At 64.8% G+C, this 56,796-nt stretch carries 49 protein-coding genes and 2 pseudogenes (1 of these 51 only partly in view); 22 read left to right on the top strand and 29 right to left on the bottom strand.

The annotated features are described in order from the left end of the window. Positions 1–1,230: the 3' portion of a wax ester/triacylglycerol synthase family O-acyltransferase gene (locus AAG813_RS11325; RefSeq protein WP_341914956.1), read on the top strand. 303 nt of this gene lie to the left of the window's left edge; the window shows 1,230 of its 1,533 coding nt (coding positions 304–1,533); the start codon falls outside the window, past its left edge; the stop codon is at positions 1,228–1,230. A 77-nt stretch (positions 1,231–1,307) separates the two neighbouring features. On the opposite strand, the gene AAG813_RS11320 is transcribed toward AAG813_RS11325, so the two are convergent. From AAG813_RS11320 to AAG813_RS11290, 7 genes are all read right to left on the bottom strand, one after another. After that, a complete protein-coding gene (locus AAG813_RS11320; RefSeq protein ID WP_341914954.1) occupies positions 1,308–2,081 on the bottom strand; it encodes a type III pantothenate kinase in 774 nt (257 codons plus the stop codon). Between the two features lie 65 nt (positions 2,082–2,146). Beyond that, positions 2,147–3,592, bottom strand: a complete 1,446-nt coding sequence (locus tag AAG813_RS11315; protein ID WP_341914952.1) for an amidase — start codon at positions 3,590–3,592, stop codon at positions 2,147–2,149. Between the two features lie 41 nt (positions 3,593–3,633). Continuing rightward, positions 3,634–5,133, bottom strand: coding sequence for a M81 family metallopeptidase (locus tag AAG813_RS11310; protein ID WP_341915082.1), 1,500 nt, complete (start codon positions 5,131–5,133; stop codon positions 3,634–3,636). A 5-nt stretch (positions 5,134–5,138) separates the two neighbouring features. Beyond that, a complete protein-coding gene (locus AAG813_RS11305; RefSeq protein WP_341914949.1) occupies positions 5,139–6,785 on the bottom strand; it encodes an ABC transporter ATP-binding protein in 1,647 nt (548 codons plus the stop codon). Continuing rightward, positions 6,782–7,669: an ABC transporter permease gene (locus AAG813_RS11300; protein WP_341914947.1), complete on the bottom strand. Its 888-nt coding sequence runs from the start codon at positions 7,667–7,669 to the stop codon at positions 6,782–6,784. Before AAG813_RS11300 ends, AAG813_RS11305 begins: the two co-directional genes overlap by 4 nt. Next, the gene (locus tag AAG813_RS11295; protein ID WP_341914945.1) at positions 7,669–8,622 is read right to left on the bottom strand and encodes an ABC transporter permease; all 954 of its coding nucleotides are present in this window, start codon (positions 8,620–8,622) and stop codon (positions 7,669–7,671) included. Before AAG813_RS11295 ends, AAG813_RS11300 begins: the two co-directional genes overlap by 1 nt. Before the next feature lie 118 nt (positions 8,623–8,740). Then, entirely contained in the window at positions 8,741–10,324 is a 1,584-nt protein-coding gene (locus AAG813_RS11290; RefSeq protein WP_341914943.1) for an ABC transporter substrate-binding protein, read from the bottom strand. Between the two features lie 99 nt (positions 10,325–10,423). Between AAG813_RS11290 and AAG813_RS11285 the strand changes: the two genes are divergently transcribed. Continuing rightward, positions 10,424–10,735 carry an amidase family protein gene (locus tag AAG813_RS11285; RefSeq protein WP_341914941.1) on the top strand — a complete coding sequence of 104 codons (312 nt, stop codon included), beginning with the start codon at positions 10,424–10,426 and terminating at the stop codon, positions 10,733–10,735. On the opposite strand, the gene AAG813_RS11280 is transcribed toward AAG813_RS11285, so the two are convergent. Further along, positions 10,705–11,379: a helix-turn-helix transcriptional regulator gene (locus AAG813_RS11280; protein ID WP_341914939.1), complete on the bottom strand. Its 675-nt coding sequence runs from the start codon at positions 11,377–11,379 to the stop codon at positions 10,705–10,707. The genes AAG813_RS11285 and AAG813_RS11280 overlap by 31 nt on opposite strands. A 51-nt stretch (positions 11,380–11,430) precedes the next feature. Between AAG813_RS11280 and AAG813_RS11275 the strand changes: the two genes are divergently transcribed. Then, positions 11,431–12,768, top strand: a complete 1,338-nt coding sequence (locus tag AAG813_RS11275) for a HAMP domain-containing sensor histidine kinase (RefSeq protein WP_341914937.1) — start codon at positions 11,431–11,433, stop codon at positions 12,766–12,768. 20 nt (positions 12,769–12,788) lie between these two features. Next, positions 12,789–13,766, top strand: coding sequence for a response regulator (locus AAG813_RS11270; RefSeq protein WP_341914934.1), 978 nt, complete (start codon positions 12,789–12,791; stop codon positions 13,764–13,766). A 33-nt stretch (positions 13,767–13,799) separates the two neighbouring features. On the opposite strand, the gene cqsA is transcribed toward AAG813_RS11270, so the two are convergent. From cqsA to AAG813_RS11250, 4 genes and pseudogenes are all read right to left on the bottom strand, one after another. Beyond that, complete coding sequence (gene cqsA, locus AAG813_RS11265; RefSeq protein WP_341914932.1) at positions 13,800–15,059, bottom strand: alpha-hydroxyketone-type quorum-sensing autoinducer synthase; 1,260 nt, start codon at positions 15,057–15,059, stop codon at positions 13,800–13,802. A gap of 141 nt (positions 15,060–15,200) precedes the next feature. Next, positions 15,201–16,517, bottom strand: a complete 1,317-nt coding sequence (locus AAG813_RS11260) for an acetylornithine deacetylase/succinyl-diaminopimelate desuccinylase family protein (protein WP_341914930.1) — start codon at positions 16,515–16,517, stop codon at positions 15,201–15,203. Between the two features lie 165 nt (positions 16,518–16,682). Beyond that, the gene (locus AAG813_RS11255; RefSeq protein ID WP_341915081.1) at positions 16,683–17,129 is read right to left on the bottom strand and encodes a rhodanese-like domain-containing protein; all 447 of its coding nucleotides are present in this window, start codon (positions 17,127–17,129) and stop codon (positions 16,683–16,685) included. Positions 17,130–17,303: 174 nt separating this feature from the next. Further along, positions 17,304–17,804 (bottom strand): annotated as a pseudogene (locus AAG813_RS11250) (MBL fold metallo-hydrolase); the annotation flags it as partial. A gap of 376 nt (positions 17,805–18,180) precedes the next feature. On the opposite strand from AAG813_RS11250, the gene AAG813_RS11245 reads away from it, so the two are divergent. The 5 genes from AAG813_RS11245 to icmF all read left to right on the top strand — a co-directional run bounded on the left by AAG813_RS11245 (position 18,181) and on the right by icmF (position 26,290). After that, positions 18,181–19,302: a TRAP transporter substrate-binding protein gene (locus AAG813_RS11245; protein ID WP_341914928.1), complete on the top strand. Its 1,122-nt coding sequence runs from the start codon at positions 18,181–18,183 to the stop codon at positions 19,300–19,302. An 82-nt stretch (positions 19,303–19,384) separates the two neighbouring features. Beyond that, positions 19,385–20,005, top strand: coding sequence for a TRAP transporter small permease subunit (locus AAG813_RS11240; protein WP_341914926.1), 621 nt, complete (start codon positions 19,385–19,387; stop codon positions 20,003–20,005). Next, complete coding sequence (locus AAG813_RS11235; RefSeq protein ID WP_341914924.1) at positions 20,002–21,975, top strand: TRAP transporter large permease subunit; 1,974 nt, start codon at positions 20,002–20,004, stop codon at positions 21,973–21,975. The genes AAG813_RS11240 and AAG813_RS11235 overlap by 4 nt, the downstream gene beginning before the upstream one ends. A gap of 128 nt (positions 21,976–22,103) precedes the next feature. Further along, complete coding sequence (locus AAG813_RS11230) at positions 22,104–22,949, top strand: PPK2 family polyphosphate kinase (protein WP_341914922.1); 846 nt, start codon at positions 22,104–22,106, stop codon at positions 22,947–22,949. A 47-nt stretch (positions 22,950–22,996) separates the two neighbouring features. Beyond that, on the top strand, positions 22,997–26,290 hold the full coding sequence (icmF, locus tag AAG813_RS11225) for a fused isobutyryl-CoA mutase/GTPase IcmF (protein WP_341914920.1): 3,294 nt from the start codon (positions 22,997–22,999) through the stop codon (positions 26,288–26,290). A gap of 266 nt (positions 26,291–26,556) precedes the next feature. On the opposite strand, the gene AAG813_RS11220 is transcribed toward icmF, so the two are convergent. Together AAG813_RS11220 and AAG813_RS11215 are read right to left on the bottom strand one after the other, a co-directional pair. Continuing rightward, positions 26,557–26,721 (bottom strand): hypothetical protein, encoded by a 165-nt coding sequence (locus AAG813_RS11220; RefSeq protein ID WP_170954860.1) that lies wholly within the window; start codon positions 26,719–26,721, stop codon positions 26,557–26,559. 97 nt (positions 26,722–26,818) lie between these two features. Continuing rightward, entirely contained in the window at positions 26,819–27,880 is a 1,062-nt protein-coding gene (locus AAG813_RS11215; protein WP_341914916.1) for a DUF6352 family protein, read from the bottom strand. Positions 27,881–28,132: 252 nt separating this feature from the next. Here AAG813_RS11215 and AAG813_RS11210 point away from each other — a divergent pair, with 252 nt between their 5' ends. Next, complete coding sequence (locus AAG813_RS11210) at positions 28,133–28,645, top strand: hypothetical protein (RefSeq protein ID WP_341914914.1); 513 nt, start codon at positions 28,133–28,135, stop codon at positions 28,643–28,645. Here the strand turns inward: AAG813_RS11210 and AAG813_RS11205 are convergent. Further along, positions 28,642–29,559 (bottom strand): LysR substrate-binding domain-containing protein, encoded by a 918-nt coding sequence (locus tag AAG813_RS11205; protein WP_341914913.1) that lies wholly within the window; start codon positions 29,557–29,559, stop codon positions 28,642–28,644. The genes AAG813_RS11210 and AAG813_RS11205 overlap by 4 nt on opposite strands. Positions 29,560–29,739: 180 nt before the next feature. Between AAG813_RS11205 and AAG813_RS11200 the strand changes: the two genes are divergently transcribed. Together AAG813_RS11200 and AAG813_RS11195 are read left to right on the top strand one after the other, a co-directional pair. After that, a complete protein-coding gene (locus AAG813_RS11200; RefSeq protein WP_341914911.1) occupies positions 29,740–30,930 on the top strand; it encodes an acyl-CoA dehydrogenase in 1,191 nt (396 codons plus the stop codon). 4 nt (positions 30,931–30,934) lie between these two features. Continuing rightward, positions 30,935–32,146 (top strand): CaiB/BaiF CoA-transferase family protein, encoded by a 1,212-nt coding sequence (locus AAG813_RS11195; protein WP_341914909.1) that lies wholly within the window; start codon positions 30,935–30,937, stop codon positions 32,144–32,146. 71 nt (positions 32,147–32,217) lie between these two features. On the opposite strand, the gene AAG813_RS11190 is transcribed toward AAG813_RS11195, so the two are convergent. The 11 genes from AAG813_RS11190 to AAG813_RS11140 all read right to left on the bottom strand — a co-directional run bounded on the left by AAG813_RS11190 (position 32,218) and on the right by AAG813_RS11140 (position 45,851). Further along, positions 32,218–35,898, bottom strand: a complete 3,681-nt coding sequence (locus AAG813_RS11190) for a molybdopterin cofactor-binding domain-containing protein (RefSeq protein WP_341914906.1) — start codon at positions 35,896–35,898, stop codon at positions 32,218–32,220. Then, positions 35,895–36,392: a (2Fe-2S)-binding protein gene (locus AAG813_RS11185; protein ID WP_341914904.1), complete on the bottom strand. Its 498-nt coding sequence runs from the start codon at positions 36,390–36,392 to the stop codon at positions 35,895–35,897. The genes AAG813_RS11190 and AAG813_RS11185 overlap by 4 nt, the downstream gene beginning before the upstream one ends. A 22-nt stretch (positions 36,393–36,414) precedes the next feature. After that, the gene (gene pncA / locus AAG813_RS11180; RefSeq protein ID WP_341914902.1) at positions 36,415–37,140 is read right to left on the bottom strand and encodes a bifunctional nicotinamidase/pyrazinamidase; all 726 of its coding nucleotides are present in this window, start codon (positions 37,138–37,140) and stop codon (positions 36,415–36,417) included. A 40-nt stretch (positions 37,141–37,180) separates the two neighbouring features. Further along, a complete protein-coding gene (locus AAG813_RS11175) occupies positions 37,181–37,918 on the bottom strand; it encodes an ABC transporter ATP-binding protein (RefSeq protein WP_304836120.1) in 738 nt (245 codons plus the stop codon). After that, positions 37,915–38,697, bottom strand: coding sequence for an ABC transporter ATP-binding protein (locus AAG813_RS11170; RefSeq protein ID WP_341914899.1), 783 nt, complete (start codon positions 38,695–38,697; stop codon positions 37,915–37,917). Before AAG813_RS11170 ends, AAG813_RS11175 begins: the two co-directional genes overlap by 4 nt. Then, entirely contained in the window at positions 38,694–40,592 is a 1,899-nt protein-coding gene (locus AAG813_RS11165) for an ABC transporter permease (protein ID WP_341914898.1), read from the bottom strand. Before AAG813_RS11165 ends, AAG813_RS11170 begins: the two co-directional genes overlap by 4 nt. A gap of 150 nt (positions 40,593–40,742) precedes the next feature. After that, positions 40,743–41,918 carry an ABC transporter substrate-binding protein gene (locus AAG813_RS11160; protein WP_341915079.1) on the bottom strand — a complete coding sequence of 392 codons (1,176 nt, stop codon included), beginning with the start codon at positions 41,916–41,918 and terminating at the stop codon, positions 40,743–40,745. A 79-nt stretch (positions 41,919–41,997) separates the two neighbouring features. Continuing rightward, positions 41,998–42,582: an amino acid synthesis family protein gene (locus AAG813_RS11155; RefSeq protein ID WP_305356570.1), complete on the bottom strand. Its 585-nt coding sequence runs from the start codon at positions 42,580–42,582 to the stop codon at positions 41,998–42,000. Positions 42,583–42,622: 40 nt separating this feature from the next. Further along, positions 42,623–43,264, bottom strand: a complete 642-nt coding sequence (locus AAG813_RS11150; RefSeq protein WP_305356571.1) for an amino acid synthesis family protein — start codon at positions 43,262–43,264, stop codon at positions 42,623–42,625. 22 nt (positions 43,265–43,286) lie between these two features. After that, positions 43,287–44,204 (bottom strand): UPF0280 family protein, encoded by a 918-nt coding sequence (locus AAG813_RS11145; protein ID WP_341914892.1) that lies wholly within the window; start codon positions 44,202–44,204, stop codon positions 43,287–43,289. Between the two features lie 12 nt (positions 44,205–44,216). Beyond that, positions 44,217–45,851 carry a 6-hydroxynicotinate reductase gene (locus AAG813_RS11140; RefSeq protein WP_341914889.1) on the bottom strand — a complete coding sequence of 545 codons (1,635 nt, stop codon included), beginning with the start codon at positions 45,849–45,851 and terminating at the stop codon, positions 44,217–44,219. Between the two features lie 261 nt (positions 45,852–46,112). Here AAG813_RS11140 and AAG813_RS11135 point away from each other — a divergent pair. From AAG813_RS11135 to AAG813_RS11115, 5 genes and pseudogenes are all read left to right on the top strand, one after another. Further along, positions 46,113–46,196 (top strand): annotated as a pseudogene (locus tag AAG813_RS11135) (ferredoxin); the annotation flags it as partial. A gap of 88 nt (positions 46,197–46,284) precedes the next feature. Then, a complete protein-coding gene (locus AAG813_RS11130) occupies positions 46,285–47,058 on the top strand; it encodes a ferredoxin--NADP reductase (RefSeq protein WP_341914887.1) in 774 nt (257 codons plus the stop codon). Positions 47,059–47,131: 73 nt separating this feature from the next. After that, a complete protein-coding gene (locus AAG813_RS11125) occupies positions 47,132–47,830 on the top strand; it encodes a TetR/AcrR family transcriptional regulator (protein WP_341914885.1) in 699 nt (232 codons plus the stop codon). 56 nt (positions 47,831–47,886) lie between these two features. Continuing rightward, the gene (locus AAG813_RS11120; protein WP_341914883.1) at positions 47,887–49,083 is read left to right on the top strand and encodes an amidohydrolase family protein; all 1,197 of its coding nucleotides are present in this window, start codon (positions 47,887–47,889) and stop codon (positions 49,081–49,083) included. A 20-nt stretch (positions 49,084–49,103) separates the two neighbouring features. Then, entirely contained in the window at positions 49,104–49,712 is a 609-nt protein-coding gene (locus AAG813_RS11115; RefSeq protein WP_341914881.1) for a 3'-5' exonuclease, read from the top strand. Positions 49,713–49,992: 280 nt separating this feature from the next. On the opposite strand, the gene AAG813_RS11110 is transcribed toward AAG813_RS11115, so the two are convergent. Further along, a complete protein-coding gene (locus tag AAG813_RS11110) occupies positions 49,993–50,517 on the bottom strand; it encodes a DUF1236 domain-containing protein (RefSeq protein WP_341914879.1) in 525 nt (174 codons plus the stop codon). Positions 50,518–50,684: 167 nt separating this feature from the next. Further along, the gene (locus AAG813_RS11105) at positions 50,685–51,032 is read right to left on the bottom strand and encodes a DUF6172 family protein (protein WP_341914877.1); all 348 of its coding nucleotides are present in this window, start codon (positions 51,030–51,032) and stop codon (positions 50,685–50,687) included. A 186-nt stretch (positions 51,033–51,218) separates the two neighbouring features. Between AAG813_RS11105 and AAG813_RS11100 the strand changes: the two genes are divergently transcribed. Next, positions 51,219–52,472 carry a DEAD/DEAH box helicase gene (locus AAG813_RS11100; protein WP_341914875.1) on the top strand — a complete coding sequence of 418 codons (1,254 nt, stop codon included), beginning with the start codon at positions 51,219–51,221 and terminating at the stop codon, positions 52,470–52,472. 6 nt (positions 52,473–52,478) lie between these two features. Here AAG813_RS11100 and AAG813_RS11095 read toward each other — a convergent pair whose 3' ends face one another. Next, entirely contained in the window at positions 52,479–52,715 is a 237-nt protein-coding gene (locus AAG813_RS11095; RefSeq protein ID WP_341914874.1) for a DUF6139 family protein, read from the bottom strand. Between the two features lie 326 nt (positions 52,716–53,041). On the opposite strand from AAG813_RS11095, the gene AAG813_RS11090 reads away from it, so the two are divergent. From AAG813_RS11090 to AAG813_RS11075, 4 genes are all read left to right on the top strand, one after another. Further along, positions 53,042–53,806 carry an SDR family oxidoreductase gene (locus AAG813_RS11090; RefSeq protein WP_341914873.1) on the top strand — a complete coding sequence of 255 codons (765 nt, stop codon included), beginning with the start codon at positions 53,042–53,044 and terminating at the stop codon, positions 53,804–53,806. A gap of 227 nt (positions 53,807–54,033) precedes the next feature. After that, the gene (locus AAG813_RS11085) at positions 54,034–54,807 is read left to right on the top strand and encodes an ABC transporter ATP-binding protein (RefSeq protein ID WP_341914871.1); all 774 of its coding nucleotides are present in this window, start codon (positions 54,034–54,036) and stop codon (positions 54,805–54,807) included. Further along, a complete protein-coding gene (locus tag AAG813_RS11080) occupies positions 54,807–55,511 on the top strand; it encodes an ABC transporter ATP-binding protein (protein WP_341914869.1) in 705 nt (234 codons plus the stop codon). Before AAG813_RS11085 ends, AAG813_RS11080 begins: the two co-directional genes overlap by 1 nt. 70 nt (positions 55,512–55,581) lie before the next feature. Next, positions 55,582–56,775, top strand: a complete 1,194-nt coding sequence (locus tag AAG813_RS11075) for an ABC transporter substrate-binding protein (RefSeq protein ID WP_341914867.1) — start codon at positions 55,582–55,584, stop codon at positions 56,773–56,775. Positions 56,776–56,796: the final 21 nt, after the last annotated feature.

The following is a 56,796-nucleotide window of genomic DNA, read 5'->3' as shown; positions in this document are numbered from 1 at the left end:
CGCTACTTCGACCTGCAGAACCACGTGGTGGCCGACAGGCTGCCCCCATCCGCCAAAGGCCGTGAGCAGGAGGCGCTGCAGGACCGCGTGGCCGAACTCGCCATGCAGCCGCTGGACCGCAAGCGCCCGCTCTGGCAGATCCACCTGATCGAGGACTACACCGGCCCTGACGGTGTCAAGGGCAGCGCCATGATTGTGCGCATCCACCACTGCATTGCCGACGGCATTGCGCTGATTTCGGTGACCATGTCGCTGGTGGACGGCGGCGCGGCACCGCCCGAGCGGCACAAAAAGGAAAGCAGCGGCGGCGCCGAGGACTGGATCGCCGAGACCCTGCTCAAACCCTTCACCGACCTCACGGTCAAGGCGCTGGGCGTGGCCGGTGAAGGCGCGGCCCGGTCGCTGCACCTGCTGAGCGACCCGCAAAAAAGCATGGCCGGCTCGCTCGACATGGCCAAGGTCATGCTGCAGGTACTCAAGGACAGCGCCGCCCTCGCGTTGATGCCCGACGACTCGAAAACCCGGCTCAAGGGCAAGCCGGGCACCACCAAAAAAGTCGCCTGGTGCCAGCCGATACCACTCGATGAAGTCAAGGCCGTCGGCAAGGCGCTGAACTGCTCGATCAACGACGTGTTGCTCAGTTGCGTGGCCGGGGCGATTGGCGAATACCTCAAGTCGCACGGCGACGATGTCAAAGGCCAGGAAATACGCGCCATGGTGCCGGTGAACCTGCGGCCCATCGAGCAGGCCTACAAGCTCGGCAACCGCTTCGGCCTGGTGCCGCTGGTGCTGCCCATCGGCGTGGACAACCCGGTCGAACGTGTGTACGAGGTGCGGCGGCGTATGGCCGCGCTCAAGGGCAGCTACCAGCCGCTGCTGGCCTTCAGCCTGTTGGCGATTGCCGGGCTGCTGATCAAGCCGGCGCAGGACGCGATGCTCAACCTGTTCTCGAAAAAGACCACGGCGGTGATGACCAACGTGCCGGGCCCGCGCGAAAAACTCACGTTCTGCGGCGCCACGCTGGAGCAAAGCATGTTCTGGGTGCCGCAGTCGGGGGATGTCGGACTGGGCGTGTCCATCCTCAGTTACGGCGGCGGCGTGCAGTTCGGCGTGATCACCGACAGCACCTTGTGCCCGGAGCCGCAGCGCATCATCGACGAGTTTCTGCCGGAGTTCGCCAAGCTGTCCATCGTGACCCTGATGCTGCCCTGGGGCGACGACGCCTCGTGATCTTCAGTGTTTCAGGGCTTCAGCCCTTGCGGGACAAGCGACGTCAGCTATTTAATTGATAGCAACCGGCATCACGATCAGGCGGAGACGGCAAAACGCTGCGCGGCGATTTCGAGCAGGCCGTCGAAAATCAGGCTTTCGACCAGCTCCACCTTGACCGACATGCTGGGCGCCATCTTCCAGCCCGCGCCGCCGGTCATGATGCATTCGGGCGCCTCGCCGCAATGCCGGGTGGTGTTTTCCACCATGCGCTGCACGGCGCCGGCAATCGCAAAGGTGCCGCCGCTGGTGAGCGCATCGCTGGTGTTGGTGGGGAAGTCTTTCACCTCGCCCGTGGGCACATGCAGACCGGCCGTGCCGGACTCGAGCGCCCGCAGCATGATGCCGTGGCCCGGCAGGATGATGCCGCCGAGGAATTTGCCGGCAGCGTCGATCGCCTCGACCGTGACCGCCGTGCCCACCATCACCACCACGCAGGGCTTGCGGATGCCGCGGCCCAGAAGCCGGTGCCGCGCGCCTATCATCGCGACCCAGCGGTCGGCGCCCAGACGCGTCGGGTGGTCGTAGCCGTTGGTCACACCGGCCTCCTGGGCGCTGGAAACGACCCAGCGCGGCAGGACATCCCAGTGCTCCATCTGCTCCTCGACGCGGCGCTTGACTGCGTCGCCAGCCACGACGCAGCCCAGGATGTGCGACGGTGTGGACAGCCCGAGCCACTCTTCGTCCGCCAGCTTGTCGATGTTTTCCAGAAACACCGCGCCATGGGCCAGCACGGGCGACCCGACCACCGGGGCCGCGTAATGGGCCCACTTCAGCCGGGTGTTGCCCACGTCGAGTGCTAAAAAAGTCATGCCACCCGATTATGAACAGCTTCTGGGGCCAGGAGCGCCGGCAGGCCTAGAGGTTTTCCAGTAAATCAGGGTGCGACGGCCACCGGCCGCCTGAAGTCAACATCGGCCGGCCGTGCGGCCTCGTAGGCGCGCGAGGCGCGCAGCACCAGCGCGTCCCCAAACATCGGCCCGACAAACTGCAGGCCGATAGGCAAACCATCTGCGGTCAGGCCGCAGGGCACCGTACTGGCCGGCTGCTGGGTCAGGTTGAAGGGGTAGGAAAACGGCGTCCAGCCCAGCATCGCGACCGGGTCCATGGGACTGTGTCCGGCGGGCCGCGCCTCGAAGGCCGGAACGGCCACGCTGGGCGTGACCAGCAGGTCGAAACGCTGCATGAACTGGCGCATGTGCGAGCCCAGCGCGCCGCGTTGCAGATGCAGGCGCTGGATGTCGAGCAGGCTGAACTTTTCGCCGATCAGCGCCTCGGCGCGAAAGTCGGGGTCGGTCAGCGCTTGCTGCGCGGGCGTGAGGGTGTTCCACACGGTCCAGGCGCCGGCAAACCACAGGCCGGTGGTGATTTCCAGCGGGTCCTCAAAACCCGGATCGACCTGTTCAACCAACGCGCCGAGGTCGGCCAGCAGCGCCACGGCACGGGCCACAGACTGCGCGACTTCGGGATCCACATTGCGCGCATAACCCAGCGCCGGTGACCAGGCGATGCGCAAGCCGCGGATGCCGTCTTCCAGCCCGGACAGGTAGTCGCTTCTATCGGGGGGCAGCGAGGTCCAGTCCCGGGCATCCGGCTTTTTGAGCACGTTCATCATCAGCGCCGCGTCAGACACGCAGCGGCTGTGCGGGCCCAGGTGCGCGACCGAACCGAACGGCGACAGTGGGTAGGCCGGCACCCGGCCAAAGCTGGGCTTGAGGCCGAAGTTGCCACAGAAGGCCGCGGGGATGCGCACCGAGCCGGCGCCGTCGGTGCCTATGGCCAGCGGCCCCATGCCGGACGCCACCGCCGCCGCCGCGCCGCCGGAGGAGCCACCCGGGGTCTTGCTGACATCCCAGGGGTTGCGCGTGATGCCGGTGCGCGGTGAATTGGTCTCACCCTTGCAGCCAAACTCGGGCGTGGTGGTTTTGCCGAGAATCACCGCCCCGGCTTCGCGCAGCCGCGCGGTGGCCGGTGCATCCACCTCCCAGGGCTGGCTGGCGTCCACCGTGTGGCTGCCGCGCAGGGTGGGCATGCCGCGGGTCAGAATCAGGTCCTTGATGGACACCGGCACACCGTCGAGCTCGCCACAGGGCGCACCACCCAGGCGAAACTTTTGCCAGCGCGCCTCGCTGTCGCGCGCGCTTTGCAGCGCGGACTCCTGCGCCACCAGGCAAAAGGCGTTGAGGGCGGGGTTGAGCGCGTCAATACGCGCCAGCACGGCGCGGGTGGCTTCGACCGGCGAGGCCTGGCCGCTGCGGTACAGCTGCAGCAGTTCGGTCGCCGTGCAGTCGGCCAGACCGGGCAAGGTGGGGGAAGGGCTCATCAGCTACTCCAGTCGTTGCTTGGTCCGGACGACCCCGTGCCTCAAGGGCGGCGCCGGATCGAGTCGGGCAGGTTTTTCCAGGGCAGATCGGCCGGGTCCGCCGCCATCGGCCCCGCGGCTTTTGCAATCAGGATGTCGGTCGCCGCATTTTCCACCAGCGGCGTGAAGTCCGCGCGGAAGTGGTTGGAGCTTTTGACGACGATTATTTTCATGAGCTCGGGCGTGATCCCGACCATGCGGAACAGCTCGCGGTCCAGCATCTGCATCTGCCCGCTGGCCACCGCCACCAGGATGCCGTCAACCTCCAGGCAGGCACAGGGACCGAGGTTCGCCGTGTGCCCGGTCATCATCAGGCCCTTGAGCGTGACCGTGCCATCGCTGACAGCGCGCACCCTGAACTGGCTCTGTACCGGCGGGTCGCTGTGTTGACCGGTGAAGGTTGGCACCGCCGTCCCCAGGGTGATCGAAAGGGTCGCCCCCACCCCGGCAGCGGCGGCGGCCTGAGCAGCCCGCGGGTCAAACATCAGCCCCAGCGCAATCTGGCCGGGAAATTTTTTCCCGGCGCCCTGTTGTAGCAGCGCATGCAACAGGCCGGTGGTGTTGCTGTCGCCGCCGGCGCCGGGGTTGTCCTGGGTATCGGCAATGACCAGCGGTTTGCCCGCCCGCTCCGCCCGCGCCAGCGATTGCGCGACAGCGTCACGGGCAGAAAGAAATTCAAGGGTCCACTGTGTCGGTTCTGCCACCAGGGCAAACAGCCGATCCACCGCTTGGGCCGCATGTTCGCCATGCGCCCAGACCATGGGTCCGCATTCAGCAAAGTCGGACGCCGGAAAAGCCATGCAAAAACTCAGGCAGGTGCCGAAGTCGCGGTCCAGCTCTGGCAAGGCATCGTAGAGGTCTGCCGCGGGCTGCATCCAGGTGCTCTGTGCGTTCAACGGAATCAGGAAAGGCAGACGCCGGTAGTGCAGCGGCTCCTTGCGACCCAGCTGGACGCGACGTGCCAGCAGTTGCGCCGCCAGTTCGCCGGTCGCGGCCATGTCGATGTGAGGGTAGGTCCGGTAGGAGACCAGCGCATCGGCCTGCTGCAACATGCGCTGCGTCACATTGGCATGCAGGTCCAGGCTGGCGACGATGGGAATGTCCTGGCCCACCAGTTGGCGGATGCGCGTGATCAGCTCGCCTTCGGTGTCGTCCACATGTTCTGCCACGCCGGCCCCGTGCAGGTCCAGGTAAACCGCGTCGAAGCCGCCCCGGCCCACATCGGACAGCACGGCCGCGCTGATGCGCTCGAACGCATCCCGCGTCACATAGGACGAAGGCGATGCGCCGCACCAGCTGCTGGGCACCAGTTGCCAGCCCCGGGTTTTTGCAGCATCGATGAAGCCCCCCGCCGGCAGATTGACGCCGGTGAGCCTGTCCAGCATCGCCTGGCCATGGATAAAGGCAGGGAAATCATCGCCCCGGTTGAACGCCGCCCAGTCGGCCTTGCTGGGCGCAAAGGTGTTGGTTTCATGCTGGTAACCAGCGACGAGGACTTTCAGGCTTTTCAAAATATCGCTCCGGGCGCCGCCGCGAACAGCCTACGTGTGTAGTCGTGTTGCGGTTGCGCATACAAGGCGGTGGTCAGGCCCTCTTCCACAATTTCGCCCTGGTGCATGACGATCACCCGGTCGCACAGCTGCGCCGCCACGCGCAGGTCGTGCGTGATGAACAGCATGCCCAGGCCCAGCTCGGTCTGGATCTCGCGCAGCAGTTTCAGGATTTGAGCCTGCACACTCACGTCGAGGGCGCTGACCGCTTCGTCGGCCACCAGCACACGCGGCCGGCAGGCCAGCGCGCGGGCAATCGCGATGCGCTGGCGCTGCCCGCCCGAGAACTGGCTGGGGTAACGCTGCAGGCCTTCGGCGGGCAACCGGACCTTGTCCATCAAACTGGCAGCCAGCGCCATGGCTTCTGCGCGGGTAGCTCCGAAATTCATAGCGCCTTCGATGATGGAATCACCGACCTTGCGGCGCGGGTTGAGCGAGCGGTTCGGGTCCTGGAACACCACCTGCACCTGGCTGCGCAAGGGCCGGAGCCGGCCTTCGCTGAACCGGGCCACGTCGAGCAGGGCATCGTCCGCGCCGCCGGGGATCTGGCGCCACAGGACCTGGCCACCGGTCGGGTCGATCAGCCGGATCAGGCAGCGCGCCAGCGTCGACTTGCCCGACCCCGACTCGCCGACAATGCCGACGGTTTCACCGGCCGACACGGCCACCGACGCCGCCTTCAGCGCATGGGTCAGCCGGCTGCGGCCCAGCCAGTCGCGGGCGCTGTAGGTTTTGCTGACCTCCTGGCCGCGCAGCAGCGGCGCACCTTGCGGCGCCGGCCGGGCCGGCGGCGGCGTCATGCTGGGCACAGCCGCGAGCAGCATCTTGGTGTAGTCGGCCTGCGGCGACTGCAGCACCGCATCACGCGTGCCGTATTCGACCGCCCGGCCCTGGTGCATGACCAGCACCTCGTCGGCGATCTCGGCCACCACCCCCATGTCGTGCGTGATGAAGAGCACGGCACAGCGATGGCCACCTGACAGGTCCGCCTGCAGTTCCTCGATCAGCCGGAGGATTTCCTTCTGGGTGGTGACGTCGAGCGCCGTGGTCGGTTCATCGCAGATCAGCAGGGCCGGCTGCAAGATGACGGCCATGGCAATCACGATGCGCTGGCGCTGCCCGCCGGAGAGCTGGTGCGGGTAGCTGCGCACCATGCGTTCGGGCTCTGGCAGCTTGACGCGCCGCAGAATGGCCAGCACCGCTTCGCTGCGGCGTTTGGCACCCCAATCGGTGTGCTGTTGCAACAGCTCGTCGATCTGGTCGCCGCAGGTCATGACCGGGTTCAGCGCGGTCATCGGCTCCTGGAACACCATGCCCATCGCCTGGCCGCGCAATGCGCGCAAACGCTGGTCCGAAGCTTCCAGCAGCGACTCACCCTGCAGCACGATGCGGCCCGGGCCGGGCCGGAGCTCGCGGGCCAGCAGCCCCATCACGGCCGTGGCCATGACTGATTTTCCGGAACCCGATTCGCCGACCACACACAGGGTTTTGCCGGGATGGATGCTCAGGCTGATGTCTTCCACCGCGTAGGGCCGGTCACTGCCCGGCGGCAGGGCGACGTGCAACTTGTCAATGACCAGAACTGGCGAGCTGTTCTCGATCATGAAGTGCGCTTTGAAAATTTCGGATCCAGCACATCGCGCAGACCGTCGCCCAGCAGGTTGATGGCCAGCACGGTGGGTACCAGGAACAGCGCGGGAAACAGCACATTGCCCGGGTACTGGGTGAACTGCACCCGGCCCTCGGCCATGATGTTGCCCCAGGTCGGAATGTCGGCCGGCAGGCCCAGGCCCAGGAAACTCAAAATGGCTTCGGTCAGCACGGCGGAGGCCGCGACAAAAGTGCCCTGGACGATCAGCGGCGCCATGGCATTGGGCAAAATGTGCCGCCACAGAATCACCGGCGTCGGCGTGGCCAGCGCCCGCGCGGCCTCCACAAACGGCTCCTCGCGCAGGGTCAGCACCATCGCCCGCACCAGGCGAGTGACGCGCGGAATTTCGGGAATGGCAATCGCCACCACCACCGTCCACAGCTGCGCGCCCAAAGCCGCCACCAGCGCAATCGCAAGCAGGATCGCCGGTATCGCCATCAGCCCGTCCATGAAACGCATCAGCACGGCATCCACGGCCCGAAAATAACCGGCCAGCATGCCCAGCAGCGCACCCACACCAATCGCCACCGCCGCGGTGAAGGCCGCCACCAGCAGCGAGGTGCGCGTGCCGTACAACACGCGGCTGAAAATGTCGCGGCCGAAGTTGTCGGCGCCCATCCAGAAGGTGTGTTTGACCACCGTGCCGTCGAGCTGCGCAAACTCGCCGCGCACCCCGGCGGCAGTGTTGATATGCGCCGAGTCCATGGCCGCCGGGTCCACCGTGCCGAGCAGGGGCGCCAGCGCGGCCAGCGCCAGCAGTACGCCCAGCACCAGCACGCCGAAGCGGAAAGCGCTGTTGCGCCAGAGCCGCTGGGAAAGAAGTTGCCAGAACTGCATCAGTAGCGGATCCTCGGGTCCAGAAACAGGTAACTCACGTCCACCAGCAGGTTGACCCCGACGTACAGCAGGCTGAAAAACAGCACCAGCCCCTGGATCACCGGGAAGTCGCGGTTCAGCACGGCGTCCACCGTCAACGAGCCGAGTCCGGGAATGGAGTACACCGTTTCGGTGACCACCACACCGCCTATCAGCAGCGCGACGCCGATGCCGATCACGGTGACGATGGGCACCGCCGCATTGGCCAGCGCATGGCGCACCAGCACGGCCGATTCGGCCAGGCCCTTGGCCCGTGCCGTGCGGATGTAGTCCTCGGTCAGCGCCTCCGACACGCTGGCGCGCGTGACGCGCGCAATCAACGCCACGTAAATCATGGCCAGCGTGAGCCAGGGCAAGGCCAGCTGGCGCGCCCAGGCCCAGACGCCCTGCCCGTCGCTGCCGAACAGCCGGCGGTAGCCCTGCACGGGGAACCATTCGAGTTGCACCGCAAAGATGTAAATCAGCAGATAACCGGTGACGAACACCGGAATCGAAAACCCGGCCACCGAAAAGCCCGACAACACCCGGTCCAGCCAGCCCCCCATGCGCCAGGCGGCGATGGTGCCCAGCGGCACCGCCACCAGCACCGCCAGCACAAGCGTTCCCACGGCCAGGCTGAGCGTCGGCTCCAGCCGCTGGGCAATCAGCTCGGTGACGGGTTTGTTCAGGTAGAAGGAATAACCCAGATCCCCCTGCAGCACATGGCTGAACCAGATCCAGAACTGGGTCAGCAGGGGTTTACTCAGGCCCAGGGTCTCGCGGATCTTCTCGATGTCCTCGTTGGTCGAGTTGTTGCCAGCGATCACGGCGGCCGGATCACCGGGTGTCAGCCGCAGGATCAGGAACACCACGACGGCCACGACCAGCAACACGGGGATGGTCGCCAACAGGCGCTGCAGCAGGAATCTCAGCATGTAGATTTGTCGCCGGACTGTACATTGATTGCCATGCCGGACCTGATCCGGCATCCATGACGCGCGAGCCTGGAGTGCGGGTCAAGCCCGCAATGACAATTCAACCAACAGCACCCGCTTAGTTTTTCTTGATGTTCCAGTACACCTGCGCACCGCCTGGAACGAGCCCGCTGATGTTGCTGCGCAAAGCCGCCGGGTTGTTGTATTGCCCAAGATGCACGTGGGTGGCAGTCTCGATCGCACGCAACTGCAGCTGCTCGGCGAGTTTCTTCTTCTCGGCCTCGGTGCCGGCCTGGGCGAACTTGACCTTGAGATCTTCGATGACCTTGTCATCCTGCCAGCCAAACCAGCCCTTGTCGCCGGTGGCGTTGAGCATGGCCATGGTCAGCGGGTTCTGGATGTCGCCGGCGGTCCAGGCCGTCATGAAGGCGTTCCAGCCGCCCTTGTCCGGTGCATCTTTCTTGGCGCGGCGGGCCAGCAGCGTGGCCCAGTCGGACTGCTGCATGTCCACCTTGAAGCCGGCAGCTTCGAGCTGCTGCTTGGCCACCAGCGGCAACTTGGCAATCGAGGCCAGGTCGGTCGGTCGCATCAGCACGATGGGTTCACCCTTGTAACCGGCCTCGGCCAGCATCTGCTTGGCCTTGGCCGGGTTGGCCATGCCGGTGTAGATGCCGGTGTTGTCGCTGGCATAAGGCGTGCCGCAGGGGAACATGCTCTTGCAGAACTTGTACATGCCGGGCGCGCCGACCTGCGTTTTCAGGAAGGCCTCCTGGCCCATGGCCACCATGGCCGCCTGGCGGATCTTCACGTTGTCAAACGGTGCGTGCAGGTGGTTGAAGCGGAAGATGTACTGCAGGCCGGCCGGCTGGGCATCCACAATCTGCACGTCCTTGGCGGCCTTCAGCGAGGCGTACTGTTCGAAGGCGGGCTGCTCGATGATGTCGACCTCGCCGGCAATCAGGGCATTGAACTGCGTCTGCGGATCACGGATGATGATCCACTCGACGCGGTCCAGGTACACCACCTTGCCGCCGGTGGTGCCGTCCGGCGCTTCGGCGCGGGGCTTGTACTTGTCGTTCTTGACGTAGACCAGCTTCTCGCCCGGCTTGTACTCGGCAGCGACGAACTTGTAGGGGCCGGAGCCGATGTTTTCCTTGATCTGCTCGCTGCCGGGTGTGGCCGCGATGCGGGCGGGCATGATGAAAGGCACGTTCGACGAGGGTTTGCCCAGCGCCTCGAGCATCACGCCAAAGGGCTGGTTGAACTTGATGACAAAGGTCTTGGCATTGGGGGTTTCGTAGCTCGCCAGGCTCTTGGCCATGACACCGCCGAAACTGTCGCGGCTGGCCCAGCGCTTGAGCGAGGCCACCACGTCTTCGCTGGTGACGGGTTTGCCATCGTGGAACTCCAGGCCGTCACGCAGCGTGAAAGTCCAGACCTTGTTGTCCTTGGAAGCGCTCCAGGTGTCCACCATCTGCGGCTTGACCTTGCCGGCCAGGTCGGTTCCGAACAGCGTGTCATAAATCATGTAGCCGTGATTGCGGGTCACAAACGCGGTGGTCCAGATCGGGTCCAGGATGGTGATGTTCGAATGCGGCACGACCTTGAGCGTTTTTGCCTGGGCCTGGGCCGCGGGCGGCAACAGCAAACCGGAAACCAGGGCTACCGAAGCAGCCAGGGTGAAAAGGGAGCGACGTTTCATGACGATTTTTCCTTGGCAACAAGAGTTGGGGACAGTCAGGCAGCAATCACAAGGCTGCTTTGTAATGTAACCACACTTGTGATGCAATATTCAAGCCATATGAAAAACAGCGCACAGCCCGGCAACCCCATCACCGCCCGGTCCGCCACTGCACTGTCGCGCTGGCCACGCCAGATCAACGGCCACTCCATGGACACCTGCCACCGCTGGATGGAGGCGGTGATCTACGCCCCCTTCGCCGGACTGCCCTGCATCAGCGTGCCCGCGGGCTTCGGCCCGCAAGGCCTGCCGATGGGCCTGCAACTGATCGGCAAACTGCACGGCGACAGGACCGTGCTGCAACTGGCGCAGGCCTATGAAGGTGTGGCGCAGGACATCCTTCAGATCACGCCAAGCCAGCAGGCGCGCTGAATCGCCGACATCTTGTTGTCCACCTTGAGTTTGGCCATGGCATTGGACAGGTGATAGTTCACGGTCCGCTCGGCGCAATGCAGGCGCTCGGCGGTCTGGCGCGCGGTCAGGCCTTCGAAGGCCAGCGCCAGGCATTCGCCCTCGCGCGGACTCAGCGGGCTGCTGGCCTGGGCCAGGGTTCGCTTGAACAAGGGCCAGATATTGAGGGCCGACCAGACCAGCGCCGCCGCCTCGGCGCGGTCGTGGAACTGGCGGGGACTGAAAATGAAACACTCGAAGGCCCGTCCTGAGGGCAGCGGAAATTCGACCCGCACCACACTCTGGAAACCATGGGCCAGCCACAACAGGCGCCAGCGGCTGGTGTTGCCGGCCTCTGCCTTGCCGATGTGCTGCCAGGCCACGAGGGATGCATCCGACTCGCGCCAGGGTGCGCCGAAATCCTCGCTTTCGGCCAGTGCCAGCGCCGCGTCGAAAAAACGCGGCGGATGGACCGCTGCGACGAGCCGGTCCTGCCGCTGGCCAAACGGGTCGGGGCTCAGAACCACCACCGCCTCAACGGAAAATTCGCGCAATGCGGAGATCCAGTCGCTCAACATGCTGTCCAGCGCAAGACTGTCAAAGTTGACAGGGGGACGCTTCGTCATTCGTGCTCCGGAACTGTGACAATGTATTGTGATATGTTCGAAAAATTAAGCATGACTTCCGAAGTACCCGCCAGGATCAAACAATTGATTCGCACGCTGAGGACAGGTCCCGGCGCATGGGCGCGTGTGTGGGTTGCGCGAATCAGGGCTGAACTGCTCCAGGAGCAGCTGGTTCTCATTTTGCACCCGTCGCGCTGGCGCCTGCGCTGGCTCGGGCTGTTCACGCTGGTCGGACATCCCCTGTTCGGATGGATCTGGGGACAGTGGTTGCCGCAGCCTTATGAAAGTCCCGCGCTTCGCGCTGTCATGGGTACGCTGGGTTTGCTGCTGATCTCGGAGAGCATCACCAATGACCCCTCCAGCAAACTTTCGGCGCGGATTTTTTCCGTCGTTTTCTGGATCCAGCTGCCGGTTTTTTTCAGCTGGATGTATCTTTGCAACAACGGCAACACGGTCTGGCTGGCCAGCTTTTGCGCCATGGTGCTGATTTATTACCATGTGACCGACTGGCGCGCGGCCACCCTGGGAACTGTCAGCGGCGCCCTGCTGGCCTGGGCGCTGTTCCAGGTGTTTGGTCCACCCGTGTCTCCCATGAGCCAGGAGCAGTTTTCCGTCAACGCCGTCGTGATCGGCTTCAGCTGGGCCAGCGCCCTGCTGCTCGGACTGTCGTCGGCCAACCTGCGGCGTGAGCACCTGCAGCACACGTTGACCACCATGGGCATCATGGCGCACGAACTGCGCACGCCACTGGCCACGATGTCGCTGATCGGTGACGCCGTGCGCAATGAAAGCCGGCAGATCAAGGAGCCCGGTGGCGGCCAGCGGCTGGACCAGCTGGTTGTCAGGCTGCACACCCTGGTGCGCAACATGAACCAGCAGATCGACACGCAGATCGCCAACGCACGCCTGCTGCGCCTGCCGACACACCGGGAATCCGTGGCGGCGGCTGCGCTGCTGCGCAATGTGGTCAAGGACTACCCCTATCGCAATTCGCGGGAACGCGAAAGCGTGGTGCTGGTTCTGCGCAAGGATTTTTCCTTCGAGTCGTCCTACCGGCTGTTCGCGCAGGTCATCAACAACCTGCTCAAAAATGCCTTTCGGTCGCTGGCGGCCACCAGCTCGGCCGCCAAACCAGGTGACCTGCGCATCGAAGTCGGGGTGCTCAATGGTTACGGGCGCATCATCGTCACCGACCAGGGCACCGGCATCCCACCGGAATTGCAGGCGCGCATTTTCGAGCCGTTTTTCTCCACCGATCGGGGAACCGGTCACGGCCTGGGACTGGCTTTTTGCCAGCAGGTGGTGGAAAGTGCCGGCGGCACCATCCGGGTGAAATCGGAGCCCGGACGTGGCGCCATTTTCATCATCGAGCTTCCTGTTCTCAGGTAACCCAACCCGTACGCGACCCCATGAGTTTTCCCTTGTTCCATCGCCCGGGCGCCATCGTTTTTCTTGACGATGACCCGGCTTACCTGGAGATGCTGGCGATGGTGCTGCCGCGCCAGTGGCACGTCAAGCTGTTCCTGCGACCGCAGACCTGCATCAATCAGCTGCAGCAGGAGCCACCGCTGTGGGAGGCCGATGCATGGACGCAGCAGGAGATGATCGAGCGCTGGCGTTCCGGCAGCCCGCTGATTCCGCAGATCCTGAATTACTGGGCCAACCATACCGAACGTTTCGGTCTGGCCCGCGTCTGCGTGTTCGACTACGCCATGCCCGGCATGGACGGCCTGCAGGCACTGGGCGAGTTGACGGACTGGCCAGGCGGCCGGGTACTGCTGACCGGGCAGGCCGACGAACATGTGGCGGTGAGCGCCTTCAACCGGGGGCTGATCGACCAGTTCATTGCCAAGCAGACGGTCGACATCTCCCAGCACCTGATCACCGTGATCCAGCGCATGCTGGCCCAGCCGCAAGTCCGCCATTCCCAGATCTGGCGGGCCGCGCTGACCCAGCCCCAGCATGCCTTGCTGCAGGTGCCGTCGGTGGCACGCCAGCTCACCAGTCTGGCCAGCAGCCACTGGGTCGAACATGTGGTCATTGGCCAGCCTTTCGGCATCCTGGGCATGGACGCGGACGGCCGCGTCAGCTGGCTGCAGTTGGAGTCTGCCGCGGGCCTGAGCGACCTGGCGGAGCTGGCAGAGACCCAGGGCCTGAAGGCAGCTGCCGCTGACGACATCCGGGCCGGCCGCCATCTGGTGGACCTCGAGCTTCAGCAAGCCCTCGGGCAACCCGGACCGGCGCGGCTGATTCCGGCGTTTTCCATTGGCCACGAAGGCACGGTGCTGGGCGCCCTGTTCCCGCTCGAGCTGGCTGCCAGTCCGCCGGGATTGACCGGCTACAAGCACTGGCTCAAAAAACACGGCCGGCGCACTGTGCGGGACTAGCCTCCGGGAGGCTCCACAAGCCTGCCAGCAGGCTTAACTGGTCTCCGCCGTCCGCGCCCGACGGGCAATCGGCCAGTCCCACGGCTTGACCAGCGGCGCAATCTCGTACGCGACCGCCTCCACGTGGCTGAGCTCCGCATCGGTCAGCCCCGCATGCAGGGTCAGGCGCACCATGGCCCGGTTGCGGCTGGTCGCCGGGGCACAGAACACCGCGCCAAACACGCCGCGTTCCTCCAGATGGTCGCGCAGCACCATGGTGTCAGGCTCGGTGCCGGCCTCCAGGGAAATGATCTGCTCCGTGCCCTGGTGGATCGGGTAACCCATGTCCGACAGGCTGCCGCGCAGGCGCAGTGTGTGGGCCCGCAGGCGCTGGCGCTGTTCGTCGCGTTTTCCGATCACGGCAAGGGTGGCGCCGAGGCCGGCGATCTCGTGGGGCAGCAGGCAGGAGCTGAAGATGTTGGGGTAGCTGGAACTGAGGATGTAGTAACGCAGCTCGGCGGGCGCCGTGAAAAAACCACCGCGCCCGGCAAAGGCCTTGGCCAGGCTGGCCGTGATGAAATGCACCCGGTCCGTCAAGCCGAGTTCGGCGCACAGCCCGGCGCCGCCGGGTCCATGGGTGCCGAGCGAATGCGATTCGTCCACCAGGATCATGCAGCCGTGGCGCTCGGCCACTTCCACCATCTCGCGCAGGGGACACAAGGCGCCGGTGGTGCTGTACACCGAGTCCACCACCACCACTCCCGGCCCGTGCCGCGATAACACCCGGTCCAGGTGGGCCGGGTCGTTGTGGCGAAACGGGTGCGCCGGTGCGCGTGCCGCATGCGCCCCCTCCCACAGCGACGTGTGCGCCAGCGTGTCGAGGTACACCGGGGTTTGCGGATCGGCAATCGCCTGCAGCAAACCGACGTTGGCCGCATAGCCGGACTGACAGACAAACCCGTCTTCCTTGCCGACCCACTGGGCCAGGTTTTTTTCCAGGGTCCGGGCGGGATGTTCGCCATGCACAAACACGCCGGACTGGATCACGAACTCCCGGTCGTTGCGCAGCGCTGCCACCTGGGCGCTGACGATGTCGGGATGACCGGTCACGCTGAGGTAGTCGTTGCCGTCGAGCCGAACGGCATCGGGACCGGCGGTTCGGCCGTGAAGGACAAACTTGCCACCCCACTGCTGCTGCCAGCGCGGCGTGAATTCACGGGCAATGCGTTGTTGCAGATGCGGAGACAGGCCGGGGTTGACAACCGGCTTTGTTACAAGTGGAGCCGGGGACTGTTCGAGAAGTTGAGCGTGCATGGTGGTTACCTTGTGAAAAAGTACCACCATTGAAAATGAATTTAACAAATTCGGGCTTGCCCCCCCTGTCAACATTGACAGGGGTTACAGCCCGAAAGTCGGATTCCGGTGTAGTGATTGTCCTAAATCACTACCTTGGTATTACTCTGGTGTCGCGTGGCGACCACTGGTCAGGCTTAAAGCGGCTAGCGCCATGATTTTCGCGCTGTCCACCAGCTCCTGGATACCCACATATTCGTCGGGTTGGTGCGCCAGATCGAGAATGCCCGGACCATAGGCGATACAGGCGTCCAGCTTGCCCGTTCGCACAATGTGTTTCTGGTCGTAAGTGCCGGGACTGGAAATGTAGCTGGCTTCGCGGCCCAGCACCCGGGCAATGGCACGTGCCGTCGCCAGCACCACCGGCGCGTCCCTGGGCGTGGCCGTCGGCACAAAACTCATGATGTCCCGGATGCCGTAGTCAAAGCCGGGGCGGCTGCGTTTGAGCTCGTCGAGCATGGCCACAATTTCGGCCTTCACCGCCTCCAGGTTCTCTTCAGCGATGAAGCGGCGATCCAGCACGGCGCGACAGGAATGCGCCACCACCGGTGACGGCAGGTCGCCGGTCGGTCGATTCAGTGCGTCCATGGAGAACAGCTGCTCGACCTGGCCGCCGTGCAGGCTGTTTATGTTGAGTGTGCTGACCCGGGCACCGGGGGGCTCCACCGGTTCGGTCGTATGGCGCCCGGACAGGCGCGGCTGCAGCTGCGTCTCCAGCAGATGGATGAAGGCACTCATGTGGTTGATGGCGCTGTCGCCCAGGAAGGGCATGGAGCCATGGGCAATGCGGCCGCGGGTTTCGACCTCGCCCCACCAGACGCCGCGATGGCCCAGGCAGATGCGGTCCACCCCCAGCGGCTCGGGAATGATCACATGGTGCACGCGCGGTTTCGTGAAATAACCGCGCTCGGCCAGGTGACCCACGCCGGCAAAGCCGCCCGACTCCTCATCGACCGTGCCCGAAATTTCCAGTGCGCCGGCAAACGGCAGGCCTTCTTCAAGAATCGCCTCGCAGGCAATCACGCTGGACGCCAGTCCACCCTTCATGTCGCAGGTGCCGCGGCCGTAGACTTTGCCGTCCCGGACCTCGCCGCCGAAGGGATCGGTGGTCCAGCCGGAACCGGCTTCCACCACATCGATGTGGCTGTTGAAGTGCACACACTCACCGCCGGGCTGGCCTTCGTAGCGGGCCACCACATTGATGCGCGGATGGGAGTTGCGGTCGCCCGGTGCACCGTCGGCCCGGATGTATTCGACGGCAAAGCCGCGTTTTTTCAGCCGCTCGCCTAGCAGGCGGGCACAGGCTTCATAGGCGTCGCCCGGCGGGTTGATGGTGGGAATGCGAACCAGGTCCTGGGTGAGTGCAATCACCTCGTCGCGTTTGGATTCAATGCGTTTGAGCAGGCTGTCATTGTTCATGCAGCCAGTTTATGTGAACCAAGCCCCACTGTCTCGCGGCGGTTCCATGCACGGCTCGGGGACCGCATTTTCCAGCCGGGGCCGCGGGTCCGGCTCCGCCGGCCCGCAGGCGCAGCGCCCCCTCGGGGGGCAGCGAGCTACACGAAGTGAGCGAACGTGGGGGCTTTAATTTTGCCGCCACGGCAGCCCACGGTAACGCCAGCCGCCGCGTGCACCACGATGGGCCTGCGCATCCGGGTCACCTTCGAAGCCCTCCAGGATGTTGTAGGCCTCCAGCCCCAGTTCGGTGGCGCGTCGGGCCGCGGCGATCGAACGCACACCGCTGCGGCAAAGCAGCACGACCTTTTGGCCCGCCGGCACGGCGGCCCGCAGGCCGTCGTCGAACTGCGGGTTCATGGCCATGCCTGGCCACTGCTTCCAGGCCAGCGGCACCGCACCGGGCACAAACCCCACCCATTCACGCTCCGCATCGGTGCGTACATCAACCAGCACCGCCTGGCCGGCCTGCCACCACTGGCAGGCCAGCTCGGGCGACACATTGCCGGCATAACCCTCGGCCGGCAGCACCTGGAAGACGTCGGCCCCGCCTGCATCGTGGCGGCCGGGCCCCATGCCGGAGCTCTGGTTGGCAGGGAGCGCTTCGTCCATGCGCGCGGGCCGGGGCAACTGGAGTTGCGCCATGGCGGCCACAAACTCCGCCAGGCTTTTGCCGGCGATACGGGCATTGCCAGCCTTCTCGGCCGCAATCGTCGAATGGGTCCGGCCCTGGTAGTCGTGGCCCGGCCAGACCACGGTGTCATCCGGCAGCGTGAACAGCCGCCCGGTGATGCTCTGGTAGAGGTCTTCGGCGCTGCCGGACTGGAAGTCGGTGCGGCCGCAACCGTTGATCAGCAGCGTATCGCCGGTGAACACATGGTTGCGCCAGAGGTAACTCACGCTGCCGGCCGTGTGACCCGGGGTATGCAGCACGCGCACCTGTTCAGTACCGACCTGCAGCACATCCCCGTCGCCTAGCTGCAGGGCGGCCGTGGCAATGCCGCAGCCTTGCGGCGCCGCCGTGCGGGCGCCGGTGTGTTCCGCCAACTGCCCGGCGCTGGTGATGTGGTCGGCATGGGCATGCGTCTCCACCGTCCACAACAGCTTGAGCTGGTGCTCGCGCAGCACCGCGAGGTCGCGCTCGACCTGCTGGTCCACCGGATCGATGATCAGGGCCTCATGCGTGGACGGATCAAACAGCAGATAGGTATAGGTGCTGGAGGCAGGGTCAAAAAGCTGAATCGGTGTCATGGCAGGTTTCCAGGGCCGGCGCGGGCAACAGGCCGCCCGGCATACACGGCAAGTTTAGCCGGGGCCCGGGTCAAACTCTGCAGCAGCGGGCCCCGAGCTGCTCCCCTTTCAGTAGCTGCTTGCGCCCGCCGGATAAGGGCTACAAGCCAAAACAGTTCATCAAACTCCCCGCTCCCGCTGGCCGGGCGCGCCGCCGGGCAACAGCGCCGAAGCTTGACGAAAAGCTGACAGGCCATCATTCCACAGAGCCCTGATAAACAGTTTCACCCCAATTAGGCGCAATCTGCGCCGGGCCGTTGGTAAAAACCCTCTTACGCACAAAGCGTCAATGACAAAAGATAGTGCGCTAACGTTCTTTCACAACAGGAGACAAGCCATGACCGATATCAAGACCCCTCGCCGCCGCAGCCTGCTCAAGGGCGCAGCCGTCGCCGCTGGCGCCGGTGCCATGTCCGCACCGATGCTGGCAACCGCGCAAACCGCCACCACGCTGCGCTTCCAGAGCACCTGGCCGTCGAAAGACATCTTCCACGAGTACGCCTCCGACTTCGCCAAAAAAGTCAACGACATGGCCAGCGGCAAGCTCAAGATCGAGGTGTTGCCTGCGGGCGCTGTCGTGCCGGCCTTCCAGTTGCTGGAAGCCGTCAACAAGGGCACGCTGGACGGTGGTCACGGTGTGGTCGCTTATCACTATGGCAAGAATTCGGCGCTGGCGCTGTGGGGTTCCGGTCCGGCGTATGGCATGGACCCCAACATGCTGCTGGCCTGGCACAACTATGGTGGCGGCAAGGCCATCCTGGACGAGATCTACAAAAGCCTGAACATGGACGTGGTGTCCTACCTGTACGGCCCCATGCCAACGCAGCCGCTGGGCTGGTTCAAGAAGCCGGTCTCCAAAGTGGAAGACATGAAAGGCCTGAAGTTCCGCACCGTGGGCCTGGCCGTGGACATCTTCACGGAGATGGGCACGGCGGTCAACCCGCTGCCGGGCGGCGAAATCGTGCCGGCGCTGGACCGTGGCCTGATCGACGCCGCCGAGTTCAACAACGCCTCCAGCGACCGCCTGCTGGGCTTTCCCGACGTAGTCAAGAACTGCATGCTGCAGAGCTTCCACCAGTCCGGCGAGCAGTTCGAAATCCTGTTCAACAAGGGCAAGTACAACGCCCTGCCGCAGGAGCTGCGTTCCATCATCGACTACGCGGTTCAGGCAGCCAGCGCGGACATGAGCTGGAAGGCCATCCAGCGCAATTCGCAGGACTACATCGAGCTCAAGAATGCCGGCGTCAAGTTCTACAAGACACCGGACGCCATCCTGCGCGCCCAGCTGGCCGCGTGGGACAAGACCATCGACAAGAAAGCCAAGGAAAACGCGCTGTTCAAGAAGGTGCTCGACTCGCAGAAGGCCTTTGCACAGCGCGCCGGCCAGTGGCAAAACGACTACACCGTGGACTTCAAGATGGCCTATAACCACTACTTCGGCCGGGGCAAAAAAGCCTGAGCGGGGCCACGGCCTCTGAGGGGCACCTGAGGGTGCCCTTTTTGTTTTTTCTGGGACCGCCTGGGCGGCGCAAGGAGTTGCAATGCAATCGTTTTTACTGGCGGTGGACCGCTTTTCCACCTGGATCGGCAAGGCCTGCGCCTGGAGCGTGGTCGTGCTGACCCTGCTGATCAGCTGGGAAGTGTTCAGCCGCTACGTGCTCAACCAGCCCCATGCCTGGGTGCTCGACGCCCAGATCATGCTTTACGGCCTGCTGTTCATGATGGCAGGCGCCTACACCCTGAGCAAAAACGGCCATGTGCGCGGCGACGTGCTTTACGGCTTTCTCAGGCCGCGCACGCAGGCGATCGTTGACCTGACGCTGTACATCATCTTCTTCCTGCCGGGCGTCGTCGCCCTGACCTGGGCCGGCTGGACCTATGCCAATGAGTCGCTGGCGATCCGCGAGCAGACCTTCAACGCCGACCCGATCCCGGTCTATCCCTTCAAGTTCGTGATCCCGGTGTCGGGCTTTGTGCTGCTACTGCAGGGCATCGTGGAAATCATCCGCTGCATCCAGTGCATCCAGACCGGCGCCTGGCCGGTGCGTGAAGGCGACGTGGAAGAAGTGGACGTGGAAAAACTCAAGGAAATGGTGCACGTGAAAGACGAAGACATGGCCGCACTCGAACGCGATCTGGCCCTCAAGGAGAACCACAAATGAAGATCCGCAAAGAACTCTGGTTCGGCTTGAGCTTCATGGCGCTGGTGGTCATCGGCGCCGCAGTGATGCTGCTCAGCGTCGACAAAATCACCAATGGCCACCTGGGGCTGCTGATGCTGTCCCTGGTGGTGACCGCGATCATGCTGGGTTTTCCGACGGCCTTCACGCTGATGGGCATGGGCATGATTTTCACCTGGCTGGCCTACAACCGGGACACCACAAAGACGCTGGACCTGATGGTGCAGGCGGCCTTCAAGACCATGGCCAGCGACGTGCTGATCGCGATACCGCTGTTCGTTTTCATGGGTTACCTGGTCGAACGGGCCAACCTGATTGAAAAACTTTTCAAGAGCCTGCATCTGGCCATGGCCCGGATTCCCGGTTCGCTGGCCGTGGCGACGCTGGTCACCTGCGCTATTTTTGCGACAGCCACCGGCATCGTGGGTGCCGTGGTCACGCTGATGGGCCTGCTGGCCTTGCCGGCGATGCTGCGTGCCGGTTACAGCGTTCCGCTGGCGGCCGGTGCCATCACGGCGGGCGGCTGCCTGGGCATCCTGATTCCGCCTTCGGTGCTGCTGATCGTGTACGGCGCCACCGCTGGCGTCTCCGTGGTGCAGCTTTACGCCGGCGCGTTTTTTCCGGGCCTGATGCTGACCGGCCTGTACATCCTCTACGTCATCATCATCGCCAAGCTCAAGCCACAGTGGGCACCGCCGCTGTCGGCCGCGGACCGGGCGGTGACGCTGCCGCCCCTGACGCAACAGCTGACCACCGGCACGGCCAGCCACGCCCTGACCGGCCTGTTCAGCGCGCTCAAGGGAAAACGTAATGCCGACGTGCCGCTGGGTCACATCCTGCGGCAACTGACGGTCGTTGTCCTGCCCGGCCTGCTCTTTCTGCTGGTGCTGGTGACCAGCTACCGGGCGGTCACCACCGTCGAAGCCGAAGCGGTGTATGACATCCAGCAGATTGGCGCCTCCAGCTCGTCCGCCGCCCCAGGCGCCGATGCCGGCGGTCTGCAGGAACCGCCCCAGGAAGGCGGCCTGAAAGAGCCGGCTGCCGAGGGCGGCCTGCAGGAACCTCCGTCCGGCGATGTCAAGGAGCCACCCGGCGCCCAAGCCCCCGCCGCGCCGGCGGCCGCCAGTGTGGCCGAACCTCCCGCCACAGCGACAGCCGCAGCCAGCACCGACAAGGCGCCCGCAGCCGCGACCACACGCGACGCGCCTACCTGGTGGTGGGTCTGCTTTGCGATTCTCGGCGCGCTGGTCGCCCTCTTCTACCTGTTCCTGAGTTTTGCGCGGCTGGAAATCTTCAAGATGCTCCTGACCTCGTTTTTCCCGCTGATGATTCTCATCATCGCAGTGCTCGGGTCCATCGTGATGGGGCTGGCCACCCCGACCGAGGCGGCCGCGATGGGCGCCCTCGGCGGCTTTCTGCTGGCGGCGGCCTACAAGCGGCTCACGCTGTCGGTGCTGCAGGAGTCGGTGTTCCTGACCGCCAAGACCTCGGCCATGGTGTGCTGGCTGTTTGTCGGCTCGGCCATCTTCTCGGCGGCTTTTGCGCTACTGGGCGGCCAGGAACTGGTCGAGACCTGGGTGCTCAGCATGAACCTGAGCAAGACGCAGTTCCTCGTGATGAGCCAGGCGATCATTTTCATTCTCGGCTGGCCACTGGAATGGACCGAGATCATCGTGATCTTCATGCCCATCTTCATCCCGCTGCTGGACAACTTCGGCGTCGATCCGCTGTTTTTCGGCCTGCTGGTCGCACTGAACCTGCAGACGGCTTTCCTGAGCCCGCCTGTGGCCATGGCCGCGTTTTACCTCAAGGGCGTGGCCCCCAGCCATGTGACGCTGAACCAGATCTTCGCCGGCATGTTGCCCTTCATGGGCATCCAGGTCCTGGCCATCGTCTTGCTGTACCAGTTCCCGGCCATCGGCCTGTGGCTGCCGCAGTTGCTGTACAAATAGGAATACGCAGGAATAAGCGGGCAGCGCCCGCCCGTCGGGAAGCAAAGGGGCGCGCAGGCGCCCTTTTGTCTGGAAAAACGGTAAGATTGACGTTTACGTAAACGTCAATCACCCACACGGAGACAGCCATGTCCAACGGCAACAGCAAGCGTGCGGCCCTGCTGGCCCCCTGGCAACCGCCCACCACCGGGCGCGGCCGGCCATTCGGCTTGTCCGGACTCAAGGCCTCGGCCAAGCCCTTGTCGGGTGGGGACAAGGAGGCGGACAAGGCCGCCGTGGACGCCCTGGCGATGGAACTTGACGGTTTGCAGAACCTGTTTTTCGCCGACAAGCGCTACAAGCTACTGGTGCTGCTGCAGGGCACCGACACCTCGGGCAAGGACGGCACGATTCGCGCGGTGTTCAGCCGGACCAGCCCGCTGGGCGTGCACACCGTGGGCTGGAAGGCGCCGAGCGAGGAAGAGCGGGCGCACGACTACCTGTGGCGCATCCACCGCCAGATGCCCGGGGCGGGCGAAACCATGATTTTCAACCGCAGCCACTACGAAGACGTGCTGGTGCCGGTGGTCAAAGGCTGGATCAGCCCCGAGCAGACCGCGCAGCGTTTCGCCCACATCAACGAATTCGAACGCCTGCTGGCCGAAACCGGCACGGTGATCCTCAAGTTCATGCTGCACATCAGCTACGAGGAACAGGGCCAGCGCCTGCAGGAGCGGGTGGATGACCCGACCAAGCGCTGGAAATTCAGCATGGGTGACCTGGAGGTACGCAAGCAGTGGGCCGACTACCAGAAGGCTTACGAGGCGTTGCTGGGGGCCACCAGCACGCCCTGGGCGCCCTGGACCGTGGTGCCCGCCGACTCCAAGACCCACCGCAACCTGATGGTGGCCACGCTGGTACGCGACAAGCTGAAGTCGCTGGACCTGTGCTACCCGCCTGACGATCCGGCGCTGGCCGGATTGAAGATCGAATAATTCCTCCGCATCCCAGCCACGAGACAACTCCTCCAGAGAGCACCGCCATGACCGACCTGTCCGCCGAATACCAGGCCCTTGCCAGCTACCGCCCCACGCACAAGGTCCGTTTTGTCACCGCCGCCTCGCTGTTTGACGGTCATGATGCCGCCATCAACATCATGCGGCGCATCCTGCAGGGCATGGGCGCCGAAGTGATTCACCTGGGCCACAACCGCAGCGTGGACGAAGTCGTCACCGCCGCCCTGCAGGAGGACGCACAGGGCATTGCCATCAGCTCCTACCAGGGTGGCCACGTCGAATACTTCAAGTACATGGTCGATCTGCTCAGGAGCCGCGGCGGCGAGCACATCCAGGTGTTCGGCGGCGGCGGCGGCGTGATTGTGCCGCCAGAGATCCGCGAGCTCCATGCCTACGGCGTCTCGCGCATCTACAGCCCCGAGGACGGCCAGAAAATGGGCCTGGCCGGGATGATCGGCGAGATGGTCATGCGCTGCGACAAGGACCTGACCGGCTTTGCCCCCGCGGACCTGCAGGCGATCGAAGGCCACGGCGAGATGGCCTGGCGGGCGCTGGCGCAGCTCATCACCGCGCTGGAAAACGACAAGGCGAATCCGGCGCTGGTCGAGACACTGCGGGCGCAGGCTGCTATCAAAAAGATACCGGTACTGGGCATCACCGGCACCGGCGGCGCCGGCAAGTCGTCGCTGACCGACGAACTGATACGCCGCCTGCGGCTGGACCAGAACGACCAGCTGCGTGTGGCCGTCATCAGCATCGACCCGTCACGGCGCAAGAGCGGCGGCGCGCTGCTCGGTGACCGCATCCGCATGAACGCCATCAGCCCCTGGCAGCAGGGTCCGCGCGTTTTCATGCGCAGCCTGGCCACGCGCGAATTCGGCAGCGAGATCAGCAAGGCGCTGCCCGAAGTGATTGCCGCCTGCAAGGTGGCCGGCTTTGACCTGATCGTGGTCGAGACCTCGGGCATCGGCCAGGGTGATGCCGCCATCGTGCCGCTGGTGGACGTGCCCATGTATGTGATGACACCCGAGTTCGGCGCCGCCAGCCAGCTGGAAAAAATCGACATGCTGGACTTCGCGGAGTTTGTGGCCATCAACAAGTTCGACCGCAAGGGTTCGCTCGACGCCCTGCGCGACGTGGCCAAGCAGGTGCAGCGCAACAAGGAAGCCTGGGGCACCGCGCCCGACAAGATGCCGGTGTTCGGCACCATGGCCGCACGTTTCAACGACGACGGCGTCACCGCGTTGTACCAGGCCCTCAAGCCGCGCCTGGCCGGACTCGGGCTGCAGTTGTCCGAAGGCGCCCTGCCTATCGTCGATGTGCGCCACAGCACCAACCAGACACCGGTGGTGCCCGCCGCCCGCACGCGCTACCTGGCTGAAATCGCCGACACGGTGCGCAGCTACAAAAAACGCGGCCGGGAACAGGCCACGCTGGCGCGTGAAATCCAGCAGCTGCGTGCCGCCGCCGACATGCTCACCGTCGGCAAGCCCGACAAGGCCAGGGCCGCGGAAGCCGCCATCGACCTCGCGGTGCAGCGCGAGCAGGTCCAGGACCCGGCCGCACGCAAGCTGCTGACCCAGTGGCCCGCCATGCAGCAGGCCTACGCCGGCGAAGAATACGTGGTGAAAATCCGCGACAAGGAAATCCGCACCGCGCTGACCAGCAAGTCGCTCTCGGGCACGACCATCCGCAAGGTGGCGCTGCCGCAGTATGAAGACCACGGCGAAATCCTCAAGTGGCTGATGCTGGACAACGTGCCCGGCAGCTACCCCTACACCGCCGGCACCTTTGCCTTCAAGCGCGAGGGCGAAGACCCAACCCGCATGTTTGCCGGCGAAGGCGACGCCTTCCGCACCAACACGCGTTTCAAGCTGCTGAGCCAGGGCATGGCCGCCAAACGCCTGAGCACGGCTTTTGACTCGGTCACGCTGTACGGCAACGACCCCGACCTGCGGCCCGACATTTACGGCAAGGTCGGCAACAGTGGCGTATCGATTGCCACGCTCGATGACATGAAGGTGCTGTACGATGGCTTTGACCTGTGCAGCCCCAGCACCTCGGTCAGCATGACCATCAACGGCCCGGCGCCCACCATCCTGGCGATGTTCATGAACACCGCCATCGACCAGAACCTCGAAAAGTTCAGGGCCGACAACGGCCGCGAACCGACGGACACCGAAACCGAAAAAATCCGCGAATGGGTGCAGGAAAACGTGCGCGGCACCGTGCAGGCCGACATCCTGAAAGAAGACCAGGGCCAGAACACCTGCATCTTCTCGACCGAGTTCAGCCTCAAGGTGATGGGTGACATCGCCGAGTACTTCGTGCACAACCGCGTGCGCAACTTCTACAGCGTCTCCATCAGCGGTTACCACATCGCCGAAGCCGGCGCCAACCCGATTTCGCAGCTGGCCTTCACGCTGTCGAACGGCTTCACTTTTGTTGAAGCCTACCTCGCGCGCGGCATGCACATCGACGACTTCGCGCCGAATCTGAGCTTCTTCTTCAGCAATGGCATGGACCCGGAATACACGGTGATGGGCCGCGTCGCGCGCCGCATCTGGGCCGTGGCGATGAAGGAAAAATACGGTGCCAACGAGCGCAGCCAGAAGCTCAAGTACCACATCCAGACCTCGGGCCGCAGCCTGCACGCGCAGGAGATCCAGTTCAACGACATCCGCACCACCTTGCAGGCGCTGATTGCGATTTACGACAACTGCAACTCCCTGCACACCAACGCATTTGACGAAGCTATCACCACGCCCACCGAAGAGTCGGTGCGCCGCGCGATGGCGATCCAGCTCATCATCAACCGCGAGTGGGGCCTGGCAAAAAACGAAAACCCGTCACAGGGCGCGTTCATCATCGAGGAACTCACCGAGCTGCTGGAAGAAGCGGTGCTCAGCGAGTTCGAGCGCATCGCCGAACGCGGCGGCGTGCTGGGCGCGATGGAAACCGGCTACCAGCGCGGCCGCATCCAGGACGAGTCCATGCATTACGAAATGCTCAAACACACGGGCGAGCTACCCATCATCGGCGTCAACACCTTCCGCAACCCGCATGGCGACGCGGTGCAGGACAAGCTGGAGCTGGCGCGCTCCACCGACGAGGAAAAGCAGAGCCAGCTGGCACGCCTGCAGGACTTCCACCGGCGCCATGCCAAGGAAGCCCCGGCCATGCTCAAGCGCCTGCAGCAGGCGGTGATTGCCAATGACAACGTGTTTCAGGTGCTGATGGACGCGGTACGTGTCTGCTCTCTCGGCCAGATCACCCACGCGCTGTTCGAGGTGGGTGGGCAGTACCGGCGGAATATGTAGGCTTCGGCCTCACGGCCGCCCGCCTGCGCCAGGGCGGGCGCGATTCACTATGAATTCAGGAGCTTCCGGCGCCCGGCCACCAAGGGCGGGAGGCCAGTTTGGCTTCAGAACCAGAGCTGGACCGTCCGGCAAGGGGCTTCGAATGCGGGGCCGCCATGTCGCCATGGGCGCATGAGGCAAAACAGGAGACAGAACCCGGCCTCGACGCGATGTCAGAGGCCCGGGGGTGGACAGCTTGCGCTCAGCCGCCCCGGCCGGCCAGGGGCTCAACCGCCTTTGTGCGGGCGCTTGCCGGGGTTCTTTTTGCTGCGGGTCCAGCTGCCGCGCTCCAGGCTGATCTTTTGACCGCGGCCGGCCGTGCGGGTCATGCCGGGGGCGGGAACGGGCTTGGGTGCGCAGATGTCGGCTTCGACGCGGATTTTTTTGGACATGGAAGACTCCGGATTTAAAAATTGGCAGAACCCGGCATTTTAAGCTACCGCGCCGCGTTTGGTTCAGCGCAGGGGCAGCCGGCAGGCTGGAACCAATTTACATTGCACCCTTCAGCGGCAGATTCAGCAGCAGATTCTGCGGCTTGAGCTTGACCGACTGGCCGGCATTCATCATCAGGCCCAGGTACACCGGCTTGCCGGCCACATCGGCGCGCATCTCCTGCGGATCGGCAAAATCCAGCCGGAACAGGCTGACCAGGCGCTGCAAACGTTCAGCGGCCACCTCCCGGCCCTCGTACAGGTCGTTGAGCAGCGCGGTGGCCTCGACGTCCAGGCCGATATGCCAGCGCCAGGCTTCATCGTCAATTTTCTGCAGCGGTTTGATGCTGACCGAAACCCCCAGAAAATGCCGCACCCACTTTTCCAGCACACGGGCCAGCGCCGTCAGGCCCGAGCGGGCGCGTGTCATGGTGAACACCAGGCCGTGGCTCAGGTCGTTGCTGATTTCATGGGTCAGGTCGAGCAGGAAGTGGTGGCGATCACTGGCCGGCCAGTAATCCGGCGCGTTGTCATCCGTCAGCACCTGCATGTCGATGGCCCGCAAGGGTGCCTTGGCTTCTGCCAGAAAACGCCCGAAGTCGCCCAGCCCGCCGGTTTCGTTGAGCATGTCCAGCACCTCGCGGTCGCCGGCCAGCACCTGGCCGTCCTGCGTGGTGATGCGCTGGACGCGAAACAGCATCTCGGCGGCACGCACTTCGTAGGCGTCGGTGGTTTCGTCCAGCACCTGACGCAGGATGGCCTGGGCCAGCAGGTCGATGAACAGCGGCGGAATGCTGATGCTGCCGCTGCGAAACAAGCCGAGGTAATAAGCCTCCAGCGTGCCGGCCGCCAGCAGCCCATCACGAAAACGCAAAAACAGGCCGTAACTCTCGCGGGCGTCGGCGTCCTGCAGGGCCTGCAATTCGGCCTCGGTCACCGGCCGCGACGGGACGGCCAGCAAGGCTGCATGCAGTGTCTGTTCGGCCGCACAGGACTCGGGCAGCAGGGCCAGTTCGGGCCGGTTCAGGAACAGGCGCAGGTAATCGTCGGTGGGTGCCAGCCAGCCGCGTGGGGTGATCTGGAGCTGTTGGAAGCCGCTGGAAGGCCAGAAATTTTGCATGGGGGCAATCGTCGCACATTGCGCATGGAGGCAAACTGCTCTCAATTAAATAGCTGCTTGCGCCCGTGGAATAAGGGCTGGAAGGGTATTTTTCATGTAAAACGTACGCACAAACCGGGTTGGCCGCAAGCAGGCCTCGGCAGAAGAGGCCGCAGCAAGCGACCGGGCCGACGTCCGGGTGGCCGACGCTGTTTTTCGCTTTGCGTACAGTAGGGTGTTGCAATGCGCAGCGCGCAACCGATGGAGACACTGATGCAACCCATGCTGAAATCTCACCCCCGCCTGGTCGCTGGCCTGCTGGTTCTGGCGCTGGCGCCCGCCTGGGCGCAACTGCCCACCGTCACCACCCGCACCGAAACCTGGACCGGCAACGGCCCGCCGCCCGACTACAGCGCCATCGAGCGGGCGCAGTGGGAACAATGGCAGCTGCAGCGCGAACAGGAACGCAGGCAACGTGAGCTGACGCGCCAGCAGGATGCCCAGATCCGGCAAAGCCAGGAGAGCCTGGGCGAACGGGCGCTGCGGGAGCAGGCGCAGCGCAACGGCACCTGGGTGCCCCAGCGCCCCGGCCCGAGCGACCAGGAGCAGGCCAGGCGCGAACAGCAGCAGTTGCAACGCGACCAATGGCGGCAGCAACGCGAACTGACACGCCAGGATGACCAGCGGCAACGCCAAAGCGAGGAGTCGCTGGGTCAGCGCGCCCTGCGCGAGCAGGCGCAGAACCGGCGCGAACAGGGCCGCATCTCCAGCGGCACCCAGCGCTAGGAGCCTGGGGCCCGCGACGCACCCCGGTAGCGAGTGGCCTGATCATCGAGCCAGGCCCCAAAGAGTCTCAGCACCGGGTTGTCGGACTTCTGTTCCGGGTAGATGAAGTAATAACGCCGGTCGCTGACAAACTCGTGCTCGATCAGCGGCACCAGCCGGCCCTGCTTCAAGTCCTCTTCAATCAGGAAGCGCGGAATCAGCGCCAGGCCCTGCCCGTGGATGGCCGCCTCGGTGGTGATGGAAAACAGCTCCATGCGCGCGCCGGCCAGGTCATTGTCGATGTGCAGGCCCAGCGACTCAAACCACTGCCGCCAGGCGTAGGGCCGCGTGCTCATCTGTAGCAGCGGCAAGTGCGCCAGGTCGGCGGCCTTGAGCGTGCGCCGCGTCTTGACCAATGCCGGACTGCCCACCGCCACCAGGCGTTCGTCCATCAGGAAGCAGGATTCGGTTCCCGGCCAGCCGGCGTCACCCGCAAAAATCGCCGCGTCCAGCGCGGTGTCGGCAAACAGGAAGGGCCGGGTGCGCGACGACAGGTGAACCGTGATATCGGGGTGCAGGCGCTGGAAATCGCCGAGCCGCGGCACCAGCCATTTGGCGGCAAACGTCGGCACCACGCCGAGCTCCAGCGCCCCGCCGGCGCCGCCCTTGGCCATCAAGGCCAGCGTATCGCGTTCCACGTCGTCCAGCCGGGCGCGGACGTTGCGCGCGTAGTTGGTGCCCGCTTCGGTGAGCAGCACGCCCCGTTTGGTGCGCCGGAACAGCTTCACACTCAGGAAGTCTTCCAGACCGGCGATCTGGCGGCACACCGCGCTCTGGGTGACCGCGTGCTCCTGCGCCGCCTGGGTAAAACTCTGGTGCCGCGCGGCGGATTCAAACAGCGCCAGCGCCGTGGTGGAAGGGATTTTTCGTCGCATGGCGGGCTCCTGCCTGGGCGGCTTGCTTGGAGTTCCATTTTTGCACAAACCCGTGCCAAATCATCGGTTGCGCCCGGCGGCTGGCTGAGCGTATGCTTGAGCCATCGTCATCCTTGCCCCGGCCGCCTGAGTTGCGATTTATGCACACAGACAGGCCTCAAACCCCCTTTGGAGATTCCCATGAGCCCCAGCCCCCACAAAGCCAGCTTCCACTGGGCCGACCCCCTGCTGCTCGACCAGCAGCTGACCGACGACGAACGCATGGTGCGCGACACCGCCGCCGCTTACTGCCAGGAGCAACTGGCGCCGCGCGTGCTGGAAGCCTTCCGCCATGAAAAAACCGACATCGCAATTTTTCGCGAGATGGGTTCGCTGGGCCTGCTCGGCAGCACGATTCCCGAAGCCTACGGCGGTGCCGGCCTGAACTACGTCTGTTACGGCCTGGCCGCGCGCGAGGTCGAACGTGTCGACTCCGGCTACCGCTCCATGATGAGTGTGCAGTCCTCGCTGGTGATGGTGCCGATCAACGAGTTCGGCAATGAAGCCACGAAACAGAAATACCTGCCAAAACTGGCCACCGGCGAATGGATTGGCTGCTTCGGCCTGACCGAACCCAACCACGGCTCCGACCCCGGCAGCATGATCACGCGCGCCAAGAAGGTGGACGGCGGCTACAAGCTTTCCGGCGCCAAGATGTGGATCACCAACAGCCCGATCGCCGACGTGTTTGTGGTCTGGGCCAAGGACGACGAAGGCTCCATCCGCGGCTTTGTGCTCGAAAAAGGCTGGAAAGGCCTGAGCGCCCCGGCCGTGCACGGCAAGGTCGGCCTGCGCGCCTCCATCACCGGCGAAATCGTCATGGACGAAGTCTTCTGCCCGGAGGAAAACGCCTTTCCCGAGGTGCGCGGCCTCAAGGGTCCGTTCACCTGCCTCAACTCCGCACGTTACGGCATCGCCTGGGGCGCGCTGGGTGCGGCCGAGGACTGCTTCCACAAGGCGCGCCAATACACGCTGGACCGCAAGCAGTTCGGCCGCCCGCTGGCCGCCAACCAGTTGATCCAGAAAAAACTTGCCGATATGGAAACCGAAATCGCGCTCGGCCTGCAGGGCTGCCTGCGCTTGGGCCGCATGAAGGATGAAGGCACGGCCGCGGTCGAAATCACCTCCATCATGAAACGCAACTCCTGCGGCAAGGCGCTCGACATTGCCCGCATGGCGCGCGACATGCTGGGCGGCAACGGCATCAGCGACGAGTTCGGCGTGGCGCGGCATCTGGTCAACCTCGAAGTGGTCAACACCTACGAAGGCACCCACGACGTGCACGCGCTGATCCTGGGCCGCGCGATCACCGGCATCGCCGCGTTTTCCTGAAGCCATGACAGGCCCCGCTGTTCGCCCGCCGCCGCTGACCGGCGTCCGGGTGCTGGATCTGTCGCGTGTGCTCGCCGGCCCCTGGGCCGGGCAACTGCTCGCCGACCTGGGTGCCGACGTGGTGAAAGTCGAAAAGCCACAGGGCGGTGACGACACCCGCGCCTGGGGCCCGCCCTACCTGAAAGATGCCTCGGGCCGCGACACCAGCGAGGCTGCCTACTTTCTCTGCGCCAACCGCAACAAGCGCTCCGTCGCCATCGACATCGCCACGCCGGAAGGCCAGGCGCAGGTGCGGGCACTGGCGCAGCAGGCCGACGTGGTGCTGGAAAACTTCAAGGTCGGCGGGCTCAAACGTTACGGCCTCGACTACGCGAGCCTGAGCGCCGCCAATCCGCGCCTCGTCTACTGCTCGATCACCGGCTTCGGCCAGACCGGTCCGTATGCTGCGCGCGCGGGCTACGACTTCCTGATCCAGGGCATGGGCGGACTGATGAGTGTGACCGGCCGGCCTGACGGCGAACCCGGCGCCGGCCCGCAGAAAGTCGGCGTGGCGCTGACCGACATCATGACCGGCCTGTATGCCACGATTGCCGTGCAGGCCGCCCTGGCCGAACGCGAGAAGTCGGGCCTGGGGCAACACATCGACCTGGCGCTGCTGGACGTGCAGATTGCCTGCCTGGCCAACCAGGCGTCCAACTACCTGGCTGGCGGACTGGTGCCGCGCCGCATGGGCAATGCGCATCCGAACATCGTGCCCTACCAGGACTTCCCGACGGCCGATGGCGACATCATCCTCGCGGTGGGCAACGACGAGCAGTTCGCAAAATTCTGCAAGGTCGCGGACCACCCCGAGTGGTCGGTCGACGAACGTTTTTCCACCAACGCGCAGAGGGTGGCGAACCGCGCCGTGCTGGTGCCCCTGCTGCGCCAGGCCACGGTGATGCGGACTTCGGCCGACTGGATAACCGCGCTCGAAGCCGCGGGCGTGCCTTGCGGCCCGATCAACCGCATCGATGAAGTCTTTGCCGACCCGCAGGTGCAATCGCGCGGCCTGCACATCAACATGCCGCACACGCTGGCCGGCAGCGTGCCGCTGGTGGCCAACCCGATCCGCCTGTCCGGCTCACCGGTGGCTTACCAGCGGCCGCCGCCCATGCTGGGCGAGCACACGGCCGAGGTGCTGGCGCAGTGGTTGGGTGTACCGGGAGCGGACTGAGCGTTGCCCCGCACAACGCTGAATCCTGATATAAAAAGAGCCCCCGGCCCATTACCAGCGGGCGCCACCAGCTATTTATTCGATAGCATTTCGACCCCAGCGTCATGGCGTCTCGCCGTGGCACGCAGGCGCGACACGGCGGCCGGCAGGTCGTTCCAGGCCGGCTGATCCGGCGCATACCGGCTGCGCATGTAACTGGCCAGCGTGGCGATCTGGTCGTCATCCAGGCTGTGCTGGAAAGCCGGCATAAAGCCAATCGCTGCCGTTGCCGGTGCGCGAATGCCTTCCAGAATCACACGAATCAAGTTGTCGGGCCGCTCGCTGTGCAGCTTGCTGTTCAGGGCCAGTGGCGTGTTGACACCCAGCAACTTCGGTCCATCGCCATCGTGGTGGCAGGAGGCGCAGGCGCCGTTGAACAGGCGCTGGCCGGGGCCGGGCAGCGCCGCGCCGCTCTGCTGCGCCGCCAGAACCACCTGCTTGGCGCGTTCGGCACTCTCGGGCTCGGCCAGCGGCGCGTTGAACGAGGTCAGGTAGCTGGCCATGGCCCGGATATCGTCGTCGGGCAAGGCGCCGAGCTCCCTGACCACAGGACCCATGGGGCCGGCGGCAGCACCATGCTGCAGGCTGTACCCGTTGCGCAGGTAGCGGTACAACTCGGCGGAAGTCCAGGGCACGGGCGCGCGCGACAGGGCCGTCAGCGCGGGGGCTTCCCAGCCATCGACCACCGCACCGGACAGAAAGGCCGGGCCGCCGCGTTCGGCACCCAGTGCATTGCGCGGCGTGTGGCAGGCACCGCAATGGCCCAGGCCGTTGACCAGGTAGGCGCCGCGGTTCCATTCCACGGTTTGTGTCGGGTCCGCGCGGTAAGGCGCCGGGTCATGAAACATCGCATTCCAGGCCGCCATCAGGGGACGCACGTTGAAGGGGAACGCGAGCTGCGTGGCGGGTGTCTCCGAAGACACGGCCGGCTGGGCCATCAGGTACGCATACAGCGCGGTCAGGTCCTCGTCGGTGGTTTTGGCAAAGGCCGTATAGGGAAACGCCGGGTACAGGTGGTGCCCATCGCGCGAGATGCCTTCACGCATGGCGCGCTGGAAGGCGCTGAAGGACCACAGGCCAATGCCGGTCTGCGCATCGGGCGTCAGGTTGGTGGTGAATATTTTTCCGAAGGGCGTCTCCATGACCCGGCCGCCGGCGTTCGGCACGCCGCCCGGCGCGGTATGGCACACCACGCAATCGCCGGCCGCCGCTAGTTGACGGCCGCGCTCAATCGTTGCCGCGGTGTAGATCGATGAACCGCTGGACAACACCGGCGCAATCGCCGGCCGCCAGCCCAGCAGAGCCGCGGCCAGGCCGAACACGCCAGCCAGCATGGCGCCTGTACGGGACCAGCGGCCCAGGCTTCGGGGCCACGGCGCGTTTTCCGGTGGACGGGCCAGCGGGAGCGGTGCGGCGAGGGTGGGCGACACGGCCGGCACCTGGTCGGGGGCCGGTTGCAGCGCCGCACGCACCACCTCCGCGGTGAACGGCGGCTGGCGAAAGCGCACGCCGGTGGCGTCGAAAATCGCATTGGCAATCGCCGCCGTGCCCGGCACCGAGGCCGACTCCCCCGCGCCCAGCGGCGGCTCGCCCGGCCGTGCCATCGTCACCACCTCGATCACCGGCACATCCCGAAAACTCAGGATGGGGTAGCTGCCCCATTCCAGGCTGGCCACGGTGTTCGTTGTCGGGTTCAAGGTGACCTGCTCAGCCAGCGCCCGGCTGGTGGTCTGCACCACGTTGCCGTGGATCTGGTGCTGCACACCGGCGGGGTTGATCAGCGTGCCGGCGTCATGGCCGACCACCACGCGCCTGACCTGCACTTCACCGGTCTTGCGGTTGACCTCGACGTCGGCCACCCAGGCGGCCCAGGCCGCGCCGTAACCCGGCCATTTGCTGTGGACATAACGCGCGTACGCCACGCCCTGGCCGTGCACGATGTCCGAGGCCCCGCTTTGCTCTTCGCCCTGTTGCTGCGGCTGTGTATGCACTTTCCAGCCGGCGCGATCGGCCGTGGCGCGCAGCAGTTCGGCCGCGCGCGGCTCGCTCAGGTAACGCAGGCGGAACTCGACCGGGTCGACGCCGGCCGCCGTGGCCAGCTCGTCGATGTAGGACTCGTGGGCAAAGGAATTGGGCAGGGCCGACACGCCGCGCAGCCAGGAGGCGCGCAACATGGGCGGCATGTCGTTGACCGACACGCGCAGGTTCTCGTAGTCGTAAGGCGGGCGCGCGCTGCGGTCGCCCATTTCGTAGGCGCGCGCCACCGGCTCGACGGTGCGCGTGAGCAGCAGCGCCAGCGTCGGTGCGCCGTTGGACGGGTAGGAGGTCTGGAAGTCATAGGCGGCAACCGATCCGTCGGCATTGAGCCCGCCGTTGACCTGCATGAGCTGGGCCGCGCCCTTGGGCTCCCAGGCATGCTCCTGTTCGCGGGTCAGTTGCACGCGCACCGGCGCACCGACAGCGCGCGAGAGCAAAGCCGCATCGGCCGCCACATCGTCGGCACAGTTGCGGCCGTAGCAGCCGGCCGCCTCCATGCGGATCACGTCGATATCGACATCCGGCAGACCCATGAGCTGCGACAGGTCGGCGCGCAACACGTGCGGGTTCTGGCTGCCGGCCCAGACCGTCATGCGCGTTTCGTGCCAGTCGGCCAGCGCGCAGGAGGGACCGATGGACCCGTGCATCTGGTAAGGCCAGACGTAGTTGCGTGGCATGCGTTCTGCTGCGCCCGCCATCGCCGCATCCACATCACCTTCGTTGATCAGCTTGCGCTGCGTCGCCGGGTTGGCGCGAATGGCGTTTTCCAGATCGTCGAGCTTGCTCAGCCCCGGCCAGGGCTTCCACTGGACGCGCAGCTCGCGCAGGGCCTGCTCGGCGTGTTCCTCGCGCTCGGCGACGATACCAACGAAATCGCGGATGACCACCACCGCCCGAATGCCCGGGATGTGGGCGATCGACGACTCGTCCACAGCCTCCAGCGTGTTGCCGATGAAATCGCCATGGTCGGCGCCGGCATATGGGGGCCGCACCACACGGCCATGCAGCATGCCCGGCACGCGCATGTCGTGCACAAAGGTCAACGCACCGGTGGCCTTGGCCGGAATGTCGACCCGTGCGGAGCTGGTGCCGACGATGCGGTAATCCTCCGGGGATTTCAGCGGCGAATCCAGCACCAGCGACAGTTCCACATGCTGCTGCGCCACCAGCACGCCGTAGGCCACCGACCTGCCGTCACTGCCGATCACCGACACCTGGCCATCACGGACCGTCAGCAGCGCCCTGTCCACCTGCAGCACACCGGCGGCCCGGTCCACCAGCCAGGCGCGCGCCTGCGCCGCCGCCGCGCGCAAGGGCACGGCATGAATCTGTATCGAGGCGCTGGCAATGGTTGCGCCCTGATTCGGCGCACGGGTGGTGTCGCCCAGCACCATGTTGACGCAGTCCAGCGAAACATCAAGTTCTTCCGCCACGATCTGGCCCAGCGCCGTGCGGATGCCGGTGCCCAGGTCCACATGGCCGTTCAGGGCGGTGACACTGCCGTCGTCCCAGACCGCCAGCAATATCTCCACTCCTTCGAGCGGATTGCCGCTGACCAGTGCGGGCTGGCCGGGCGCAGGTGGCGGCGCCGGTGGCGGCTCGCGCGTGACCAGCAACACGCCGCCGGCCGCATGGAAGTCGGCACGTGTGAGCGGGGTGTCGGCGCGGCGCGTCATGGCCGGGCGTCTTTGGCGCGGGCCTGCCGCGTGAGTTCTGCCGCACGCAGCACCGCGTTCACGATCTCGAGATGGGTACCGCAACGGCACAAGTTGCCGGACAACTCGCGGCGTATCTCGTCTTCCGTCGGATCCGGCTTGCGCGCCAGCAAGGCAGTGGTCATCATGATCATGCCGCTCAGGCAGTAACCGCACTGGGCCGCCTGCTCGTCAATGAAAGCCTGTTGCACCGGATGCAGCGCCGCCAGGGAACCGAGCCCTTCCAGCGTGGTGATCTCGCGGCCGGCCACACCGGCGGCCGGGATCACACAGGCGCGTGCGGCCACGCCATCCACCAGCACGGTGCAGGCCCCGCATTCGCCCAGGCCGCAGCCGTATTTGGGGCTGTTGAGTTCGAGGTCGTTGCGCAGCACCCCCAGCAGGGAGGCCTGCGCCGAGACCGTCAGCGTCCGCGCCAAGCAGTTGACGCTGAAGGTCACAACCTGCGAACGCATCGTATGCAAGTCAGGTCGCGCTTCAGGCCAGGTCTTTGGACTGGATGCGTTTGACGCCCTTGGCCGTCATCTGCTTCCAGGCCGCCGCCAGCGAGCCGTTCAGGTCAATCGCGCGCGTGGCGTCCTCAATCACATAGACCTCGAAGCCCGCCTTGCGCGCGTCCATCGCGGTCCAGGCGACGCAGAAGTCGGTTGCCAGCCCGGTCACGAAAACACGCTTGATGCCGCGCTGCTTGAGGTAACCGCCCAGGCCGGTTGGCGTCTTGCCGTCGGCCTCGGTGAAGGCCGAGTAACTGTCCACCTCCTGGTGGTAGCCCTTGCGCACGATGACCTGGGCCGTGGGCAGCGCCAGGTCCTTGTGCAGGGCCGCGTCGTCCGTTCCCTGCACGCAGTGGTCGGGCCACAGCACCTGGTTGCCATAGGCCAGCTTCTTGACTTCGAAGGGCTTCTTGCCCGCGTGGGTGCTGGCAAAGGACGCATGGCCCTTGGTGTGCCAGTCCTGCGTGATCACGATGTTCTCGAAAGCGCCGGCAAGCTTGTTGATGACCGGCACCACTTCCTCGCCGCCCTTGACCGGCAAGGTGCCCCCGGTCACAAAACAGTTCTGCACATCGACAACAATCAGCGCACTTTTGGCGTCGGGCTTGATGCCGGCGGCAAAGGCTACGCGGCCGGCCAGGCCGGCCGCCGCCACCAGGCCGGCGCCGGACAGGGTTTTCAACAGGGTTCTGCGGTTAGCGGGATGCATGATGGAATCTCCTTGAGACGGGTTAAAACAACATGGGGCGCTAGACACTGAGGTAGGCGCGCCGCACCTCTTCGTTGGCCGACAGCTCGGCCATGGAACCCTCGTAACGGATCTGGCCCTTTTCGAGCACATAGGCCCGGTCCGACACCAACTCCGCAAAATGCATGTTCTGTTCGGACAGCAAAATGCTGACACCCTGCGACTTGAGTTCCAGGATCATGTGCGCCATCTGCTCGACGATCACCGGCGCCACACCTTCCGAGGGCTCGTCGAGCAGGACCAGGTAGGGGTTGCCCATCAGGGTCCGCGCGACCGTCAGCATCTGCTGTTCGCCGCCGCTCATGCGGCCTCCCTGGCGGTCCGGCATCTCGCCGAGGTTGGGAAAAAGCTTGAACAGACGCTCGGGCGTCCAGACCGGCGCCTGGCTGCCGTCGGGCCAGCGGCGCGGCGGCTGCCGCCCCACTTCCAGGTTCTCCATCACCGTCAGGTCGGTGAAGATGCGCCTGTCCTCCGGCACAAAGCCCAGGCCCATGCGCGCCGCATGGTGGGGTTCGCTTTTTGAAATGTCGGTGCCCAGAAAGGACACACTGCCGCGCCGCTTGTCCAGCATGCCGATCAGCGTCTTGAGCGTCGTGGATTTTCCGGCGCCATTGCGCCCCATCAGGGCCACCACTTCACCGCGCCGCACCTCGATGCCCACGTCGTAGAGGATCTGGGCGGCGCCATACCAGGCGCACAGGCCCTGGGCCTGCAGCAGGACTTCGTTCACAGCGCTCATGAGGCGGCATCCTTTTCCAGTGTCTTTTTCTCGAAGGTCTTCCCGCTGCCGAAATAGACCTCCTGGACCTTGGGGTGGTCGCGGATTTCCAGCGGCTTGCCTTCTGCAATCAACCGCCCCCGCGCCAGCACGATCATGCGGTCGGCATAGGCAAACACCACATCCATGCTGTGCTCGGTGAACAGCACCGCCATGCCGCGGTCCACCACCAGCTGTTTGGTCAGGGCCATCAGGTCGTTGCGCTCCCTGGGCGCCATGCCGGCCGTGGGTTCGTCCATCAGCAGCAGTTTGGGGTTGTTGGCCATGGCCATCGCGAGTTCCACGCGCTTGACGTCGCCATAGGCCAGCACGCTGCAGGGCCGGTCGGCCTGGCCTTTCATGTTGACCTGCTCGAGCAGCACCAGCGCCTCCTCGCGCTTGTGGTCGGCGGCTCGGCGCCACATGGAAAACAGCTTGCGGTCCGAGGACAACAGCGCCATCTGGACGTTCTCCACGACGGTCAGGGACGAAAAGGTCTCGGCAATCTGGAAGGTCCGGCTCACGCCAAGCCGCCAGATGTCGCGCGGGGCCAGACCAATCAGTTCCTGGCCACCCAGCTGGATGGAGCCGGCATCGGCCCGCAGCTGGCCGTTGACCATGTTGAAGGTGGTCGACTTGCCGGCGCCGTTGGGCCCGATCAGCGCCAGCAGCTCGCCGGCGGCCAGCTCGAAGCTGATGCCGTCGACCGCCTTGACGCCCCCAAACGATTTGCCCAGACCGGATACTTTGAGCAAGCTCATGACTGCCCCTCCTTCGCGCCGCGCAGGCGCGACAGCAGTTGCTGGACAAAGCCGGCAATCCCTTGCGGAAACAGCAGCACCAGGATCAGGATGATGGCGCCCAGCATGGCGCGCCAGTAGTCGGTGTTGCGCGCCACCGTGTCGTGCAGCCAGGTGAAGGTGACGGCGCCGACGATGGGGCCCACCAGCGTCTGCACGCCCCCCAGCAGCACCATGACCAGGCCGTCGATGGATTTGCTCACATGCAGGCTTTCCGGGGAAATGCTGCCTTTGGAGAAGGCGTACAGCGCACCGGCCAGACCCGCGAAGGTGCCAGCGATGACAAAGGCCACCCATTGCATGCGCTTGACGTCGATGCCGATCGCGTCGGAGCGAAGCACCGAATCACGTGCAGCACGCATGGCGTAACCAAAGGGTGAATACAGCATGCGGTGCATCATCAGCACCGCCCCGGCCACCAGCGCCAGCGTCAGGTAGTAGTACATCTTCTTGTCGGCCAGCCATTCGGATGGCCAGACGCCGGTCAACCCGTTGCTGCCGCCGGTGAAGGCATCCCACTGGTAACAGATCGCCCAGGTGATCTGGGCGAACGCCAGCGTCAGCATGGCCAGGTACACGCCCGACAGCCGCACACAGAACCAGCCGTAGATGAAAGCGCCCAGCGCCGCCAGCGCCGGTGCCACGACGAGGGCCACCTCCATCGGCAGGTTCAGGCTGCGCACCAGCAGGGCCGCGCCATAGGCCCCCAGGCCGAAGTAGGCCGCATGGCCAAAGGAATGCATGCCGGCCGGCCCCATGATGAAGTGCAGGCTGGCTGCAAACAGCACGGCCACCAGCAGGTCGATCAGCAGGACCGTCACGTATGGGGACTGTGCGGTCAGCGCAGGCATCAGGACCAGCAGCACCAGCAAGGCGGCGCCGCCGAACTTGTAGAGGCGATCGGGCGGACGCAGGGGTTCCTCGGCGGTGCCGGCATGGCGGCTGGTCGCCTGCGGCCGGCCGAACAGGCCCCAGGGACGGGCCACCAGCACGACGGCCATCACGAGAAACTCCACCACCAGGGTGAGTTTGGAAAACGAAATGCTGACGCCCCAGATTTCCACCAGGCCCAGCCAGATGCAGATGGCCTTCAACTCGGCAATCAGCAGCGCTGCCACATAGGCGCCGGGGATGGAGCCCATGCCGCCCACCACCACCACCACAAAAGCGGCGCCGATGATGTTGAGGTCCATCTCGAGATTGGCGGGTTCACGTGGCAGTTGCAGCGCACCGCCCAGGCCCGCCAGCAGCGCGCCCAGCGCAAACACCGCGGTGAACAGCCAGGCCTGGTTGACACCCAACGCGCTGACCATCTCCCGGTCCTGCGTGGCGGCGCGCACCAGCGTACCCCAGCGGGTTTTGGTCAGCAGCAGCCAGAGCAGGCCGAGCACCACCGGGCCGGCAACGATCAGGAACAAGTCGTAGGACGGAAATTGCCGGCCAAGGATGGACACCGAACCGGTCAGGCCGGGCGCCCGCGGGCCGAGCAACTCCTCCGGCCCCCAGAACCACAACACCCCATCCTTGATCACCAGGCCCAACGCAAAGGTGGCCAGCAGCTGGAACAGTTCGGGCGCGCGGTAGATGCGGCGCAGCAGCAGGACCTCGACCAGCGCACCGAGCACACCGACGGCCAGCGCGGCCAGCAGCAGGGCCGGCCAGAAACCGATGGTGCCGCCCAGGGTGGCCACCAGCGAATAGGCCACATAAATGCCGACCATGAAAAAAGAGCCGTGCGCGAAGTTGACAATGCGCGTCACGCCAAAGATCAGCGACAGCCCGGCCGCCACCAGAAACAGCGACGACGCACCGGCCAGACCGTTGAGCAACTGGACGACAAAGCCTGAAAAGCTCATGAATTACCTTTGTTTTACGGGAGACAGCCCCTTGCAGGCGCCAAAACAGGCCGGGGCCGCCATGCAGGAGTCCATCGCCGGCGACACCTGCGGCCGGCACCCGCGCGCAAGGCGCGGGACCGGACGTGGTTTCGCCGGGTGCCAGCCTGCTTAGTCGGCGGGGCGCAGCTTCTTGAGTTCTGCGGCTGAGGGCTGGAACTTCGCGCCGTCCATGTAGCGGTAGTCCACCATCACACCCTTGCCACCCTCGTTTTTGGTGCGCCCGACGTAGGCACCCATGGTGGACTGGTGGTCTTCCGGACGGTAGACGACGGGACCAAAAGGCGTGCTGACCTTCAGGCCGCTGAAGGCCGCGATCATCTTTTCGGTGTCCGTGGACTTGGCTTTTTTCATGCCTTCGGCCAGCGACTTGATGGCGCTGTAGCCCACGACGGAACCGAGGCGCGGATAGTCCTTGTACTTGCCGTGGTAGGCCAGAAAGAAGGCCTTGTGCTCGGGTGTCTGGATGCCGTACCACGGGTAACCGGTGACCAGCCAGCCGTTGGGCGTTTCGTCCTTCAGCGGATCGAGGTACTCGGGCTCGCCGGTCAGCAGGCTGACGACTTCACGGCCCTGGAACAGGCCGCGGGTGTTGCCCTCACGCACGAACTTGGACAGGTCGGCACCGAACAGCACATTGAAGATGGCGTCCGGCTTGGCATCGGCCAGGGCCTGCACCACGCTGCCGGAGTCCACCTTGCCCAGCGGCGGCGCCTGTTCGGCGACGAATTCCACATCGGGCTGCGCCTCTTTGAGCAGCTTCTTGAAGCTGGCGGCCGCGGACTGGCCGTATTCGTAGTTGGGATACACGACAGCCCAGCGCTTTTTCGTCATCGCGGCTGCATCGGGCACCAGCATGGCCACCTGCATGTAGGTGGAAGCGCGCAGGCGGTAGGTGTAGCGGTTGCCGTTTTGCCAGACGATCTTGTCGGTCAGCGGCTCAGCGGCAAGAAAGAAAAATTTCTTCTGCTTGGCGAAGTCCGTCAGTGCCAGGCCAATGTGCGAGAGAAAGGAGCCGGTAAGCACATCCACCTTCTCGCGCGAAACCAGCTCCTCGGCCGCACGGACCGCGTCACCGGGGTTGGCGTTGTCGTCGCGGACGATCAGCTCGACCTTCTTGCCGTTGACACCGCCGGCGGCATTGATTTCCTCGACCGCCAGCTCCATCCCCTTCTTGTAGGGCTCGAGAAAGGCGGGCTGGGCCTTGTAGCTGTTGATCTCGCCAATCTTGATGACGCCCTGCGCGTGGGCGGTCCCCAGCGAGGCCATCAGACCCAGAAAAGTCATGGTGCCCAGCATCTTGTATTGCATCTTCATAAAAAACTCCTGCTTGTCGTGGATCGGAATGGTTGGTGAGGAGCGCCGCTTACCGGAGCCCGTCCTCGCCCTTGATGTCGTGGACTTGCAAGCCGCCCACGCGCGGTAGTGGCCGGCCGCTGTCCGTGACGACGACAGCAACCACAATTTCATTGGCACGCGGTGCGTCGGCGACACGCGCCTCCATGGCGTCGAAATGACTGCGCACAAAAGCCGCGTCCTTGTGTCCCAGCGGCACGTCGATCGCGGTACCGAGGCCGCCCCGCTTCTTGCTGGAGGGCACGAGGGCCGCGCCCTTTTCGACCGCCAGGCGCAGGGGCGCACCGAGCTTGGGATGCAGGATGGCCGCGGCGTGCTCCAGTTCTCCGGCCTCGCCGACAATCGCCGCCTTGCCGTAGCTTTGCGCCTGACCGGGCGAAATGCCGAGCGCCTGCACACATTTGGCGCCCAGCAGGCCGCCCAGCTCTTCTCCAATGGCGATCAGCTCGTCAAGGTTCTCGACATACTTTCCGGCAAACGGATTGGCGATCACCGCCATGGCCAGCGCCCGCCGTGTCGGCGGATGGACCGCTTGCCCCATTTCCATCCGGGTCTCGTCGACCTGGACGATGATTTTTCTGATGCTCGCTGTCATGTTGTGTGTCCTTGCGTATTGTCGTTGTGTCGATGGCGCCTCAGCGCAGGCCGTCCCACTTGCTGATGGCCTGGGCTGCCAGCCCACCCACCCGCGCGTGGACACGGGGACCGGTACTCATGGCAAGAATAAAGACTATTTCGTCCGGCAGGGGGGCGCCGGGAACGCGAACTTCGATCGCATCGAAATGACTGCGCACATAGGCGGCATTGATGTGTGTCATCGGCACGTCCAGCGCCGCGCCGGGCCCGCCCACTTTCTTGGTCGAGGGCACGATGGACAGGGCATTGCCGGGACGTCCGGATTTTTCCTCGCCCTGCCCTTTGGCATAAGCCGCCGCATCACCCTTCCAGCCCAGCAGTTCCCGCATCGCGTAGCCGCCGGGAACGTGCCAGAGTGCACCGTGCTCGAGCTCGCCCGCCGCACCGACGATCGCCCCCTTGCCGTAACCCTCGATACGTTCCACCGGCACGTCCATCGCTGCGCGCAGCCGTTCGGCCATGTCGATGCCGACGGGCTGGAGCGCGTCCATCATGGGCAGGATGTCCGGCTCGTAGCGGCCGGCAAACGGATTGGTCAGCACGGCAGCAATGGCGCCGCGCATCAGCGGCACCGGGGCGACCGGGCCGAACTCGTGCCAGATCTGCTCCACATGCGTGAAGATGCGTCGTATTTCAATCATCGGTTTGCGTCCATCCGTTTCATTAAGCAAATACTGAACCAACTTGCATGCCGCGGCCGTCAGCGTGCCGGTTTTCCACCGCAAGTGCGTCGGCCGTACCGGTCGTCACCACCTGATTCTGGCAAACCAGCGCGGCCGACCAGATCAGGCCCGCAGCGCGCAAGGCCTGCGCGCGCTTCAGGCCCGCCCGCAAGGCCTGCTGCACCAGCGCCGGTTCCAGCGGCGGCACCTCCACCGTGACGGGAATGGCGCCGAGGTCGCAATCATCCTTCAATTCGCTGGCCGGCCTGCGCCGGATGCGGGCATCGCGCAGATCGACGGCGTTGGCAATCACGGTGGCCGCGGCATCGGCCTCGGACGCGGTGCGTGCGAGAACCGTGACGCTGTCGGCGATGCCCAGTGAAAAGCTGCGGCCGCGCCAGCCGCTGGTGGCCACGCCGCGCACCGGCAACACACTGGCCACCTCGAACTGGCCGTCGGTCTGCACCCCGTCAAGAATTTCCCCCACACTCAGGCGCGCGAGATCAGCATAGAGGCCGATGCGCACCGACTGGGAGGGTGTGAGGTGCAGGGCAATGTCGCCGCCATTGTTGACCCAGGCGCGTCTCACGCCGCTGATGGCGTAGCAGGCCACCAGCTCCTGCGCCACAGCGCCGGCCACCGCGGCCATCGGTGTGATGAAACTGCTTTTATAGGGCTGGCAGGCGTGCCACATGCGCCGCGCAATGGGTCCCTGCAGGGGGCAGTCACCGCTCACCGGTTGCCGCAGGGCCGCCAGCTCCTGCACCAGTTCGTCCAGCATGCCGGTGAAACGCTCCCACGCCGCCGCATGCGCCGCCTCCACACAGGCCGGACTGCCGCTGGCCCCAATGACGATGTCCATCGGACCGTGCTGAAAATGCCAGCGTCCGTCTGGCAGCAGCGTGCGTTGGGCAGCCATGCGTCGCCTGCCTCAGCCCAGCAGTGGCGGCCGCGCGAGCGGCCACGGATTGACGGCGGGCAAGGGCACCCACTGGCGGGCCGTGGGCGCACCTTCGTTGTGCCACGCTCCCCGGCGCAGTGCATCTTCCAGCGTGCGCACATGGTCCATGTGGCCGCCCAGCGCGCGGTAGTCGTCGAGCTTCATGCTGAATTCAATCGGGGCGACGATGGCCGGTGTGGGTACGGTGCCGAAACTGTTGTCCGGCATGCGCATGACGTCGACCATCACGGTGATCCCGCCACCTGGCCAGACATAGGCGGGCGCGCCGCCGCAGGTGACATTAACCAGCGCGTCCTTGATGGCACGTGTCAGCAGGACCGGGTTTTCCGTGACCCCGGCCCGCAGGCTGCCGCCGGCGCCACCCAGGAAAAGCACGGTGGTCAGCGAAGGCTCGCAGTTTTCGCCAATGCGCTCGACAATGCGGCGGACCTCGTCGGGCATGGGCTGCTCCACCGGCTGGAGCTGATCGTTCAACACATACCAGCTCGCATGCTCGCCGGTGGTCGATGTCATGAGCAGGCGCAAGCCGGGCCAGGCCGCCTCGGCATCCCAGCTTTCGATGATGGCCAGCGGATCGGCGATGTCCGTGCCGCCCCACCCTGTTCCGGGGTTGGCCACCTGGAAATAACGCCCCGGCGTCGACTTGCGGCCCCGCATCCGGATCCCCGAGGGGCGCATGTCCAGGCAGCGCCCGGCCTGGTGCTCGGTCAGCACACCGGTGATGTGGTCATCGACCACCACCACCTCGTCGAGCTTGCCAAAAAACTGCTTCGCAAAAATGCCGATGGTGGCCGAGCCGCAGCCCACACGCATGCGCTTTTCCTCCACCCCGTTGACGATGGGTGCACGGCCGGCCTGGATCAGTATCTGGGAGCCGCCGTCAATCGTGAGTTCGGCCGGCTGCTTGTTGCCCAGCGCCATCATCATCTCGACCGTCACGCGGCCCTCTTTCTTGCTGCCGCCGGTCAGGTGGTGCACGCCACCCAGTGACAACATCTGGGAACCGTACTCCGCGGTGGTCACATGACCCACCACTTCGCCCTTGCAGCGCACATTGGCCTGCTCGGCGCCGAGGAAACGGTCGGTGTCTATCTTCACCTTGAGGCTGCAATAACTGAAGATGCCCTCGGTGACCACGGTCACGAGGTCCACCCCCGCAGCCTGGGAGGACACGATGAACGGCGCCGGCTTGTAGTCGGGATAGGTCGTCGAGGAACCCACGCCGGTGATGAAGACCTCGTCGGCCAGCAGCAGGTCGCCGTTCCAGGAGGTTTCCTCCGCCGCGGCATCCGGCAATGCGGCCGGATCAGGCGCACCCGCGACGACGGGACGGGCGGTGAACGGCACGAGCAGCGGCTCCCCGCCCTCCAGGGTGCGGCGCAGCAAGAGCACGGGATCGACCCGGACCAGCGTCCCACCCTGGTTGGCATACCGGTCGCAAGCGCCGCTGCGGCCGTCGGAAATCTGGCACAACACCGGACAGGCGTTGCATTCGATCTTCTCGCTGTTCATGCGCTCGCTGCGCGGCCGGGCCTTCTCCAGCACCTGGGGAAGTTCCGGGGAGTCCATGCCTGGTAAGCCGTCCGTCTTTGTATGCTCGGTCATCGTGTTTGCCTTCGTCCTGCCCGCCATCCTGCGCGCCACTGTGGATGTAGCGCCTGCTTAACTTTGATGTTGCACTTGCTACATTCGGAATCAATGTAGCGCATCCACAGTGGCCGTGCAATAGTGTTTACACGTCAAATCCAAAACCCGGAAAAAAAATGTTGCGGACACCACATTTAAATGTTGCGTTCACTACATTTGTATGGCACATTGACGCCATCGACCGCCGGCGGCCTCCCCGGCAGACCTCTCAAGGACCTCATGACCCACGTCGTCACCGATGCCTACATCAAGTGCAAATCCACGGATTGTGTGGACGTCTGTCCGGTCGACTGCTTTGAGGAGCCATGGAAAGACAAAACCGTTAAGCTGGCGAGTATCCATCCCGGCGCCTGAACCATCCAACCCGAACCCCAGAGCCTGCATCCCCACCATGAGCGCCTTCAACGAAGAACGTGTCCTGTCCGTCCACCACTGGACCGACCGCCTGTTTACTTTCACCACCACGCGCGACCACTCGCTGCGCTTCAGCAACGGCCATTTCACGATGATAGGCCTGCGCGTCAACGACAAGCCGCTGCTGCGGGCCTACAGCATCGTGAGCCCCAACCACGAGGAACACCTGGAGTTCCTCAGCATCAAGGTGCCCGACGGCCCGCTGACGTCGCGGCTTCAGCACATCCAGGTAGGCGACACCATCATCGTCGGGCGCAAGCCGACCGGCACGCTGGTGATCGATTACCTGCTTCCCGGCAAGCGGCTGTACCTGCTGTCCACCGGAACCGGTCTGGCGCCCTTCATGAGCATCATCCGCGACCCGGCGACTTACGAACAGTTCGAGCAGATCGTTCTGGTACACGGCGTGCGCCAGGCCGACGAGCTGGCCTACCACGACCTGGTCGTGGACCATCTGCCGCAGCACGAGTTCCTGGGCGAGATGGTGTCCCGGCAGCTGCTGTACTACCCGACCGTGACGCGCGAGAGTTACCGCAACATGGGCCGCGTCACCGACCTGATGGAAACCGGCAAGATGTTTGAAGACCTGAAGCTGCCCCCGCTGGACCCTGCGCAGGACCGCGTCATGATCTGCGGCAGCCCGGGCATGCTCAAGGACCTGAAACACATGCTGGAAAAACGCGGCTTTGTGGAGGGCAACACCTCCCGGCCCGGCGACTTTGTGATCGAACGGGCGTTTGCCGAGCAATAGATGTTGACCCCCACGCTTGTCGCTTCGCACGCTACGTCGGCGCCACACGCCCAAGCCTGAGCGTCACCCCAACATGGCCACACCACCCGCCCGGACCTCCAAGCCACGCACAACCGCGGCCAAGCGTGCGCCCGCCAAACGGACGGGTGTGCGGGAGCAGGCCGCGCAAACCACGCGCGACAACATTCTGCGAGCCGCCACCAAGGTCTTTGCACGGTACGGCTACGAAGGCGGCAGCGTGGAAAAGATCTCCCAGTCGGCCAAGTCCTTCGACCGGATGATTTATTACTACTTCGGGAGCAAGGAAGGCCTGTTCATCGAAGTGCTGGAAGACATGTACCGCCGGATGAACGATGCCGAGCTGGAGCTCGATCTCGACCTGGAGCAGCCGGTGGAATCGCTCAAGGACGTCATCCGTTTTGTCGTGACCTACTACAGCAAGAACCCCGAGTTCATCACGCTGCTCAACACGGAAAACCTGCACCGCGGCAAACACATCTCCAAGTCCATGCGCGCCCGGGAGTACTCGTCGCCCGCGATTGCGATCATCCAGAAGCTGCTGGAAAGCGGCGTGAAAAAGAAGGTGTTTCGCGCCGACATCTCCGCGCGCAATGTCTACCTGCTGATCGCGGCCACCGGTTATTTCTACATCTCCAACCGCCACACCCTGTCGGCCTTCCTGGGCGAAGACCTGCAGACGCCCGAAGCCCTGGCCGACTGGCAGGCTTTCATCACCAGCACCGTGCTGCGCACCGTGATGCTCAACCCCTGACACCTCCGCACCACCGGCGGACATTCCCACCCACGACCTTTGAGAGGGCAAACAACATGGCAGAAGCTGTATCGACCGGAAAATCCGGAAAAGTGGTGATCAGGAACATCGGCCTGCTGCTGTCCGGCGACATCGACCAGCCGATTCTGGACGCCGACACCATTGTCGTGAACGACGGACTGATCGTCGCCGTCGGCAAGGCCAAGGATTGCGACACCGAGGGCGCACAAACCGTCATCGATGCCCACCAGACCTGCGTCTGCCCCGGCCTGATTGACAGCCATGTGCATCCCGTGTTCGGGGACTGGACGCCGCGGCAAAACCAGATCGGCTGGATTGATTCGACCATGCATGGCGGCGTCACCACCATGATCTCGGCCGGTGAAGTGCATCTGCCGGGCCGCCCCAAGGACATCGTCGGGCTCAAGGCCCTGGCCATCACCGCGCAGCGGGCTTTCGACAACTTCCGCCCCAGCGGCGTCAAGGTGCTGGCCGGCGCGCCCATCATCGAAAAAGGCATGGTGGAGCAGGACTTCAAGGAACTGGCCGAGTCCGGCGTCACGCTGCTCGGTGAGGTCGGCCTGGGCTCGGTCAAGGCCGGCTACGAAGCCAAGGAGATGGTGGCCTGGGCCCGCAAGTACGGCATCCAGAGCACCATCCACACCGGTGGCCCCTCGATTCCCGGCTCCGGCCTGATCGACAAGGACGTGGTGCTGGAAGCCGACGCCGACGTGATCGGCCACATCAACGGCGGGCACACGGCGCTGTCGGAGCAGCATGTCTGCGAGCTCTGTGAAAAGTCCTCGCGCGCCATCGAGATCGTGCACAACGGCAACGAGAAGGTCGCGATTGCGGCGGCCCAGGCCGCGCTGCAGCTCAAATGCCCGCACCGGGTGATTCTCGGTACGGACGGGCCCGCCGGCTCCGGCGTGCAGCCGCTGGGCATGTTGCGGCTCATCGCCCTGTTGTCCAGCCTGGGCAACATTCCGGCGGAGCTGGCCTTCTGTTTTGCCACCGGCAACACCGCGCGTATCCGCCAGCTCAACTGCGGCCTGATCGAGGTCGGCCGCGATGCCGACTTCGTGTTCATGGACAAGGCCCAGCATTCATCCGGCCTGACCCTGCTCGACAGCGTGCAGCGCGGTGACATTCCCGGTGTGGGCATGGTGATGATTGACGGCATCGTGCGCAGCGGCCGCAGCCGCAACACGCCGCCGGCGACCACCATCCCCAGCGTGGTGGCTCATGCCTGAAGCAGGTCGCAGCCGCTGACATGCCGAAATTTGCCTCACCAACGCGTGATGAACTCGCGCTGCTCGAGCCGCTGGAGCGCTTGGGACTGGCCGATATCGTGCTGGTCGCCACCGCGCAGCAGGCCGAGCACGCGTGGCAGTTGCTGTCGACCAGCCCCGTGCTCGGTTTCGATACCGAGTCCAAACCGACTTTTTTCCGCGACCAGGTCTCCGAGGGCCCGCACGTGGTGCAGCTGTCCACGCTGGACCGCGCCTGGGTGTTCCAGCTTTTTGATACACGTTGCCGCGAAATTGTGGCGACCCTGCTGGAGGCTGACCACATTACCAAGGTCGGCTTCGGGCTGGCCGGCGACCACACGCAGATCCGCCGAACGCTGGGCGTGGAGCCGCGCAATGTGCTGGACCTCAATGTGGTGTTCCGCCAAAAGGGGTATGCGAAGGAGATCGGCGTGCGTGGTGCGGTGGCCGTGTTGTTCAATCGCCGTTTTCTCAAATCGAAAAAGGCCACGACTTCCAACTGGGCGAATCGCCAGCTCAGCGAGAGCCAGCTGGTCTACGCCGCCAACGATGCCTGGGCCGCGATGCGCGTGTTCCACGCACTCGACCTGCCGACGGGACCAGGCGAATAACTACCGATGCAACCTGCAGCGTGAGAGGTGGTTTGCCACCCGGGTGATAACGCCCCGGCAGTCGCCCGCAAAAACAAAGTCTGACCCCAACCACGCGGCAATATGACTGGTCGGAACCATCCCCAGCGCCACACGTGCAAGGGCCGCTGGACGAGCCAGCGGCCTAACTTTGATGCCGGGCAGCTTGCCCGCCCATTCCGGGCTACGCCCGCGTCTTGGGGGATGTAGCCAGGCTCGTCATGCGTCCATCAGCATGGATCCACCTGACACGTCCTTGGTATCAGCCGCCAAACAAGCCCTGAATGATGTCGACAATCAAGTTGTTTTGTTGCTGAACCAGGACGATGTCGCCGTCAATGCGGGTGTAGCGGTAGCCGTAGGGCGCTGGCGGCAGCTGCGCGATGACACGCTGGGGCACGGCATAGGTGGTGACGCCGCGTGGAATGGGTTGGCCAACCGCCCAGTTACGAGCCTGGCCTGGGGGCATGCAGCCATTGTTCTTTTTGGCCAAGCCGGGAGGACATTTTTTGCCGTTGCTATAGTTCTGCACGTAGTACTCACGGGCGGCCGAGCGCTGCTGATCGTTGAAGTACGTGCCGGGTTGAATTTCTTTACGCTCCCGCTTTGCGGCCTTCTCCTGGCCCTTCGATCCACCCTTTTGCTGCTCATATTTCTGGGCGTGCTTGCCGTTGCCGTTTCCATGGTGATCGTTATCGCCATTTCCCTTTGCCAACGCGGGCCCTGCAACCAGGAGGGTGGCGATCGCCAATGTCACGATGCGGGTTTTGGATGAAAAATAAGTCATTGCTTGTTTCCTTTGAGCCTTGATTGGCTCATGGGAAAGTGTGTTATTTTTTCTTACACGATGACGTAGGATTTTTCACCATATGGAAGTAGGTCATCAACTCCGGCAGGTAGCGCAAATGTCATGAACATCGTCAGGCGCAGTCGAAAAGTCTAGGAACCGCAGGCTCATTCAAGAGGTTCGGGATCCTGCCGGGACGCTTGGCCGTCGTGTTCCGTATCCAGCGGGCGCGGGCGATGCGTGCGCCGGCCTTCCTTGACGAGCAGCTCGAGGTAAAAGGAGTCGGCACCGTCTTTGGCGGCGGCGTCCACCAGCGGCAGGATGGTCGCAAAATGCACCTCGGTGGCGTTGTCTGCGCTGGCGCCGAAGCGGCAGTCGAAGTCCCAGAAATCCACGCCCTCAGGCAGCGGCACCCGGCGCTGCCTTTTGACATATTTGCGGATTTCGTGCTTGACGGCGTCGAGCACGCGATCCCGGTTTTTGCCTTCGATGTTGAGCTGGAATGTCTTTTTCACGGTGGCCTTTCGGGGGTCTGGTATCAGCCCGGACGGACGTGATTCGCAAGCCTTTGATTATGCGGCTTCGCCCGACCCCCTTGCCCGTGGCGCAAGCGCTTAAACTGGGCCTTTACGGCGGGCGCTCACCGGATCCGCCGTCACCCTCACCAAGCTGCCTCAAAGCTCCCATAAAGCGCCCTTTTCATGCCATTTTCCTCACTGGGCCTGTCTCCCGCCCTGCTGCACGCCGTCGGCAGCAAGGGTTATCTGGCGCCCACACCGATCCAGACCGCCGCGATTCCCGCCATCCTGCGGGGCAGTGATGTGCTGGGCTCGGCGCAAACCGGCTCCGGCAAGACGGCCGCCTTTGTGCTGCCGCTGCTGCAGCATCTGCTGGCGGGCCCGCACGAGAAGCCGCGCCGGGTGCGCGCACTGGTCCTGGTCCCCACACGCGAACTCGCGGTGCAGGTCGGCGAGACCGTGCGCAGCCTGGCGCAGCAGTTGCCACAGGTCCTGAAGGTGGCGGTGGTGTTTGGCGGCGTGTCCATCAACCCGCAGATGATGAACCTGCGCGGCGGAGCCGACATCGTGGTCGCCACCCCCGGCCGCCTGCTGGACCTGGTGGACCACAACGCCCTGGTGCTGTCCCGCGTCAGCATGCTGGTGCTCGATGAGGCCGATCGGCTGTTCGAGCTCGGTTTTGCCGACGAACTCGGGCGCATCCTCGGCCTGCTCGCGCCGCAGCGCCAGAACCTGTTTTTTTCGGCCACCCTGCCGCCCGCCGTGCAGGCGCTGGCGCAGACGCTGCTGCGCGAGCCGGTGCGTATCGAAGTCCTGTCCGAGCCGGAGCAGGCACCCGATATCGTGCAGCGGGCCATTGCCGTGGAAGCCGGACGGCGCACCCAGCTGCTGCGCCACCTGATCCAGACCAACGGCTGGCGCCGGGTGCTGGTGTTTGTGGCCACCAAACATGCCGCCGAAATCGTCGCCGACAAGCTGCGCAAGGTGCGGATCAACGCCGAGCCTTTCCACGGTGAACTGAGCCAGGGCAAACGCACGCAGGTGCTGGCCGACTTCAAGGCCTCGCGGCTCAAGGTGGTGATCGCCACCGATGTGGCGGCCCGCGGCCTGGACATTGCGCAGCTGCCGGTGGTGGTGAACTACGACCTGCCGCGTTCGGCGGTGGAGTACATCCACCGCATCGGCCGCACCGGCCGCGCCGGAGAAAGCGGCGTCGCCCTGAGTTTTGTCAGTGCGGACACGCTGGCCCACTGGCGCCTGATCGAAAAACGCCAGCAACTGAGCCTGCCGCTGGAGCAGATCGAAGGATTTGAACCGCTGCCGGCCGAGCCTTCGGCGGAAGGCGCCGACAGCCCGCCTTCGACGGGCGGCATCAAGGGCAAACGCCCCAGCAAGAAAGACAAACTCCGGGCCGCCGCGGCCGCGCGCGGGGACTAGGTGTTTTCAGTGACCGGCGCCGTTGACGCTGGTGATCGCATATCCTTTTTCGGCAATTTGCTGCTCGGGACGGGGAATCGCGTACTGGCTGATCTTCTCGGCGCTGGCACCCATTTCCACGGCGCGGGCCTCGGACTCCCAGTCGCTGTTCGTGGCCTCCTCGGGAATCACCCGCCCTTCGGGCACAGCGAGGTAGGAAAACTGGCGATTGGCTTCGGCCCGGCGGTAAATGTCGACACGCATGAGGTCTCCTTGGCAGGTGGCTGGGCCCTCCACCTTACCCCCGGCCAGCGCCTGCCTGCAGGAAAGTCCCTGCTTGGTACCCGGACTCCCGCTGACCGGGCCGGGCCGGCACGGTTGCCAGCCCCCCGAAGCCGGGCTTCAGATGCTCCTTTTTTAATAGCTTATGGCGCCCGCCCATCAAGGGCTGGAGCCATTTTTTTGTCATAAATTACAAACGCCGGCATCCCGACCCCGTGCAGCGCAGACACGCAGGTGACGCCTTCGCCGCCGCACTGGCGATAAGCTGCGACGCAAGCCTTTCCCCTACCCACAGTCAGGAGTCCGCCATGAACGATCTTTTCTCCCTCCAGGGCCGCACGGCGCTGATCACCGGCGGTTCGCGCGGCATCGGCCGCATGATTGCCGCCGGCTTCCTGGCGCAGGGTGCGCGGGTCTACATCTCGGCGCGCAAGGCCGCGGCCTGCGACCAGACCGCCAGGGAGCTGGCCAGCCTGGGCCACTGCGTGTCGCTGCCTGCCGACGTCTCGACGCTCGAAGGGGCCAGGAGCCTGGCCGCGGCATACGGCGCGCACGAGCCGCAGCTCGACATCCTGGTCAACAACGCCGGCGCCGCCTGGGGCGCCCCGTTTGACGAGTTTCCGGAAAGCGGCTGGGACAAGGTCATGGACCTGAACCTCAAGACGCCCTTCTTCCTGACGCAGGCCCTGATCACCGCCCTGCGCAAGTCCGGCGAGCAGCGCCCCGCCAAGGTCATCAACATTGCCTCCATCGACGGCATTTCCGTCAACCCCATGGAAACCTATTCCTATGCGGCAAGCAAGGCCGGCCTGATCCAGCTGACCCGGCGCATGGCCCTGCGCCTGATCCAGGACAACATCGTGGTCAGCGCGATCGCCCCCGGCGCCTTCGCCTCGGACATGAACAAGGACGCCCGCGACCATGGCGAGGCGGTCGCCGCCCGCATCCCGGCCGGCCGTGTGGGGCAGGACGCCGACATGGCCGGCGCCGCCATTTACCTGGCCTCGCGCGCCGGGGACTACGTGGTCGGCTCGACGCTGGTGGTCGACGGCGGCGTGACCCACGCACGCTGAGCGGCCGGCGCCCGCCGGCCTTTTTTCTGACAGAAGCCTGACGCAACCATCATCCTCACGCCCTGGCAGAGGGCTGCCCCGCCTGCGTGATTTCCCTGCGCCAGCCCGGCACGTAAAACTACCTAAGTCCTAACCCGCTCACGCGCGGCAAGGCGACTCGTTAGCATCCAGTTCTCTGTGACGGGCCTGTGCGCCCGTCATTTCAATGTCTGTAGCCGGAGAGCAATTTGTCAGCGGAGTTCATTCTTGAAACGCGTGGGTTGACCAAGGAATTCAAGGGATTCGTGGCCGTCAACCAGGTGGACCTGAAGGTCCAGCGCGGCCATATCCATGCGTTGATCGGCCCCAACGGCGCGGGCAAAACCACTTTCTTCAACCTGCTGACCAAGTTTCTGCATCCGACTTCCGGCACCATCCTGTTCAACGGCAACGACATCACGACCGAAAAGCCGGCGCAGACGGCACGGCGCGGCATTGTCCGGTCCTTCCAGATCTCGGCGGTGTTTCCGCACATGACCGTGCTGGAAAACGTGCGCGCGGCGCTGCAGCGCAACCTCGGCACCTCATTTCACTTCTGGAAAGCCGAAAGCACGCTGTTTCCCCTGCATGAACGCGCCCGCCAGCTGCTGGCCGAGGTGGACCTGCAGGACTTCGCCGACGAGCTGACCGTCAACCTGCCTTACGGCCGCAAACGCGCGCTGGAATTGGCCACCACGCTGGCGCTCGAGCCCGAGCTGATGCTGCTGGACGAACCCACCCAGGGCATGGGCCACGAAGACGTGGACCGCGTGACCCAGCTGATCAAGAAGGTCTCCGCCGGGCGCACCATCCTGATGGTGGAGCACAACATGAACGTGGTCTCGTCGATTGCTGACCGCATCACGGTGTTGCAGCGCGGCGCCATCATTGCCGACGGCCCGTACGCCGAAGTGTCGAAAAACCCGCTGGTGATCGAAGCCTACATGGGCACCGCCAACACCGAACTGCAGGGAGCGCACTGATGTCCAAGGAACTCCTGAAAATCGAGAACCTGCACGCCTGGTATGGCGAGTCGCACATCCTGCATGGCGTGAACCTGACCGTGCACGAGGGCGAGGTGGTGACGCTGCTGGGCCGCAATGGCGCCGGTCGCACAACCACCATGCGCGCCATCGTCGGCCTGACCGGTTCACGCAAAGGCTCGATCCGCATCAACGGTGAAGAAACCATCAAGCTGGCGCCGCACAAGGTGGCGCACATGGGCGTGGGTTACTGCCCCGAAGAACGCGGCATCTTCGCCAGCCTGACCGCCGAGGAAAACCTGATGCTGCCGCCCACGCTGGCACCGGGCGGCATGAGCATCGACGAAATCTACGCCATGTTTCCCAATCTGAAAGAGCGCGCGTCCAGCCCAGGCACACGCCTGTCGGGCGGCGAGCAGCAGATGCTGGCGGTGGCCCGCATCCTTCGTACCGGCGCGCGCCTGCTGCTGCTCGACGAAATTTCCGAAGGCCTGGCGCCCGTCATCGTGCAAAAGCTCGCCGAAATGATTCTCACGCTCAAGGCCAAGGGCTACACCATCGTGCTGGTCGAGCAGAACTTCCGTTTTGCCGCGCCGCTGGCCGACCGCTTCTACGTGATGGAGCACGGCACCATTGTGAAACAGTTTGCGCAGAGCGAGCTGACCCAGAACATGGGCATGCTGCAGGAATACCTCGGTGTCTGACCGCCATCCGGCCAGCCCTTCCCCTCTCTTTTCCCTTTTTCCGCTTTCGACCACAACCCAAGGAGACCCCATGAAACTCAAAACCCTCGTCGCCGCACTGGCCATCGGCTTCGCCGCCGCTGCCTCCGCGCAGAACACCGGCCCCGTCAAGATCGGTTTCATCACCGACATGTCCAGCCTGTACGCCGACATCGACGGCCCGGCCGGCGGTGAAATGGTCAAGTGGGCCGCGCAAGATTTCGGCGGCAAGGTGCTGAACCGTCCGATCGAAGTGCTGACCGCCGACCACCAGAACAAGGCCGACGTGGCCAGCTCCAAGGCGCGCGAGTGGATGGACAAGGACGGCCTGTCCATGCTGATCGGCGGCACCAATTCGGGCACGGCCCTGGCCATGGCCAAGATCGCCGAAGAAAGAAAGAAACCCTTCATCGCCATCGGCCCCGGTTCGGCCCGCCTGACCAATGAAGCCTGCTCGCCTTACACCGTGCATTACGCCTACGACACCGTGGCGCTGGCCAAGGTGGCCGGCGGTGCCCTGGTCAAATCCGGTGCCAAGAACTGGTTCTTCCTGACGGCCGACTATGCTTTCGGTTATTCGCTCGAAGGTGATGCATCGACCGTGGTCAAGGCCAACGGCGGCACCGTCGCCGGCGCCGTGCGCCACCCGCTCAATGCGTCGGACTTCTCGTCCTTCCTGCTGCAGGCGCAATCGTCCAAGGCCCAGGTGCTGGCGCTGGCCAATGCCGGCGGCGACTTCACCAACGCCATGAAAGCCGCCAAGGAATTCGGCATCAACAAGACCATGAAGGTTGCCGGTCTGCTGGTGTTCATCAGCGACGTGCACAGCCTGGGCCTGGCCAACACCGAAGGCCTGCAGCTGGCCGACAGCTGGTACTGGAACCAGGACGATGCATCGCGCAAGTTTGCCAAGCGTTTCTTCGACAAGTACAAGCGCATGCCATCGAGCCTGCAGGCCGCCGACTACTCTGCCGCGACCAACTACCTGAAGGCCGTGCAAGCCGCCGGCACGACGGACGGCGACAAGGTCATGGCCACGCTCAAGGGCATGAAGATCGACGACTTCTACAACAAGGGACAGATCCGCGCCGACGGCCGCATGATCCACGACATGTACCTGTTCCAGGTCAAGTCGGCCAAGGAATCGACCACACCATGGGACTACTACAAAACCGTGGCCAAGATCCCTGGCGACCAGGCCTTCACCACGGTCGCCGAGTCCAAGTGCGCCCTGCTCAAGAAGTAAGCTGATTCCGAAGTGGGGGGG

Origin of the sequence: Polaromonas sp. YR568 (assembly GCF_943371715.1) — a bacterium.
Lineage (GTDB): Bacteria > Pseudomonadota > Gammaproteobacteria > Burkholderiales > Burkholderiaceae_C > Polaromonas.
Note: the sequence above shows the minus strand (reverse complement) of the source record. Positions and strands in the feature narration are given on the sequence as shown.

Excerpts from the sequence above, each read along its gene's own strand:
- AAG813_RS11320 (WP_341914954.1), bottom strand. The coding sequence starts at position 2,081 with ATGACTTTTTTAGCACTCGACGTGGGCAACACCCGGCTGAAGTGGGCC.
- AAG813_RS11315 (WP_341914952.1), bottom strand. The coding sequence starts at position 3,592 with ATGAGCCCTTCCCCCACCTTGCCCGGTCTGGCCGACTGCACGGCGACC.
- AAG813_RS11305 (WP_341914949.1), bottom strand. The coding sequence starts at position 6,785 with ATGATCGAGAACAGCTCGCCAGTTCTGGTCATTGACAAGTTGCACGTC.
- AAG813_RS11300 (WP_341914947.1), bottom strand. The coding sequence starts at position 7,669 with ATGCAGTTCTGGCAACTTCTTTCCCAGCGGCTCTGGCGCAACAGCGCT.
- AAG813_RS11295 (WP_341914945.1), bottom strand. The coding sequence starts at position 8,622 with ATGCTGAGATTCCTGCTGCAGCGCCTGTTGGCGACCATCCCCGTGTTG.
- AAG813_RS11290 (WP_341914943.1), bottom strand. The coding sequence starts at position 10,324 with ATGAAACGTCGCTCCCTTTTCACCCTGGCTGCTTCGGTAGCCCTGGTT.
- AAG813_RS11285 (WP_341914941.1), top strand. The coding sequence starts at position 10,424 with ATGAAAAACAGCGCACAGCCCGGCAACCCCATCACCGCCCGGTCCGCC.
- AAG813_RS11280 (WP_341914939.1), bottom strand. The coding sequence starts at position 11,379 with ATGACGAAGCGTCCCCCTGTCAACTTTGACAGTCTTGCGCTGGACAGC.
- AAG813_RS11275 (WP_341914937.1), top strand. The coding sequence starts at position 11,431 with ATGACTTCCGAAGTACCCGCCAGGATCAAACAATTGATTCGCACGCTG.
- AAG813_RS11270 (WP_341914934.1), top strand. The coding sequence starts at position 12,789 with ATGAGTTTTCCCTTGTTCCATCGCCCGGGCGCCATCGTTTTTCTTGAC.
- cqsA (WP_341914932.1), bottom strand. The coding sequence starts at position 15,059 with ATGCACGCTCAACTTCTCGAACAGTCCCCGGCTCCACTTGTAACAAAG.
- AAG813_RS11260 (WP_341914930.1), bottom strand. The coding sequence starts at position 16,517 with ATGAACAATGACAGCCTGCTCAAACGCATTGAATCCAAACGCGACGAG.
- AAG813_RS11255 (WP_341915081.1), bottom strand. The coding sequence starts at position 17,129 with ATGGGGCCCGGCCGCCACGATGCAGGCGGGGCCGACGTCTTCCAGGTG.
- AAG813_RS11245 (WP_341914928.1), top strand. The coding sequence starts at position 18,181 with ATGACCGATATCAAGACCCCTCGCCGCCGCAGCCTGCTCAAGGGCGCA.
- AAG813_RS11240 (WP_341914926.1), top strand. The coding sequence starts at position 19,385 with ATGCAATCGTTTTTACTGGCGGTGGACCGCTTTTCCACCTGGATCGGC.
- AAG813_RS11235 (WP_341914924.1), top strand. The coding sequence starts at position 20,002 with ATGAAGATCCGCAAAGAACTCTGGTTCGGCTTGAGCTTCATGGCGCTG.
- AAG813_RS11230 (WP_341914922.1), top strand. The coding sequence starts at position 22,104 with ATGTCCAACGGCAACAGCAAGCGTGCGGCCCTGCTGGCCCCCTGGCAA.
- icmF (WP_341914920.1), top strand. The coding sequence starts at position 22,997 with ATGACCGACCTGTCCGCCGAATACCAGGCCCTTGCCAGCTACCGCCCC.
- AAG813_RS11220 (WP_170954860.1), bottom strand. The coding sequence starts at position 26,721 with ATGTCCAAAAAAATCCGCGTCGAAGCCGACATCTGCGCACCCAAGCCC.
- AAG813_RS11215 (WP_341914916.1), bottom strand. The coding sequence starts at position 27,880 with ATGCAAAATTTCTGGCCTTCCAGCGGCTTCCAACAGCTCCAGATCACC.
- AAG813_RS11210 (WP_341914914.1), top strand. The coding sequence starts at position 28,133 with ATGCAACCCATGCTGAAATCTCACCCCCGCCTGGTCGCTGGCCTGCTG.
- AAG813_RS11205 (WP_341914913.1), bottom strand. The coding sequence starts at position 29,559 with ATGCGACGAAAAATCCCTTCCACCACGGCGCTGGCGCTGTTTGAATCC.
- AAG813_RS11200 (WP_341914911.1), top strand. The coding sequence starts at position 29,740 with ATGAGCCCCAGCCCCCACAAAGCCAGCTTCCACTGGGCCGACCCCCTG.
- AAG813_RS11195 (WP_341914909.1), top strand. The coding sequence starts at position 30,935 with ATGACAGGCCCCGCTGTTCGCCCGCCGCCGCTGACCGGCGTCCGGGTG.
- AAG813_RS11190 (WP_341914906.1), bottom strand. The coding sequence starts at position 35,898 with ATGACGCGCCGCGCCGACACCCCGCTCACACGTGCCGACTTCCATGCG.
- AAG813_RS11185 (WP_341914904.1), bottom strand. The coding sequence starts at position 36,392 with ATGCGTTCGCAGGTTGTGACCTTCAGCGTCAACTGCTTGGCGCGGACG.
- pncA (WP_341914902.1), bottom strand. The coding sequence starts at position 37,140 with ATGCATCCCGCTAACCGCAGAACCCTGTTGAAAACCCTGTCCGGCGCC.
- AAG813_RS11175 (WP_304836120.1), bottom strand. The coding sequence starts at position 37,918 with ATGAGCGCTGTGAACGAAGTCCTGCTGCAGGCCCAGGGCCTGTGCGCC.
- AAG813_RS11170 (WP_341914899.1), bottom strand. The coding sequence starts at position 38,697 with ATGAGCTTGCTCAAAGTATCCGGTCTGGGCAAATCGTTTGGGGGCGTC.
- AAG813_RS11165 (WP_341914898.1), bottom strand. The coding sequence starts at position 40,592 with ATGAGCTTTTCAGGCTTTGTCGTCCAGTTGCTCAACGGTCTGGCCGGT.
- AAG813_RS11160 (WP_341915079.1), bottom strand. The coding sequence starts at position 41,918 with ATGACTTTTCTGGGTCTGATGGCCTCGCTGGGGACCGCCCACGCGCAG.
- AAG813_RS11155 (WP_305356570.1), bottom strand. The coding sequence starts at position 42,582 with ATGACAGCGAGCATCAGAAAAATCATCGTCCAGGTCGACGAGACCCGG.
- AAG813_RS11150 (WP_305356571.1), bottom strand. The coding sequence starts at position 43,264 with ATGATTGAAATACGACGCATCTTCACGCATGTGGAGCAGATCTGGCAC.
- AAG813_RS11145 (WP_341914892.1), bottom strand. The coding sequence starts at position 44,204 with ATGGCTGCCCAACGCACGCTGCTGCCAGACGGACGCTGGCATTTTCAG.
- AAG813_RS11140 (WP_341914889.1), bottom strand. The coding sequence starts at position 45,851 with ATGACCGAGCATACAAAGACGGACGGCTTACCAGGCATGGACTCCCCG.
- AAG813_RS11130 (WP_341914887.1), top strand. The coding sequence starts at position 46,285 with ATGAGCGCCTTCAACGAAGAACGTGTCCTGTCCGTCCACCACTGGACC.
- AAG813_RS11125 (WP_341914885.1), top strand. The coding sequence starts at position 47,132 with ATGGCCACACCACCCGCCCGGACCTCCAAGCCACGCACAACCGCGGCC.
- AAG813_RS11120 (WP_341914883.1), top strand. The coding sequence starts at position 47,887 with ATGGCAGAAGCTGTATCGACCGGAAAATCCGGAAAAGTGGTGATCAGG.
- AAG813_RS11115 (WP_341914881.1), top strand. The coding sequence starts at position 49,104 with ATGCCGAAATTTGCCTCACCAACGCGTGATGAACTCGCGCTGCTCGAG.
- AAG813_RS11110 (WP_341914879.1), bottom strand. The coding sequence starts at position 50,517 with ATGACTTATTTTTCATCCAAAACCCGCATCGTGACATTGGCGATCGCC.
- AAG813_RS11100 (WP_341914875.1), top strand. The coding sequence starts at position 51,219 with ATGCCATTTTCCTCACTGGGCCTGTCTCCCGCCCTGCTGCACGCCGTC.
- AAG813_RS11095 (WP_341914874.1), bottom strand. The coding sequence starts at position 52,715 with ATGCGTGTCGACATTTACCGCCGGGCCGAAGCCAATCGCCAGTTTTCC.
- AAG813_RS11090 (WP_341914873.1), top strand. The coding sequence starts at position 53,042 with ATGAACGATCTTTTCTCCCTCCAGGGCCGCACGGCGCTGATCACCGGC.
- AAG813_RS11080 (WP_341914869.1), top strand. The coding sequence starts at position 54,807 with ATGTCCAAGGAACTCCTGAAAATCGAGAACCTGCACGCCTGGTATGGC.
- AAG813_RS11075 (WP_341914867.1), top strand. The coding sequence starts at position 55,582 with ATGAAACTCAAAACCCTCGTCGCCGCACTGGCCATCGGCTTCGCCGCC.